The organism is Saccharopolyspora elongata (assembly GCF_004348985.1).
Taxonomy (GTDB): domain Bacteria; phylum Actinomycetota; class Actinomycetes; order Mycobacteriales; family Pseudonocardiaceae; genus Saccharopolyspora; species Saccharopolyspora elongata.
The window spans coordinates 1-46,480 of record NZ_SMKW01000076.1 but is presented as its reverse complement, the minus strand read 5'-3'; the positions used below and the strand labels follow the sequence as shown (position 1 = coordinate 46,480).

General features: G+C 70.2%; 37 protein-coding genes and 2 pseudogenes. 24 read left to right on the top strand and 15 right to left on the bottom strand.

All coding sequences use genetic code 11. The annotated features are described in order from the left end of the window. The 3 genes and pseudogenes from E1288_RS48325 to E1288_RS36995 form a co-directional block, all read left to right on the top strand. Positions 1-314, top strand: a pseudogene (locus E1288_RS48325) (DUF6923 family protein); the annotation flags it as partial. 169 nt (positions 315-483) lie between these two features. Continuing rightward, the gene (locus tag E1288_RS37000) at positions 484-1,500 is read left to right on the top strand and encodes a cation diffusion facilitator family transporter (protein WP_132493347.1); all 1,017 of its coding nucleotides are present in this window, start codon (positions 484-486) and stop codon (positions 1,498-1,500) included. Positions 1,501-1,581: 81 nt separating this feature from the next. Beyond that, the gene (locus E1288_RS36995) at positions 1,582-3,069 is read left to right on the top strand and encodes an amidase (protein WP_132493346.1); all 1,488 of its coding nucleotides are present in this window, start codon (positions 1,582-1,584) and stop codon (positions 3,067-3,069) included. 155 nt (positions 3,070-3,224) lie between these two features. On the opposite strand, the gene E1288_RS36990 is transcribed toward E1288_RS36995, so the two are convergent. Further along, positions 3,225-3,998, bottom strand: a complete 774-nt coding sequence (locus E1288_RS36990) for a nucleoside phosphorylase (protein WP_132493345.1) — start codon at positions 3,996-3,998, stop codon at positions 3,225-3,227. A gap of 186 nt (positions 3,999-4,184) precedes the next feature. Between E1288_RS36990 and E1288_RS36985 the strand changes: the two genes are divergently transcribed. Next, the gene (locus E1288_RS36985) at positions 4,185-5,420 is read left to right on the top strand and encodes an MFS transporter (RefSeq protein ID WP_132493344.1); all 1,236 of its coding nucleotides are present in this window, start codon (positions 4,185-4,187) and stop codon (positions 5,418-5,420) included. Between the two features lie 177 nt (positions 5,421-5,597). Then, positions 5,598-6,269 (top strand): DUF998 domain-containing protein, encoded by a 672-nt coding sequence (locus tag E1288_RS36980; RefSeq protein ID WP_132493343.1) that lies wholly within the window; start codon positions 5,598-5,600, stop codon positions 6,267-6,269. 203 nt (positions 6,270-6,472) lie between these two features. On the opposite strand, the gene E1288_RS36975 is transcribed toward E1288_RS36980, so the two are convergent. After that, complete coding sequence (locus E1288_RS36975) at positions 6,473-6,928, bottom strand: PPOX class F420-dependent oxidoreductase (RefSeq protein ID WP_132493342.1); 456 nt, start codon at positions 6,926-6,928, stop codon at positions 6,473-6,475. 297 nt (positions 6,929-7,225) lie between these two features. Here E1288_RS36975 and E1288_RS36970 point away from each other — a divergent pair, with 297 nt between their 5' ends. Further along, positions 7,226-8,314: a Zn-dependent alcohol dehydrogenase gene (locus E1288_RS36970; RefSeq protein ID WP_132493341.1), complete on the top strand. Its 1,089-nt coding sequence runs from the start codon at positions 7,226-7,228 to the stop codon at positions 8,312-8,314. Positions 8,315-8,408: 94 nt separating this feature from the next. Here the strand turns inward: E1288_RS36970 and E1288_RS36965 are convergent, their stop codons facing one another. Both E1288_RS36965 and E1288_RS36960 read right to left on the bottom strand, forming a co-directional pair. Continuing rightward, positions 8,409-9,137 (bottom strand): zf-HC2 domain-containing protein, encoded by a 729-nt coding sequence (locus E1288_RS36965; RefSeq protein WP_165968456.1) that lies wholly within the window; start codon positions 9,135-9,137, stop codon positions 8,409-8,411. Positions 9,138-9,187: 50 nt separating this feature from the next. Then, positions 9,188-9,751 carry a sigma-70 family RNA polymerase sigma factor gene (locus E1288_RS36960; protein WP_132493339.1) on the bottom strand — a complete coding sequence of 188 codons (564 nt, stop codon included), beginning with the start codon at positions 9,749-9,751 and terminating at the stop codon, positions 9,188-9,190. A 188-nt stretch (positions 9,752-9,939) separates the two neighbouring features. Here E1288_RS36960 and E1288_RS36955 point away from each other — a divergent pair, with 188 nt between their 5' ends. From E1288_RS36955 to E1288_RS36915, 9 genes are all read left to right on the top strand, one after another. After that, positions 9,940-10,572, top strand: a complete 633-nt coding sequence (locus E1288_RS36955; RefSeq protein ID WP_235884073.1) for a class I SAM-dependent methyltransferase — start codon at positions 9,940-9,942, stop codon at positions 10,570-10,572. A gap of 184 nt (positions 10,573-10,756) precedes the next feature. Beyond that, positions 10,757-11,848 carry a FecCD family ABC transporter permease gene (locus tag E1288_RS36950; RefSeq protein WP_132493338.1) on the top strand — a complete coding sequence of 364 codons (1,092 nt, stop codon included), beginning with the start codon at positions 10,757-10,759 and terminating at the stop codon, positions 11,846-11,848. Next, positions 11,849-12,637 carry an ABC transporter ATP-binding protein gene (locus tag E1288_RS36945; protein WP_132493337.1) on the top strand — a complete coding sequence of 263 codons (789 nt, stop codon included), beginning with the start codon at positions 11,849-11,851 and terminating at the stop codon, positions 12,635-12,637. Next, positions 12,634-13,632 (top strand): ABC transporter substrate-binding protein, encoded by a 999-nt coding sequence (locus E1288_RS36940; RefSeq protein WP_132493336.1) that lies wholly within the window; start codon positions 12,634-12,636, stop codon positions 13,630-13,632. Before E1288_RS36945 ends, E1288_RS36940 begins: the two co-directional genes overlap by 4 nt. A gap of 4 nt (positions 13,633-13,636) precedes the next feature. Next, on the top strand, positions 13,637-14,683 hold the full coding sequence (locus tag E1288_RS36935; RefSeq protein ID WP_132493335.1) for a pyridoxal-phosphate dependent enzyme: 1,047 nt from the start codon (positions 13,637-13,639) through the stop codon (positions 14,681-14,683). Beyond that, positions 14,680-15,897, top strand: coding sequence for an ATP-grasp domain-containing protein (locus tag E1288_RS36930; RefSeq protein ID WP_132493334.1), 1,218 nt, complete (start codon positions 14,680-14,682; stop codon positions 15,895-15,897). The genes E1288_RS36935 and E1288_RS36930 overlap by 4 nt, the downstream gene beginning before the upstream one ends. A gap of 1 nt (position 15,898) precedes the next feature. Beyond that, on the top strand, positions 15,899-17,068 hold the full coding sequence (locus E1288_RS36925) for an MFS transporter (protein ID WP_132493333.1): 1,170 nt from the start codon (positions 15,899-15,901) through the stop codon (positions 17,066-17,068). After that, positions 17,055-18,188 carry an acyl-CoA dehydrogenase family protein gene (locus E1288_RS36920; RefSeq protein ID WP_132493332.1) on the top strand — a complete coding sequence of 378 codons (1,134 nt, stop codon included), beginning with the start codon at positions 17,055-17,057 and terminating at the stop codon, positions 18,186-18,188. Before E1288_RS36925 ends, E1288_RS36920 begins: the two co-directional genes overlap by 14 nt. Before the next feature lie 135 nt (positions 18,189-18,323). Further along, entirely contained in the window at positions 18,324-19,511 is a 1,188-nt protein-coding gene (locus E1288_RS36915; protein ID WP_132493331.1) for an MFS transporter, read from the top strand. A 322-nt stretch (positions 19,512-19,833) separates the two neighbouring features. Here E1288_RS36915 and E1288_RS36910 read toward each other — a convergent pair whose 3' ends face one another. Continuing rightward, on the bottom strand, positions 19,834-20,229 hold the full coding sequence (locus E1288_RS36910) for a hypothetical protein (protein WP_132493330.1): 396 nt from the start codon (positions 20,227-20,229) through the stop codon (positions 19,834-19,836). A gap of 27 nt (positions 20,230-20,256) precedes the next feature. After that, the gene (locus E1288_RS36905) at positions 20,257-20,736 is read right to left on the bottom strand and encodes a GtrA family protein (RefSeq protein ID WP_235884072.1); all 480 of its coding nucleotides are present in this window, start codon (positions 20,734-20,736) and stop codon (positions 20,257-20,259) included. A 286-nt stretch (positions 20,737-21,022) separates the two neighbouring features. Between E1288_RS36905 and E1288_RS36900 the strand changes: the two genes are divergently transcribed. Beyond that, positions 21,023-21,703, top strand: coding sequence for a DUF899 family protein (locus tag E1288_RS36900; protein ID WP_132493328.1), 681 nt, complete (start codon positions 21,023-21,025; stop codon positions 21,701-21,703). A 231-nt stretch (positions 21,704-21,934) separates the two neighbouring features. Here the strand turns inward: E1288_RS36900 and E1288_RS36895 are convergent, their stop codons facing one another. Continuing rightward, positions 21,935-22,993: a 2,3-butanediol dehydrogenase gene (locus E1288_RS36895; RefSeq protein ID WP_132493327.1), complete on the bottom strand. Its 1,059-nt coding sequence runs from the start codon at positions 22,991-22,993 to the stop codon at positions 21,935-21,937. Between the two features lie 122 nt (positions 22,994-23,115). Beyond that, complete coding sequence (locus E1288_RS36890) at positions 23,116-23,778, bottom strand: GntR family transcriptional regulator (protein ID WP_207954760.1); 663 nt, start codon at positions 23,776-23,778, stop codon at positions 23,116-23,118. Between the two features lie 190 nt (positions 23,779-23,968). Between E1288_RS36890 and E1288_RS36885 the strand changes: the two genes are divergently transcribed. Then, on the top strand, positions 23,969-24,511 hold the full coding sequence (locus E1288_RS36885; RefSeq protein WP_132493325.1) for an SRPBCC family protein: 543 nt from the start codon (positions 23,969-23,971) through the stop codon (positions 24,509-24,511). Positions 24,512-24,660: 149 nt separating this feature from the next. Here E1288_RS36885 and E1288_RS36880 read toward each other — a convergent pair whose 3' ends face one another. After that, positions 24,661-25,056, bottom strand: coding sequence for a hypothetical protein (locus E1288_RS36880; RefSeq protein WP_132493324.1), 396 nt, complete (start codon positions 25,054-25,056; stop codon positions 24,661-24,663). A 129-nt stretch (positions 25,057-25,185) separates the two neighbouring features. On the opposite strand from E1288_RS36880, the gene E1288_RS36875 reads away from it, so the two are divergent. Continuing rightward, entirely contained in the window at positions 25,186-26,136 is a 951-nt protein-coding gene (locus E1288_RS36875) for an aldo/keto reductase (RefSeq protein WP_235884071.1), read from the top strand. Between the two features lie 111 nt (positions 26,137-26,247). On the opposite strand, the gene E1288_RS36870 is transcribed toward E1288_RS36875, so the two are convergent. Then, positions 26,248-28,017, bottom strand: a complete 1,770-nt coding sequence (locus E1288_RS36870) for a (2,3-dihydroxybenzoyl)adenylate synthase (RefSeq protein ID WP_132493323.1) — start codon at positions 28,015-28,017, stop codon at positions 26,248-26,250. Positions 28,018-28,453: 436 nt separating this feature from the next. Here E1288_RS36870 and pabB point away from each other — a divergent pair, with 436 nt between their 5' ends. From pabB to E1288_RS36855, 3 genes and pseudogenes are all read left to right on the top strand, one after another. Beyond that, positions 28,454-30,550: an aminodeoxychorismate synthase component I gene (pabB, locus tag E1288_RS36865; RefSeq protein ID WP_132493322.1), complete on the top strand. Its 2,097-nt coding sequence runs from the start codon at positions 28,454-28,456 to the stop codon at positions 30,548-30,550. Between the two features lie 160 nt (positions 30,551-30,710). After that, the gene (locus E1288_RS36860) at positions 30,711-31,736 is read left to right on the top strand and encodes a methyltransferase (protein WP_132493321.1); all 1,026 of its coding nucleotides are present in this window, start codon (positions 30,711-30,713) and stop codon (positions 31,734-31,736) included. Between the two features lie 105 nt (positions 31,737-31,841). Continuing rightward, positions 31,842-32,003 (top strand): annotated as a pseudogene (locus E1288_RS36855) (IS5/IS1182 family transposase); the annotation flags it as partial. A gap of 62 nt (positions 32,004-32,065) precedes the next feature. Here E1288_RS36855 and E1288_RS36850 read toward each other — a convergent pair. Beyond that, on the bottom strand, positions 32,066-32,494 hold the full coding sequence (locus tag E1288_RS36850; RefSeq protein ID WP_132493320.1) for a VOC family protein: 429 nt from the start codon (positions 32,492-32,494) through the stop codon (positions 32,066-32,068). A 256-nt stretch (positions 32,495-32,750) separates the two neighbouring features. Next, on the bottom strand, positions 32,751-33,473 hold the full coding sequence (locus E1288_RS36845; RefSeq protein WP_132493319.1) for an SDR family oxidoreductase: 723 nt from the start codon (positions 33,471-33,473) through the stop codon (positions 32,751-32,753). Positions 33,474-33,823: 350 nt separating this feature from the next. Here E1288_RS36845 and E1288_RS36840 point away from each other — a divergent pair, with 350 nt between their 5' ends. Then, entirely contained in the window at positions 33,824-35,065 is a 1,242-nt protein-coding gene (locus E1288_RS36840) for a cytochrome P450 (protein ID WP_132493318.1), read from the top strand. Continuing rightward, the gene (locus E1288_RS36835; protein ID WP_132493317.1) at positions 35,062-35,283 is read left to right on the top strand and encodes a ferredoxin; all 222 of its coding nucleotides are present in this window, start codon (positions 35,062-35,064) and stop codon (positions 35,281-35,283) included. Before E1288_RS36840 ends, E1288_RS36835 begins: the two co-directional genes overlap by 4 nt. A gap of 7 nt (positions 35,284-35,290) precedes the next feature. Here the strand turns inward: E1288_RS36835 and E1288_RS36830 are convergent, their stop codons facing one another. Then, positions 35,291-36,121 (bottom strand): SAM-dependent methyltransferase, encoded by an 831-nt coding sequence (locus tag E1288_RS36830; protein WP_132493316.1) that lies wholly within the window; start codon positions 36,119-36,121, stop codon positions 35,291-35,293. Between the two features lie 352 nt (positions 36,122-36,473). Here E1288_RS36830 and E1288_RS36825 point away from each other — a divergent pair, with 352 nt between their 5' ends. Next, complete coding sequence (locus E1288_RS36825; RefSeq protein ID WP_165968455.1) at positions 36,474-37,709, top strand: cytochrome P450 family protein; 1,236 nt, start codon at positions 36,474-36,476, stop codon at positions 37,707-37,709. Positions 37,710-37,997: 288 nt separating this feature from the next. On the opposite strand, the gene E1288_RS36820 is transcribed toward E1288_RS36825, so the two are convergent. Together E1288_RS36820 and E1288_RS36815 are read right to left on the bottom strand one after the other, a co-directional pair. Continuing rightward, a complete protein-coding gene (locus E1288_RS36820) occupies positions 37,998-39,335 on the bottom strand; it encodes an aminotransferase class III-fold pyridoxal phosphate-dependent enzyme (protein ID WP_132493314.1) in 1,338 nt (445 codons plus the stop codon). A 16-nt stretch (positions 39,336-39,351) separates the two neighbouring features. Further along, positions 39,352-46,480, bottom strand: a 7,129-nt coding sequence (locus E1288_RS36815) for a type I polyketide synthase (protein ID WP_132493313.1), incomplete at its 5' end; no start/stop codon positions are given.

The window sequence follows — 46,480 nt, the reverse complement described above, 5'->3', positions numbered from 1 at the left end:
CTCCTCCGCCACCCCAGCCGACCACGACCCCGACGCCGTCCACGACCGCATCCACGACGCCATCGACGCCGCTGCCCACCCCGTCCCCGACTTCGGCGCCGCCCAGCCGGCGCCCGGCGCCTCCGAGCAGAACGGTTCCGCCTCCGCCGCCGCTCTTGCCTCCGCCGCTGCCGGAACCGGGCGGTTACGCGCCGACGACGCCGGAACGGGGCGGCGGGACCGTTGGCCACGACACCGAGGAGAAGCGTCGCTGGGCCCTCGCCGCGCTGCTCCTGCTGATCGGCGGCAGTGCCGCAGTGCGCCGACTCCGCTAAGGGAGGCGCGCCGGGTCCGCACCCCCGACGGTGAGAGGTCCACTTTGGACGTGATGGGTTTCCGCAAAAGGCATTCTCCTGCAACTGATTCCCAGTAGCAGCGTTGTCGCATGCCTGGTCGGCGGCCTATCGTTCGGGGTGCCCCGCTCGCCGGACCGGAGGAGGTCACGTGGATTCCGGGAAGCCTCCACACCACGGCCACGGCCATGGACATGGACACCGCAGCGCTTGGGCGGGGTTGAAGCACGCGGTGACGCCGCACAGCCACGACGCCGCCGACGTCGTGGACGGGCCGCTGGCGGCCAGCCGCAAGGGCATGCGGGCGCTGTGGATATCCTTCGCGGCGCTGCTGGTCACCGCCATCGGGCAGGCCGTGCTGGTGGCCCTCACCGGCTCCGTCGCGCTGCTCGGCGACACCCTGCACAACTTCGCCGACGCGCTGACCGCGGTGCCGATCGCGGTCGCCTTCCTGCTCGCCCGGCGCGCGGCGACCCGCCGCTTCACCTACGGGCTCGGCCGCGCCGAAGACCTCGCCGGACTCGTCGTGCTCGCGGTGATCGCGGCGTCGGCGGCGCTGGCGGGCTGGGAGGCGATCCGGCGGATGGTCGACCCGCAGCAGGTCGAGCACTTGGGCTGGCTCGCGGCGGCCGGGCTGCTGGGCTTCGCCGGCAACGAGCTGGTCGCCCGCTACCGCATCCGGGTGGGCCGGGAGATCGGCTCGGCCGCCCTGGTCGCCGACGGGCTGCACGCGCGCACCGACGGTTTCACCAGCCTCGCCGTGCTCGGCTCGGCCGGCGGTGCCGCGCTGGGCTGGCGCTGGGCGGACCCGGCGATCGGGCTGCTGATCACGGCGGCGATCGCCATGGTGCTCTGGGGCTCGGCCAAGGAAGTCCTCGGCCGGGTGCTCGACGCGGTGGATCCGGAGCTGGTCGGCCGGGCGGAGCTCGCGCTGGCCGGGGCGCCCGGGGTGCGCGCGGTGGGCGGGCTGCGGATGCGCTGGATCGGCCACGAACTGCACGCGGAGGCCGAACTGGACGTCGCCCCGGAACTCAGCCTCGCCGACGCGCACCGCGTTGCGCACGACGCCGAGCACCGCCTGCGGCACGCCCTGCCGCGGCTCGGCGGCGCGACCATCCACGCCCACCCGGCGGGCGCCGAGCACGAGCTGGTCGCGCACCACCACTGATCCCGTTGTCACCCGGGAAGATCTACCGCCACCAGCGGTCTTCTGCGTAGCCTCGCCAGGTCCGCGACGTGGGAGGTAGCGATGGCCGTGCCGGATCCCGATCGGGCCGAACTGCAAGCCGCGGCAGCCGAACTGGGGCTCGAACTGGACGACGCGACAACGGATTCGTACCTGGCGCTCATCGCGGCGAACGTCGAGGCGTACCGCGTGGTGGACGCGTTCGAGGAGCCGGTCGCCGAAATCCCGCCGCGGCAGTGGAGCGAGCCCGGCGACAACCCGTTGGGCGCGTGGTACGCGCGCACCGAGCTGCGCACCCGCGACGACGGGCCGCTGGCGGGCCGCACCGTCGCGCTCAAGGACAACATCTGCCTGGCCGGGGTGCCGATGATGAACGGTTCGTCGACGCTGAAGGGCTACGTCCCGGACGTCGACGCGACGGTGGTGACGCGGCTGCTCGACGCGGGCGCCACCATCGCCGGGAAGGCGCACTGCGAGTTCCTCTGCTTCTCCGGCGGCTCGCACACCGGCGCCGACGGGCCGGTCCGCAACCCGCACAAACCGACGCACTCCGCCGGCGGCTCTTCCTCGGGCTCGGCGGCGCTGGTCGCCGCGGGCGAGGTGGACCTGGCCATCGGCGGCGACCAGGGCGGTTCCATCCGGATCCCGTCGTCGTGGTGCGGCGTGGTCGGGATGAAGCCGACGCACGGACTGGTGCCCTACACCGGGATCATGCCGATCGAGGCCACCATCGACCACGCCGGGCCGATCACCGCCAACGTCGCCGACAACGCACTTGTGCTGGAGGCGATCGCCGGCCCGGACGGGCTCGATCCGCGCCAGACCGCAACCCGCACCGACACCTACACGCGGGCGCTCACCGGTGATTGCGGTGGCCTGCGCATCGGCCTGGTGCGCGAGGGATTCGGCACGGCCGGCGCCGAATCCGACGTGGACGAGGCGGTCCGCGAGGCGGCGGGCGTGCTGGCCGGGCTGGGCGCGAAGGTCGCGGAGACATCGGTGCCGCTGCACAGCTCGGGAGTGGCGATCTGGAGCCCGATCGCCCTGGAAGGGGCGGTGTGGCAGATGCTGCTGGGCAACGGGTTCGGCATGAACTGGCGCGGCAAGTACGTGACGAGCCTGATGACCGCGATGCGCGGCTGGCAGGACCGGGCCGACGCCTTCAGCGAGTCGCTGAAGGCGTCGATGCTGGCCGGGAACCTGTTCCGGCGCCGCTACGGCGGCACCACCTACGCGAAGGCGCAGAACCTGGCCCGCGTCCTGACCGCGGCCTACGACGCGGCGCTGGCGGAGTTCGACGTGCTGGTCATGCCGACGCTGCCGATGAAGGCGACGCCGCTGCCGGCCGCGGACGGCCCGCGCGAGCTGATCGTGCGGCGCTCGTTCGAGATGATCGGCAACGTCGCGCCGTTCGACGCGACCGGCCACCCGGCGCTGAGCCTGCCCTGCGGGAGCGGTGACGGCCTGCCGATCGGCATGATGCTCATCGGCCGCCACTGGGACGAAGCGACGCTCTACCGCGTCGCCCACGCCTACGAAACCGCCGCCTGACCCGTGCCGTGAGCGCTTCGGGCCACTGCGAAGGCTGCTCGCGGTCTGCCGCGCCGTTTTCGCGCGAAACCGCCGCCTGCCGTGCGCCTTCGGGGAGCTTGCCCGGGGCCTTTCTGGAGCGCTCTTTCAGGAGTCCGGAAGCGGCCCGGACGGCTCTAGGAGGCCTGCCCGGCGAGGATCGTGGCCGCGGTCGCCGCGACCCGCACGACGTCCAGCTGCGGATCGCGGTAGTCCTCCAGCCACGCGTCGGTGGCGCGGTTGGCGTGCACCGCGAGGACCGCTCCGACCGACAGGCCGACCGCGCGCCCGACGGCGAGCACGGTTTCGGCCTCCATGTCCATTCCGTCGACGCCGGACCGCTCCACCTCGCGGATGCGTTCCGCGGCGCGGTCCTCCCAGCGCGGCAGCGGTCGGCCCTGGCCGAGGTAGTAGGAGTCGGTCGACAGCACGGTGATCGGGCGGGACGGCCGGGCGAGTTGCCGCGCGGCGGTGGCCAGCGCCTCGGCGACGGCCGGCGTGGGCACCGCGTCCCCGTCCGGTAAGTAGTGGCGCGCCGCGCCGCTCTCGCGCCGGGCGCGCCGCACGATGCCGAGCGTGCCGGGCTCGATCTCCGGGCGCATCGCGCCCATGCCTCCGATGCGGATCACCGTGCGCACGCCCAGCCCGGCCAGTTCCACGAGCGCGATCTCGGTGGACGGGCCGCCGATCCCGGAAGAGCAGACGCCGATCTCGACCCCGTCGAAAAGCCCGGTGCCGGCGCGGAATTCCCGGTTCTGCCCGAGGACGCGGAAGGAGCTCAGCACCTCGGCGGCGAGGTCCACCCGCGCCGGATCGCCCGGCAGCAGGCAGATCTCCGGCAGTTCCCCGCGGCGGCACGGGAGGTGCGGCGGCCGGTCACCGTCCCAGGGATCCGCGGCCCGGCGCGCCATGAGCGATCCTCCGAAATGCGTCGTATGTCCAATATGGACTGTCCAGGTGGGAGTGATGCGCGCCTCGTCGGGCGCCCTCGGCCTTTACCCGCCGGGAAGCCCGGTGGATGCTGATGCACGGCATCCGCACGGCGAAAATCTAGCACCGTAACGCGCCGTGCCCTTCCGCAGACCAGGAGTCGTCGAATGGGCCGACAGGTGACGCCTGCCCGCGAACAGGGCAGTTCCGATGAGCGACCGAGCCGCTACGCGAAGCAGGCGATGGTCGCGTCCGCGGTCGGCTACGGCATCGACGGGATGGACAACCTCATCCTCGGCGTCGCGCTGACCGCGATCAGCCTCGACGTCGGGCTGTCCCAGACCGAGGCGGGCTCGCTGGCCACGGTGACGCTCATCGGTGCGGTGCTCGGCGGCGTGCTGTTCGGCATCCTGGGCGACTACTTCGGCAGGGTCCGGACGCTGACCTGGTCGGTGATCCTGTTCGCGGTGTTCACCGGCCTCACCGCGCTGGCGCAGGGATACCTCGACCTGGCGATCTACCGGTTCATCGCGGGAGTCGGGCTCGGCGGCGAGTTCGGCGTGGGCATGGCGCTGGTCGCCGAGACCTGGCCGGCGAAGATGCGGGCGCGGGCCACGTCGCTGGTCGGCGTCGGAGGCCAGGCGGGCGTGCTGATCGGCACGCTGGCGGCCGGGCCGATCGTGACCGCGTGGGGCTGGCGAACGCTGTTCGTGATCGGCGCGATCCCCGCGTTGATCGCTTTCCTGCTCCGCAACCGGCTCGCCGAACCGGAGGCGTTCACCAAGATCGAGCGCGACCGGCGGCGCTTCCCGCTGCGGCTGCTGTTCGCCGACGCGCGGACGACGCGGTCGAGCATCGCGCTGCTGGTGCTGTGCTCGGTGCAGACCTTCGGCTACTACGGCATCATGACCTGGCTGCCGACCTACCTGTCCAAGCAGTTCGGGTTCAGCCTCACCAAATCCGGCACCTGGACCGCGGTGACGGTGCTGGGCATGGCCGCGGGCATGTGGATCTTCGGGCAGCTCGCGGACCGGATCGGCCGCCGCCGCACGTTCTGGATCTTCCAGGCCGGGGCGATCCTGTCGGTGCTGGGCTACAGCCAGCTCACCGATCAGTACGCGCTGCTCGTCGGCGGTGCGGTCATGGGCGTGTTCGTCAACGGCATGCTCGGCGGCTACGGGGCGCTGATGGCCGAGCTGTACCCGACGGCGGCGCGTGCGACCGCCGAGAACGTGCTGTTCAACCTCGGGCGCGCGGTCGGCGGATTCGCGCCGATCGTGTTCGCGCTGATCGCCCAGTCGTCCAGCTTCGCGGTCGCCATCGCCTTCCTCGCGGTGCTGTACGCGGCGGACATGCTGATGATGTTCCTGCTCCCGGACCGCAAGGGCGAAGCCCTCCAGTAGCGCCCGGAACCCCTGCGGGCGCGGCATTCACGCCTCAGGTCTTCAATTTCAATGGAAATCGGACCTCCGATTTCCATTGAAATTGCGGAAGTTGTCCACAGGAGCCGGCATGTCGGGCGAAGCACACCTGGTCAGGATGTTCATGGACATTGCAGCACCGGCGTAGGCTGTGCCGCCATGGCGGGGATTCGGCGCTTCGAGCGGGTGTTGCTCGGTTGCGGTGCGGTCGGCGTGGTGCTGTTCGTGGTGCTGTTCCTGGTGGAGGGCGCGTTCCGGGCGGACTACAGCCCGCTGCGGCATCCGGTGAGTTCCCTGTCGATCGGGGAGTCCGGCTGGATGCAGGCGGTGAACTTCATCGTCACCGGCCTGCTGGTCCTCGCCTTCGCCGCCGGACTGCGGCCCGCGCTGCGGAGGCTGGGCGGTGGACGCTGGGCGCCGGTGCTGATCGGGCTGGTGGGAGTCGGGCTGATCGGCGCCGGGTTTTTCGCGGCGGACCCGATCAGCGGCTACCCGCCGGGCACGCCGCCGGTGACCGCCGTGCGGACCACGCGCGGTGTGCTGCACGACCTCTTCTCGACACCGGTGTTCACGGCGCTGCCCGCGGCTTGCTGCGTGGTCGGCTACCGCCTCGCCCGCACCGGTCATCGGGCTTGGGCCGTCTATTCGATCGGCACCGCGGTCGTGTTCCTCATCGGGTTCGCGCTGGCCGGCGCCGGGTTCGCCCAGAATCCGGTGCTCATGCCGGTCGGTGGCCTCCTCCAACGCCTGACCCTCGTCGTCGGCTTCGGTTGGCTCGCGGCCCTCGCGGTCGCCCTCCCGCGATTCCAGGGGGTGCCCGGCCCCGCGTGACGCGGGTGCCGGTTCTGCGGGAAACCACGCTGATGCGCGCCGGGTCGTGCTGGTCGTTCCGCAATTTCAATGGAAATCGAACCTCTGATTTCCATTGAAATTGCGGGAGTTGCCCACAGTCGTCGGCGTGTCGGGGTGCGACACGCCGGTGGTCCGCAGTTTCAATTGAAACTGCGGCGAGGGGGTGAACCAGCGCGGCGGCGCTAGCCGAGGCGGGGTGGGAAGCCGCCGGTGGCGATCGGGCCCCAGCGCTCGATGTGGATGCGGATCAGCGACTTGCCCTGCCGGGCCATCGCCTCGCGGTACTCAGCCCAGTCCGGGTGCTCGCCGGAGATGCACCGGAAGTACTCGACCAGCCCGTCGAGCGCGTCGGGCATGTCCAGCACCTCGGCGCGGCCGTCGACCTGCACGTACGGCCCGTTCCACTCGTCGGAGAGCACGCAGATCGACACCTGCGGATCGCGGCGGGCGTTGTGGGTCTTGGCCCGCTCCGGGTAGGTCGACACCACGATCCGGCCCTCGGTGTCCACCCCGCAGGTCAGCGGGGACATCTGCGGGCGGCCGTCGGAGCGGGTGGTGACCAGGACGCCCCGGTGCCGGGGCCGCAGGAACTCCAGCAGCGCTTCGCGGTCGACTCGATCGGCGCGGGCGATCGCCATGGGTTCGCTCCCCACATCCGGCGGCAAGGTCTGGCACAAGCCTAGTGGCCGGGTACGACCCCCGCGTGCGGCGTTGTGGAAGCCGCGTTCGACGGGTGACAATGCGGCACCCGATCGGGAGGCACGGATGCCATTCGCGACCACCGACGACGGAATCCGCCTGCACTACGAGGAAACCGGCACCGGCGTGCCGCCGCGCTCGCCGGTCGTCGTACCCGAGTAGTCGTTGACACCCCGGGCGATCCGGGTTAGAAGGAGATTCCAGAAAAGCCCTCTGCGTTCACGGCAGGAGACGCCATGCAGTGCAAGGCCGCAGTGCTGGAGACCGCCCCCGGACCGCTCGTGATCAGCGACGTCGACCTCGATTCGCCCGGCCCGAACGAGATCCTGATCCGCACCGCCGCGGCCGGGGTGTGCCACTCCGACCTGCACTTCATGGAGGCCAAGTACCCGCATCCGCTGCCCGTGGTGCTCGGCCACGAGTCGGCCGGGGTGATCGAGGCGGTCGGCTCGGCGGTCACCGGCCTGGCGCCAGGCGACCACGTCATCACCTGCCTGTCGGTGTTCTGCGGGCACTGCGAGTACTGCACCACCGGCCGGCCGAACCTGTGCACCAAGGAGGACGTGGTGCGCCCGGCCGACGGTCCGCAGCGGCTCAGCCGCGGCGGCGAGCCGATGCACCAGTTCCTGAACACGTCGAGCTTCGCCGAGTACATGCTGGTGCACGAGCACGCGGCGGTGAAGGTCCGGCCGGACATGCCGCTGGACAAGGCGGCGCTGATCGGCTGCGGGGTGACCACGGGGCTCGGCGCGGTGTTCAACACCGCCGGGGTGCGGCCGGGGGAGACCGTGGCGGTGATCGGTTGCGGCGGGATCGGGCTGGCCGCGATCCAGGGCGCGGCGATCGCCGGCGCGGGCCGGGTGATCGCGGTCGACCGCCTGCCGGGAAAGCTGCGCCTGGCGGCGAAGTTCGGCGCCACCGACGTGGTCGATGCGTCCGATGTGGACGCTGTGCAGGCGGTGCTGGAGCTGACCTCCGGCGGCGTGGAGCACTCCTTCGAAGCGGTCGGGCTGGCCAGCGCCGCCGAGCAGAGCTTCCAGATGCTCCGGCCCGGCGGCACGGCGACGATCATCGGCATGATCCCGTTCGGGGAGAAGATCTCGCTGGACGGCTACTCGTTCCTCCGCGAGCGCAAGATCCAGGGCTCGACGATGGGCTCGAACCGCTTCCGCGTCGACATGCCCCGCTACGTCGACATGTACCTCTCGGGCAAGCTCGACCTCGACTCGATGATCAGCGGCACGTCCACGCTGGCCGGCATCAACGAGGCCTACGAGAACCTCAAGCGGGGCGAGGTCGCCCGCCAGCTCATCACCTTCGGCTAACGGCTGCTCCGTTCGTGGAGCGACGTTTCCGCAGCCACGTGGCCTGTGTGCGTTTTGTTGCTATAGCGACACAAAACGCACACGGGTGGTCGCCTCAGCCCGCTCGGCGGTAGCCCGTCGGGCCCAGGTGGCGGTGGTTCTCCGCTCTCGGGCCGGGCTCGTGGTCTTCAAGCGCCTCGGCGGTCGTGGTCGTGCGCGGGTTCTGCGCGTCTCCCGGGCGCGGGCGCCAGCGCGACAGGTCGCGGCGCACCACGAGCAGCAGCACCAGGCCCACGACGAGCAGGCCGTGGGAGAGCAGGCGGGTGGCGGGGACCGCGTTGTTGATGATGTCGAAGACGCTGAAACCGCCCAGCACCAACAGGAACGCGGCCATCACCGGCAGCAGGCCGGTGCTCGCGCGGACCCGCCAGGCCGTCCACAGCATGCCCAGGCCGAGCGCCAGGTTCCACGCCGTGCTCTCGTTGAGCAGATGCCCGGTCATGACGTCGCCCATGCCGTGGTCCGCGAAGTGCGTCACGCCCAGCACTTGCGCGATGCCCAGCGCCACCTGGCACAGCGCGACGGCCGCGAGCAGCACTCGCGGCCACCGGCGCGCGACGGGGGCGCGCATCGTGCGGGCGGCGTCGAGCACGGAGTGCGCGAGGTCTGGTGTCGGTTCGACCGGGCGGACCCGTAGCGCTCGGTTCAGCTCCGCCGCGCGCTGCTGCCAGGACCGGCAACCGGCGCATTCCGCGAGATGGCCCTCCAGCCGGTCATCGGGCACTGGCGCCGGCTCGCCGTCCAGCCTCGCCGACAGTGCCTCGCGGTACGTGTAGCAGTCCACGTCCATACTGTCGCTCGAAGAGCGGCCCGAGTTCCCGGCGGGTTGGTGCTTCAACCGGTTCCTTCCGACTGCTGCGCCGTTTTCTCGAGCAGCTGCTCCCGCGCGCGAGCGACCCGGGAGCGCACGGTGCCGATCGGGCAGCCGCAGACCTCGGCGGTTTCCTGGTAGGACAGACCCAGCACCTGGGTCAGCAGCAGCGCCTCGCGGCGTTCGCCGTCTAGCTCCTCCAGCAGCATGTTCAGCTCGACGATGCCCTCGAAACCCGCTCGCTCGCCCGCGCCCCGGTCGGCCGCGGCGGCCCAGTCGGCCCCGGCGTCGGTGCGGGGCCGGGAACGCTCGTAGCGCACCTGGTCGACGACCACGCGCCGCGCGATGGACAGCAGCCAGGTGCGCGCCGAGGAACGCCCGGAGAACCGGCGGATGCTCTTGAGCGTCCGCAGGTAGGTCTCCTGCGCGAGGTCGTCGGCGAGGTGAACGCCGGCGAGGTGGGCGATGAAGCGCCACACGTCGCGCTGGGTGCCCCGGATGAACCCCTCCAACGCGCCGCGATCACCTGATCGCGCCGCCAGCGCCAGCTTGGTCAGGCGGGCGTCCTCGGCCTCCGAGCGACTCATAGCCCGGCAGGCTAGTAGGCCGGTGACGCTGTGAGTACAGGCGCCTGCGCGGTGTGCCCAGGAGCACAGGCCCCTTGCAGGATGTTCCCAGTCGACGGGAAATTTCACGTCCGGCGGCGGGAACCGCGGGCGCCCCCGGTCCGACAGGTGTGTCGACGGCGCGCATCGATTCGAGGAGGACCGCCGGGATGGCCTGGTACGCGGACGACGAGTTGTGGTCGGTGTTCTCGCCGGTGATGTTCTCGCCCGAGCGGGCCGCATTGGCGGCCGAGGTGGTGGCGGACTCGCCGCTGTTCGACTTTCCCACCGGGGCGCGGGTTCTCGACCAGTGCTGCGGGGTCGGGTTGTTCACGGTGCCGATCGCACGCCGCGGATATCCGGTGACGGGCGTCGACCTGAGCCCGCTGCTGCTGGCGCAGGCGGAGAAGGCGTGCGCGGATGCGGGCGTGCGGGCCCGGCTGGAGCGTTCGGACGTGCTGGATTACGTGCGTCCGGGCGAGTTCGACGTGGTGCTGAACCTGTTCACGTCGTTCGGCTACTTCGACGATCCGGAGCGGAACCTGCAGGTGCTTCGCAACGCGCACGCGTCGCTGGCGCCGGGCGGGCAGCTGCTGGTCGACGTGCTCGGCAAGGAGATCTACGCCGGTTGGGTCGGGCCGCCGAAGGTGGTGGAGCTCGACGACGGCATGGTCGTCATGCGCGACACCGTCTTCGACGGCTGGACCCGGTTCCGGACCGACTGGACGCTCGTTCGCGGCGAAACGGCGAAACGGCGAAGCACGCGTCGATCACCTGCTTCGTCTACAGCGCGGCGGAGCTGATCGCGCTGTTCGAGGCAGCGGGTTTCGCGGACGTCGAGTGCTTCGGCGGCTTCGGCGCGGAACCCTACGACAACCACGCGAAGCGGTTGGTGGTCCGCGGGATCCGGCGCGATTGATCTCCCCGGGAACTTCGAGCGGTGACCGCCCGACTAACGGGACGACGGATTCGCCAGGAGGATGCCGAATGCAGCAGGGCCGGGACGTGTCGACGGTCGAAGCATCCCGCCCGCCCGCGCGAAGCGGCCGGGCGCGGCTGTTCGCGGTCGTGCTCGTGCTGTCGGCGGCGCTGGTCGCGTCGGTGCTGGCGGGCATCGCGCTGGGGCCGACGGTGGTGGCACCGGACGAGGTCGTGCGCTACCTCCACGCGGCGCTGACCGGCGGCACGATCCGCTCCGACGAGGTGACCGGCTACAGCATCGTCTGGCAGGTCCGCACGCCGCGGGTGCTGCTGGCGGTGGTGGTCGGCGCCGGGCTGAGCGTGGTCGGGGTGGCGATCCAGGCGATGGTGCGCAACGCCCTGGCCGATCCGTTCGTGCTGGGCATCTCGTCGGGAGCGTCGGTGGGCGCGACGGCGGTGGTGGTGTTCGGGGTGTTCGCCAGCCTCGGCGTGTACGCGCTGTCGGTGGCCGCGTTCCTCGGTGCGCTGGCCGCATCGGTGCTGGTCTACGCCGCCGCGAGCAGTCGCGGCGGGATGACCCCGCTGCGGCTGGTGCTCATCGGGATCGCGCTGGCGTACGGGTTCCAGGCCGTGATGAGCGTGCTGGTTTTCCTTGCGCCCAACGGCGACGCGGCGCGGACGGTGCTGTTCTGGCTGTTGGGCAGCCTCGGCGCGGCGAACTGGGGATCGCTGCCGCTGGCTGCGACCGCAGTGCTGGTGTGCGTGGTGGTGCTGAGCCGCCACAGCCGCTCGCTGGACGTGCTGTCGATGGGCGACGAGACGGCGGCGAGCCTCGGGGTTGATGCGGTGGCACTGCGACGCTGGCTGTTCCTGCTGACATCCGCGGTCACGGGCCTGCTCGTCGCGGTCAGCGGCGCGGTGGCGTTCGTCGGGCTGGTGATGCCGCACCTGGTCCGGATCGTCGTCGGCTCCAGCCATCGCCGGGTGCTGGCGTTGGCGCCGCTGGCCGGGGCGTGCTTCCTGGTGTGGGCCGACCTCGTCTCGCGCACCCTGTTCGCCCCGGAGGAACTCCCGCTGGGCGTGATCACCGCGCTGGTGGGCGTGCCGGTGTTCATCACCCTGCTGCGGCGCCGCGGATACCTGTTCGGAGGCCGGTAGATGAAATTGCGCTTGGACGGGGTGGCGGTGGAGATCGCCGGCCGGACGCTCGTCGGCGGCCTCGATCTCGACGTCCACAGTGGAGAGATCGTCGGGCTGCTCGGCCCCAACGGCAGCGGGAAGTCCACCGCGCTGCGCTGCGTCTACCGGGCGCTGCGCCCCACCGCCGGGGCGGTGCTGCTCGACGGCGCGGACGTGGCCGGGATGGCGCCGCGCGAGAGCGCCCGGTCGATCGCCGCGCTCACCCAGGAAAGCCGCAGCGAACTGGACTTCACGGTCGCGGAAGTCGTCGCCCTCGGCCGCACCCCGCACCTGCGCGGCAACCAGGCCCTCAGCGAGCGGGAGCACGAGCTGTGCCGGCAGGCGATGGAGCGGGCCGACATCGTGCACCTCGCCGACCGCGGCGTGCTCGGCCTCTCCGGCGGCGAGCGGCAGAGGGTGCTGATCGCGCGGGCGCTGGTGCAGGAGCCGCGCGTGCTGGTGCTCGACGAGCCGACCAACCACCTGGACGTGCGCCACCAGGTGGAACTGCTGTCGTTCCTGCGCTCCTCGGGGCTCACCGTGCTCGTCGCGCTGCACGACCTCAACCTCGCCGCGAGCTGCTGCGATCGCCTCGCGGTGCTCTCCGGCGGCTCGCTGGTCGCCACCGGAAGCCCGGCCGACGTCCTCACCGCCGAGCTGATCCGCCGGGTGTTCGGCGTGGAGGTCACCCTCGTGACCCATCCGCGCAGCGGCGCGCCGCAACTGCTCTACGACCTCAGCGCCGACTACGAAGGGACCCGATCATGATCCGATCCGCGAAGCGGCGGTCGCTGGCAGTGCCACTGGTCGCGGCATTGCTGGCCACCGGTTGCGGCGCGTCGGTCGAACCGGCTGCCCAGAACGGCCCGGCGCCGGTCACGGTCACCAACTGCGGCGTGCCGGTGCCCTATCCGCGCCCGCAGCGGCCGGTGTCCTACGACGTCAGCGGCACGGAGAAGATGTTCGCCCTGGGGCTGGCGGACCGGATGCGCGGGTACGTGATGAACGCGCAGGCCGAACCCTCGATCGCGGGTTCGCCGTGGCGGGACGACTACGCTCGCGTGCCCAGGCTCGGGACCTCGCGGATCACCCGGGAGATCGTGGTGGACGCCCAGGCCGACTGGGTGCTGGCCGGCTGGGGTTCGGGGTTCAGCGAGGAGCGCGGTATCACCCCGCAACTGCTCGACCAGCTGGGCATCCGCAGCTACGTGCACACCGAAACGTGCTGGGACTACGGCGACAAGCAGCCGGTGCCGCCGCTGGAAGCGCTCTACGCGGACCTGCACAACCTGGGCCGGATCTTCGGCGTCGAGCGGCGGGCCGCCGAACTCGTCTCCGAGCTGCGGGGACGCATCACGAAGGTGAAGGGGAGCGGCCCGGTCGTCGGCGAACCCGTCCCGGTCTTCGTCTACGACTCGGGCGCGGACCAGCCCTACACCGCGGGCCGGTACGCGGCGCCGACCGACATCATCGCCGCGGCGGGCGGGCGGAACGTGCTCGCCGACGTGGGGAAGGGCTGGACGACGGTCGGTTGGGAGTCCGTCGTCGCCGCGAAACCCGAGGTGATCGTCATCATCGACTACGCGGGGCAGTCCGCGGCGGAGAAGCAGGCGTTCCTCGAATCGCTGCCCGCGATGCGGTCGGTGCCCGCGGTGCAGCAGAAGCGCTACTTCGTGCTGTCCTACGGGGACGCCGTCAGCGGGCCGCGCAACGTCAAGGGAGCCGAAGACTTCGCCGCCTACCTGCGTTCGATCGGGCGGTGAGGCCGTGACCGCGACAGCCCCCGCCGCCGCGGCAACGGTGCACGAGCACATCACCGACGCGCTCAAGACGCCCTCCTTGATCCGGTTGGGCGGCAACGTCGTCCTCGCGCGGTTCGAGACCATGAAGGTCTACGCCGCGCTCGGCGCGGTGCGTACTCTCCTGGAGCGCGGCACGATCCGGCCTGGTCAGACCCTTGTGGACAGTTCGAGCGGCATCTACGCGCTGGCGCTGGCGATGGCCTGCCACCGCTACGGCCTGCGCTGCCACATCGTGGCATCGACCACAGTGGACTCCTCGATGCGCGCGCAGCTGGAGGTCCTCGGCGCGACCGTGGACCAGATGCCGCCCTCGCAGGACCTCCGGCTCGACCAGCGGCGGCGCGTGGAGCGCGTGCGGCAACTCCTCGCGGAGCTCCCCGGGATGCACTGGATGCGCCAGTACCACGACGGCGTGCACTACCTGGGCTACCGGGAGTTCGCCGACCTCGTCACCGACGGGCTGCCGGACGGGCCGCTGACGGTGGTCGCCGCGGTCGGCACCGGTGCCTCGTCCGGCGGACTCGTCGAGTCGCTGCGCGGACGGGGCCGGGAGGTGCGGCTGCTGGGCGTGCAGCCCTTCGGCAGCGTCACGTTCGGCAGCGACGGCCACAGCGATCCCGACGCGATCATCGCCGGGATCGGCAGCTCGATCTGGTTCGACAACGTGCGCCACCACCTCTACGACTCGGTGCACTGGGTCGACTTCCGGCACGCGATGGCCGGCGCCGTCGGACTGCTGCGCGAGCACGCCGTGTTCGCGGGCCTGTCGACCGGCGCGGCGCACCTGGTCGCCGGCTGGGAGTCGGCGCGGCGCCCGGAGGGCACGCACCTGGTCATCGGCGCGGACACCGGGCACCGCTACGTGGAGCGGGTTTTCGCCCGACATCGCGAGGCGCTGGACCCCGCCGGGTTGCGGCCGAAGGAGATCACCTCGCTGGACGACCTCGCGCCGCCCTGGTCGGCGATGGAGTGGGCGCGCCGGCGGTGGAGCGAACAGGAGCCGGTGGAATGACGATCGCAGCGCTGGAAGCCCTGACCTTCGGCCTGGGGCGCCTGGTGGACGCCGCCGACCGCGCCGGGCAGCGGCTGTGCCTGCTCACCGGCAACCGCGACATCTACCGGCACGAGCTGTCGCGGCTCGACCCGGGCGCGCTGGACGTCGTCGACGTCGACACCCACGACATGGCAGCCTGCGCCGCCGAGCTCGAACGGCTTCCCGGGCTCGACGGCCTGATCAACTCCACGGACACCTGGCTGCTGCCGGGCGCCGAGCTCGCGGCCCGGTTCGGCCTGGCGGGCCCGGATCCCGAGGCGGCGCGCACCATTCGCGACAAGCGCGCGGTCCGGGTACTGATGCACCGGCACGGCCTCAGCCGCGGCACGGCCATCGCGGTGCCGGACGGCTCGTCGGCGGCCGAACTCGTCCGGCGGGAGGTCGGCCTGCCCGCGGCCCTGAAGGATTCGGCGGGCACCTCCTCGCGCAACGTGTGGCTGGCGCACGACGAGGACCAGTTGCGCAGCGCCGTCGAGGAAGCAGCCGACCAGAAGCTGTTCGGTCGGCTGCTCGCCGAGCCGTTCTTCGCCGGACCGTTGTACAGCGCGGAAACGCTCACCTGGGCGGGCAGGACCCGGTTGCTGGGCGTCCACAGCAGGCAGTTGTCGCGGCAGCAGCACGTGCGGGAGGAAGCTGCCGGGTTCCCCGTCGCGTTCCCGGACGCGGACCGCGCCGAACTGGAGCAGTGGGTGTCGCGGGTGCTCGCGGTCGCCGGTCACCGCGGCGGGTTCGCGCACGTCGAGTTCGTGCTCACCGCCGAGGGGCCGGAACTGGTCGAGATCAACGGCCGGATCGGCGGCGCGATGGTGGGGGAGGCGCTATGCCGGTCGCTGGGCACCAACGTCTACGAAGCCATGGTCGACATGGCGCTCGGCAAGGAACCGGAACTCCTTGGCGCCACCACAGGATCCGGCCCTGCGGTGGCGTTCGTGCTGGTCTACCCCGACCGGGCCGGCACGTTCACCGGCATGGCCGGGATCGAGCGGCTGACCGGTTTTCCCGGCAGCCCGGAGTGGTATCCAACGATGACGATCGGGAACCGCATCGAGAGCCTCGGCGACCAGCGCGCCTGCACCGGAATCGTGCTGGCCGAGGCGGCGACGGCCGAACTCGCGCTGCACCGCGCGCTCAGCGCCGCCGGCGGTGTGCACCCGGTCGTCACCGGGCGCTGAGGTGGCGTCGTTCACCCACCGGCAATGGTTCCTGCTGGCCAGCTCGTTCTTCATCGCGCTGGGCGGGTTCGCGGTGCTGCCGTACATGTCGGTGGTGCTGCACCAGCGACTGGGCCTGAACCTGGGGATCGTCGGCGTCGTCCTCGCGGTCGCCTCGCTCGTGCAGTTCGCCGGGGCGATCGTGGGCGCGGCCGTCGCCGAGCGCATCGGCCTGCAGCGGACCATGGTGCTGGCGCTGGTGATCCGCACCGCCGGGTTCGCCGGGTTCGTCGTGGGGCTGCGCTGGCCGGCCGCGGCCGTCGCCGCGCTGGTGCTGACCTCCTGCGGCGCGGCGCTCTACCTCCCGGCGAACAAGGCGTACCTGCTGCTTGGCGTCGAGGAGGACCGCCGCCCGCTGCTGGTGTCGGCCGGGAACTCGGCGATCAACGGCGGAATCGCGCTCGGGCCGGTCGCCGCCGCGCCGTTCGTGCTCGACGACTCGACGGCGTTGTTCGCAACGGTCGCGGTACTGTTCGCCGTCGTGACGATCGGGCACGCGCTGCTGCCCGCGGAGCGGGGCGCCGACCGCCCGGTGGGGAAGCCGGACCGGGTGCTGGCCGGAATTCCCCTGCTGCCGTTCGCGATCACCGCCCTGACCTTGTACCTGCACATGTTCTTCTACAACTACCTGGCGCTCTACGCCGTTCCGCGAGTGTCCACGGTGTTCTACGGCATCGCGCTGATGCTCCACTCGCTGGGATTGGTGGTGATGCAGCCGCTGCTGGCCGGCTGGATCGGGCGGCTGCCGTACTCCCGGGCGATGCTGATCGGCTTCGCCGCGATGGCGACCGGCACGGCCGCGCTGGCGTTTGGCGGTGCCGTGGCGATCCTGGCCGGTGCAGTGGCCATCTGCCTCGGCGAGGTGGTGCTGTTCCTGAAGAACGACCTCGAATCCCTCGCCCGTTCCGGGCGGGCGCCGGCGGTCGTGTTCGGGCAACAGCGACTCGCGGCCGGGATCGGTGCCTTCGCCAGCGGCATCATCGGCGGCCTCGGCTACGGCGCGTTCGACGGGGCCGGCAACGCCCACCTGTTCTGGCTGGCAGTGGCGGCGCAGTGCGCGCTCCTGCCGCCGCTGCTGGTCATCGTGTTGCGGCACCGAGAGAATCTCGAGGAGAGACATGGACCTGGTTAGCGCGAAGGCGGTCGCCGATCGTCTGCGGGCCGACGCCGCCGACCGGGACCGCGCGAACCGGCGGCCGTTAGCGGAGATCGAGCTGCTCCGCGGGTCGGGGCTGCTCTCCGTTCCGCCGGACGACCACGTGACCACGCACGCGGTGACCAGGATCGTGGCGGCGGCCGACCCGTCCATCGGGCATCTTCTCGGGTACCACTACCTGCACCTGTGGCGGGCCGGGCTGTTCGGGGACCCCGAGGCGGCCGCGCGGATGCGGCGGGAAACCGCCGAGCGGCGGTTGTTCTGGGCGGGTGTGAGCAGCCCGCCCAACCCGGCGGAAGCCGGGCTGAGAATGACCACTGTGGACGGAGGTTTCCTGGTCAACGGCCGGCGGACGTTCGCCACCGGTGCCGCCGTCGCGGACCGCCTGGTCGCGAGCGCCCGGGACGACAGCGGCGAGATCCGCACCTTCCTGGTGGACGCCCGCGCGTCCGGCATCGACCATCCCGATGACTGGGACAACCTCGGGCAACGCCTGTCGGCCAGCGGCAGCGTCGTCTTCGCCGACGTGCGCATCGACGCGGACGATGTCCTGGGCTCGCCGCCGAGCGGTGACGTCCGGATCTCCCTGACATCGCTGGCGTTCCAGGCGATCCTCGCCCAGATCTGCGTGGCGATCGCCGAAGGCGCGCTCGAAGAGGCCGCCGACTACACCCGCTGCCGCGCCCGGCCCTGGCTGCTCAGCGGCGCGGCCGCCGCGGCAGAAGACCCGTACGTCCTGGCGGGCTACGGCGAGCTGGTCGCGAGCGTCCGGGCGGCCGGGCTGCTCGCCGACCACGGCACGGCCGCGCTGCAGGACGCGGCGGATAAAGGCGCCGAGCTGACCGCGGAGCAGCGCGGGGCGGCGGCCGCGACCATCTCCGCGGCGAAGATCGTCGCCACCAGGACCGTCAACGAGACGACGGCCAGGATCTTCGAGTTCCTCGGCGCGAGGGCTACCGCCGGTTCCTTCGGATTCGACCGCTTCTGGCGAAATGCCCGGACCCTGACGCTGCACGACCCGGTGGCCTACAAGGCCCGGGAACTCGGCGCCCACTACCTCACCGGCGAGCCGCCCGAACCCACCGCGTACAGCTGAGCGGCCGCACGTCCGCGTGACCGCGGCATCCGCATGTGGAAGTATGCGACCGCCCGCGAACGAGGTGCGGGCCGAACTCGTGTGGCGGTCGTGCCTCGAGTGACGCGGGGAGCCTTCTCGGAGAGCGGCAGTCGAATGGCAAGTGGTAACCGGTACGTCCAGCTCGGGCTGATCGCCGCTGTGCAGGTGCTCGCCATGGCGATGTGGTTCTCCGCCTCCGCCGTAGTGCCCGCGCTGCGCGAGGCGTGGCACATCAGCGACGTGCAGGCCGTCTGGCTGACCGCATCGGTGCAGGTCGGGTTCGTCGCCGGGGCCGTCGTGTCGGCCGCAGCCAACCTGCCCGACCGCTTCCCGCCGCAGCGGGTGGCCGCCTGCTCCGCGCTCGGCGCGGCGGCCGCGACCGCCGCCGTCCCGCTGTTCGCCGACGGCTTCGGTCCGGCGGTGCTGTGCCGGCTGTGCGCGGGCTTCTTCCTCGCCGGGGTCTACCCGGTCGGCATGAAGCTGATGGCCTCGTGGTTCGGCGCCGCCGGGCGCGGGCTCGCGCTCGGCGTGCTCATCGGCGCGCTCACCGTCGGCTCCGCGCTGCCGCACCTGATCAAGGGCCTCGGCGGCCTGCCGTGGCAGGGCGTGCTCATCACTGCGGCCGCCATCGGGGTCGGGGCGGCGGTGCTGGCGGCGATGTTCGTGCGGCCGGGACCGCACCTGTCCGGCGGCGGCGCGAGCCACCGGCCGCGGTACGCGCTCGAGATGTTCCGGGAACGCGGGCCGAGGCTGGCCAACCTCGGCTACTTCGGCCACATGTGGGAGCTGTACGCGCTGTGGACGTGGCTGCCGTCGTTCGTGGCCGCGAGCACCGGGAGCGGGGAGGCGACCGTCGGCCTGGTCTCGTTCGCGGCCATCGGCGTCGCCGGAGTCCTCGGCTGCCTGCTCGGCGGCTGGGCCGCCGACCGCTTCGGGCGGGCTCCCGCGGCCGGGGCGGCCCTCGTCGTCAGCGGCGCGTGCTGCCTGCTGTCCCCACTGGTGTTCGACGCGTCGTGGCCGCTGCTCCTGGTGCTGCTCACGATCTGGGGCGCGGCGGTGATCGCCGATTCCGGTGTGTTCTCCACGGCCCTCAGCGAGGTCGCCGACTCCCGCTACATCGGCACGGCGCTGACCGCGCAGACCGCGATCGGCTTCCTGCTGACGGTGGTCACGATCAACCTCGTGCCGGTGCTCTCGGCGCTCGTCGGCTGGCGCTTCGCCTTCCTCGTCCTCGCGCCGGGCCCGATCCTCGGGGCGCTCGCCATGCGGGCGCTGGGGCGCCGGTCCGAGACGGCCAGCTAGCGGCTGTTCCGGATGTGGCGGTGTGCGTGGGTGCGGCAGGGCGGGTTTGCGCCTTGAGGGAGATGAAGTGAACGGCCTGTTCACCTCGCCTATCGGGACGATCGGTCCGTTCACTCCGCGTCGGCTGGTGTTGGGTGGGTGGAGTGAGCGGCCTGTTTGCCTCGCCTATTGGGACGGTTGGTCCGTTCACTCCGCGTTGGCTGGTGTTGGGTGGGTGGAGTGAGCGGCCTGTTTGCCTCGCCTATTGGGACGGTTGGTCCGTTCACTCCGCGCCAGGCAGCGCGGACGCACCACTGCGCGGACGAGTTCTCAAGCGGGCTCCCTAGCGCACGCTGCGGAAGTTGTCCGCGGGCACGTGGACGGAGTCGCCCGAGTCCAAGGTCACCGCGACCTCGTCGGGCCGCCACTCGACGGACCGGATCCGCGGCTCACCGGAGCCGAACCGCAGCCGCACCGGGTAGTAGTGGTCGGCCGCGCCCGGGCCGATCCGCAGCTCGTACCAGGTGCCGGTCAGCCGGGTGACCCGGACCAGGTAGAGCTCGCTCGCCCACTGGGAACCCGAATACTCGTAGGTCACCCCGGAATCCTGGGACGATTCCTCGTGCAACACCGCCTCGCGTAAGGTGATCGAGGGGCCGAGGAAGACCAGCGCGCCGAACAGCACAGCGCCGACGAGGAGTCCTGCCGCGACCGGCAAGATCAGCAGTTTGCGGGACACCGCGCCCAGTATGCCAAGGGGCGCGGTTCAGCCGGACTTCTCCCGGAACACCCACCATCGCGATGCGGTGTAGGTGAACGCCGCAACGCACGCCCCGGCGGCCATCCGCGACAGCCGGAAGTCGACGCCCAGCGCCGAAACCCCCGTGGTCACGCCCATCGTGAGCAGGTAGTCGCAGGCGATCACCACCGCGTAGCGGAGGACCTGGCCGCCGACCGGGGCGTGCGACCGGAAGTTGACCGTGCGGTTGAGCACGAAGTTCAGCCCGAAGGCGGCCACGTACGCCACGGTCACGGCGACCGGCAGCGGCAGCGCGGTCCAGGCGCGCAGCGCCGCCAGGATCCCGAGGTCGATCAGGAACGTGAACCCGCCCAGCATCAGGAACCCGACGAGTTCGCGGGGCAGCACCCTGCGCAGCCGGGCGGGAAGCCGGTCGACCCACGAGGTGAGCAGGTCGCCGATCCGCTCGGCGGTGCTCGTCCTGGTCGTCGTGGTCTGCTCGTCCATCCTCATCCCGCTGCGGCGATGGCGTCGTGGGTCCGCACCCGTGCCTATGAGATCTCGTCGGAGGAAAGTTGTCCGCCGGATCCATGCCGTCGGCGGTATTCCTTCGCCAGGTGTTCAGGGGTTGTTCGGCATCCGTTCCGCCACCGTCCCCGAACCGCCGCGATCCCGTGAATGTCCACATCGGATCACCGTCGTGGTTACCGGCTGTCAGCGCCGAACTTGGCCACCGCCCGCGGGCGGCGGACAATGGCAGGGGCAACTGCCGCCGGTGGTCCAGGAGTCAGCGATGCGCCACACCAACCTCACCGCGGAACCGGCCGAGTACGCCAGCGCCCGCGAGGAACTGCGCCAGGCCGAGATCGAGCTGATGCGCCAGCGCGAGCAGGTCGCCGACCTGCGCCGCAGGCTGCCGCCGGGACCGGTCGTCGACGACTACGCGTTCGAAGAAGGCCCCGCGGACCTCGATGCGGGCGACGAGCCCGTGCGGACCGTGCGGCTGAGCGAACTGTTCACCGGGCCCGGCCGCGATCTGGTGGTCTACCACCTGATGTACGGCAAGCAGCAGACCGAGCCGTGCCCCATGTGCACGATGTGGCTCGACGGCTTCAACGGCGTCGCCCGCCACGTCGCGCAGAACGTCGACCTCGCCGTCGTGGCCGCCGCCGGCCTGCCGGAGCTGCGCGCGCACGCCCGGCACCGGGGGTGGACGAACCTCCGCCTGCTCAGCGCCGGGACCAGCACGTTCAAGTACGACCTCGGCAGCGAGGACGCGGACGGCGTCCAGGACTCGACGGTGTCGGTGTTCACCCGCGACGGCAGCGGAGCAGTCCGCCACTTCTACTCGGCGCACCCGCGCATGGCCGACGACATCGACGAGCGCGGCATCGACCTGCTCAGCCCGGTCTGGCACCTCCTCGACCTCACGCCCCGGGGCCGGGGCGACTGGTTCGCGGCCCTGGACTACTAGGTCGGTTTTATAAGCGGCGGTAGCCGCTTGCGGTGCGGGACTCAACTCGCACCGCCGCGGGTTCACGGTGCCCACTCCTCTGGAGTTCTCCCAGCGAGGACAGCCCCGACGTGGTGAATTGGCATTCACGATGTCGGGGATCCCACAGCGAGGGGGCAGCGGTAATTCCCGCAGGGGGGCCGCCACCCGCACCGCTACGCAAACCAGCTTCGAAACACTCTCTAGCCCGGGTCACTCCGGGTGGACGAGGATCTTGACGTTGGCCTCCTTGTTGCCGACGAGCTCGTCGAATCCCTTCGCCATGATGTCGTCGAGGCCGATGCGGCCGGTGATGAACTGGAACGGGTCGACCAGGCCGCCGGCGATCATCTCGATGGTCGCGGGATGGTCGCCGGCGTAGGCGAGGCTGCCGACCAGGTTGATCTCGCCGAACACCAGATCGTTCATCGCGACCGCGGCCTCGTGGCCCCAGATCGCGACGTTCACGCAGGTGCCGCCGGCACGCGTGGCGCGGATCGCCGACTTCAGCACGGCGTCGATCCCGGCGCACTCGAACGTCACGTCGGCGCCGCGGCCCTCGGTCAGCTCCAGCACGGCAGCAGTGACATCCACTGTGGACGGATCGAGCACGTGTTCGGCGCCGGCCGCGTGCGCTTTGGCCTTGCGCACCTCCGCCGGTTCCACGGCGATCACCCGCTCGACGCCCGCCGCCCGGAGCGCGGCGGTGGTCACCAGGCCGATGGGGCCGGTCCCGAAGACCGCGGCGGTGTGCCCCGGGCGGGCACCGGAGAGCCGCACCGCGTGGTAGGCGACCGCCAGCGGCTCGACGAGCGCCCCGACGTCGGTGCCGAGCTCGCCGAGCGGGTGGATCCAGCGGCGCTCGGCCACGACGAACTGCGAGAATCCGCCGCCCCCGCCGGAAAGCCCGACGAAACCCAGGCTGCGGCAGACGTTGTACCGGCCCTGCAGGCAGGGGTCGCACCGCCCGCACACCAGGTACGGCTCGACGGCGACGCGGTCGCCGACCCGCAGGTCGCGCACTCCGTCGCCGAGCTCGCTGACGACTCCGGCGAACTCGTGGCCGAGCGTGAGGGGCACGGTTTCGCCGGTGAGGGGGTGTGGGGCGCCCGCGCGCGGCGCGAAGATCGGGCCTTCGAGGTATTCGTGCAGGTCGGTGCCGCAGATCCCGCACCACTCGACGGCCACCTTGACGGTGCCGGGGCGGGTCGCGGGTTCCGGCACGTCGTCGATGCGGATGTCGCCACGGCCGTGGAAGCGTGCTGCTCTCATCGCGGATCCCTCGCTCGGCAGGAGATTGCGGACGCCATTCCGAGGATGCGCCGAGCCGGGCCGAGGCGGAAGGGCACCGGGCCGGGACGCGGAACCTGCTGGTCCAGGTCGATGAGGCGGGATCAGGATTCTTCCGCGGGTTCTTGGTGCGTGCGGCCGGTCAGGCCGGCTGCGGTCAGGGTGAGGTGCTGGGCCAGTGCCTCGGCCGCGGCGTCCGCGTCGCGGGCCAGCGCCGCCTCCTCCAGCCGGCGGTGCTCGCCGACGTGATCCCGGCCCGGGGTTCGGTGCGCCGACCAGCGGCGAGCCAGCTCGCTCGCGGACCACATCCGGTCGAAGGTCTCCAGCAGGACGGCGTTGCCGCACCCCTCCAGCAAGGTGCGGTGGAAGACCCGGTGCGCTTCGGACCATGCGCCGCTGATGTACTCGCCCTCTTCCGGCGCGAACGCCGAGGTGCGGGAGAGGCGGTGGTGGGCGGCGCGTACGCGGGCCTCCCAGTCGACGTCACCGCGCTCGATGGACATGCGCAGCACGAGCGGTTCGATGGTCCGGCGGGCCTCCGCGATCTCCTGCCAGCGGCGGTCGGAGAAGGCGGGGACGGCGAAGCCGCGGTTGGGCAGCCGGTCGGCGAGGCCCTCGCCGACCACCCGCACGAGCGCCTCGCGCACGACAGCCAGGCTCACACCCTGGTCCTTGGCGAGGTCCTGCGGTTTGAGGGCCTCACCAGGGGCGTAGTCCCCGCGCATGATCGCGTCCCGCAGGCGTGCGTAGACCTGCTCGGAGAGCATCTGCTTTCCCGACGTGGTCGAGGTGTGGGCCGTCCGGGGCATCTCGCCAGCGTAGACGATCCGGTAGAAAATCGATTATTTGTGTTATGGTCGATTTGTTGGTGGGCGACGGTGGTTCCGCTACGTGAAGGGCTTCCGCCGGCCGGACCAGCGCCACCCCGCAGCACGCCTTGAAAGGTAGGACGACGCCATGAGCGCCAGCGACCCTGCCGCCCTGATCGGTACGGCGGAAACGCCGCGCGTGGGCGAAGACGCCGAACGGATCGAGGTTTCCCGGCTCATCCCCGCCCCCGCCGGCGACATCTTCGCGGTCCTGACCGACCCGAAGGGCCACGTGGACATCGACGCGTCGGGAATGCTCATGGACGCCGAAGGGGAACGGGTCGAGCGGCCGGGCGACCGGTTCCTGGTCCACATGGACCGGGACGCCCTCGGGGACCTCCCGCTGGGCAAGTACGACGTCGAGGTCGTCATCACCAGGCTCACCCCGGACGAGGAGATCGCCTGGACCGTCGAAGGCCGGCTCCGGCCCCATGCCCGCCACATCTACGGCTACCGGCTGGAGCCGGCCGAGGGCGGCACCCTCGTCACCTCCTACTACGACTGGTCGGAGATCGACGAGGAGTGGAAGGAGCGCATCGTCTTCCCGGTGGTCCCCGAGTCCGCTCTCAAGGCCACCCTCGGGATCCTCGCGCGCACCGTCCGCCGGCGAGCCGCCGCCGAGACCTGCTGAGGCAGAAAGATCAACGGGCTGACCGCAAGCTTCCGCTGGTCGGGCCATGTGGTGAACGACGTGGAGTCCCCGCGAGGCGGCCGAGTGCTCGCCGTCACCGACGATGCCGTGGGCACAGGACACTTGCGTGCCCGGCTAACCAGGCCTGGTCAGAGCGCGAGCGATGCCCAGCCGCCGCCGCGTGCGAGCAAGGTCTGCACGGCCAGGGCGTGGTCGGCGAACCCGGCGAGGTCGCGGTGCAGCAGGGCGGCGCGCTCGTCGTCGAGCGGCGCGGTGTCGTCCGCCCACAGCTCGCACGTCCAGCTCGCGGCCGGGTACATCGAGGTCAGCAGCCTCGCAACCTCGGCGGACTCGGTGCCGCCCGCGGCGAGGTAGTCGGCGAGGATCTCGTCGCACGCCGCCATCAGCTCCCGCAGGTCGCGCACCGCTTGCCCGGGCGTGCCGTCCCAGTCGGCGCCGGGCCAGGCCGACGAGCCGAGCGCGAGCCACAGCCGCCACCCCGCGATCAGCTCCTCCTGGTCCTGCGGCGTCCACTGCCCGTCCATGACCCGAGTGTGCGCCCGATCCGGCCCCGCGAGCGGATGGCATTCCTCACTCCCGGGGCGTCCATTGTGGACGAATATCGTCGTGGCAGCCCCGGTCGGGCGCGGTGACCTCCGTGAAAGGATGGCCCGGTGACGACGGAGACGAGCGCGGATCGCGTGCTGTACGGGTGCATGGGGCTCGGCGGGAGCTGGGATGCCGAACCCCTAGCCGCGGCCGACATCGACGCGGCCGAGGCGGCGATCCAGGCGGCGCTGGAGATCGGGATCACGACGTTCGACCACGCCGACATCTACCGGCGCGGCAAGGCCGAGGCGGCCTTCGGCGAGGTGCTCGCCCGCACATCCGGGCTGCGCGAACGCATCGTGCTGCAGACCAAGTGCGGCATCCGGCAGGCCGAGGGCGACCGGCCCGGGATCTACGACCTGCGCGGGGACAGCATCGTCCGGCGGGTGGAGGAGAGCCTCGCCCGGCTGCGCACGGACGTGATCGACGTGCTCCTCCTGCACCGGCCCGACCCGCTGGCAGACCCGGAAGACGTCGCCAAGGCGCTCATGTCGCTGCACGAGCAGGGCCTCGTGCGGCGCTTCGGGGTGTCGAACATGAGCGCGGCCCAGATCGCGTACCTGCAGGCGCACCTCGGCGTTCCGCTGGTCGCCAACCAGCTGGAGATGAGCCTGCACCGGCGCGACTGGTGCGAGGCCGGGGTGCTGGTGAACACCGCCGAAGCCGCGTCGATCGGCTTCCCGCTGGGCACGATCGAGCACTGCCGCGCGAACGGGATCTCCCTGCAGGCCTGGGGCCCGCTCGCGCGCGGTCGGTTCACCGGCGGCCAGGAAACGCCGACCGAGCGGGCGACCGCGGAGCTCGTCGCGGCCCTGGCGGAGGAGAAGGGCACGACGCCGGAAACGATCGTGCTGTGGTGGCTGCAGCGCCACCCGGCGAGCATCGCGCCGGTCATCGGCAGCGCGAAGCCGGAACGGATCCGCGCTTGCCGCGACGCGGCGCAGCGGGAACCCGACCTCACGCACGAGGAGTGGTACCGGCTCTGGATCACGGCCCGCGGCGCCGCACTGCCCTGACCGGTTCAGGCGGGCGCGGTGGTCGATGCAGCAATCCTCGCCGAACCAGGACGTGCGGTCGGCTGTTGAGCAGCCGGCGGATTCTCGAACACCGGGACAGGACTTGCCGACTCACGTGTCGAGCGGCTGCGGGCGACGCGCCGGGGCGACGCCCTCGACCGCCACCTCCTGGAGATCACCGCCGCCCGGCTTCGAGTGCGCCGACCGCCGCTCGGCTCTCGTTCGCTCCGCAGCCGCGGCGGCTTCGCGAAGTGCGGCGCGGTCCAGCTTGCCCACTCCGATCAACGGCATCGCATCGAGGAGTTGCAGGCGCTCGGGCAGCTTGTACCTGGCCAACCCGCGGGATTCAAGGTGCTGGCGCAGTTCTCGCAGCTCGGGGAGTTTCTCGCCGGCAGGTACCACGTACAGGCATACGATCTCGCCGTGCATGGGGTGCGGCCCGGCGACGGCAGCCACCTCGGCGATGTCGTCCAGCTCCCGGAGGAGCTGCTCCAACTCCTCGGCGCACACCTTCTCGCCACTGCGGTTGATCACGTTCTTGATTCGCCCGACGACCGCCAGGTTCCCGCTCGGCAGCAGCCGGACCAGGTCGCCGGTCCGGTAGAAACCGTCGGCGGTGAAGGCGTTTTCGGTGGCCGCTTCGTCCCGGTAGTACCCGGCGATCGTGGCCGGGCCACGGGTCAGGAGCTGCCCGGTTCGCCCTGGCGGGACCGGTTCGCCTGCGTCGTCGACGATCAGCAGTTCCTCGGCAGCCGAGACGGGCCTACCCTGCGAGGACGAAACCACCTCTGCGGGGTCGTCGAGCCGGGTGGAGTTGACCAGCCCTTCGGTCATGCCGTAGACCTGCTGCACCACGGAGCCCAGTACCGACCGGGCCTGTTCGACCCCGGCAGGGTCCAGCCTGGCGCCCCCGACCTGGACCGCGGCGAGGCTGGAGATGTCGAAGTGATCCGAGCGGAGCACGGTCGACCACTGGCCGAGCAGCGCCGGAACCACGGCGCAGTGCGTCACCCGCTCCTGCTCGATCAGCCGCAATGTGCGCCGCGGGTCCTCCGCGCTGCCGAGCACGACCCGCCCGCCGAAGGCGAGGGTGCCCAGGATGCCCGGACAGGCCAAGGTGAAGGTGTGGGCGGCGGGCATGACCGCGAAGTAGACCGAATCGGCATCGAGCCCGGCGGTCTTGGACGCGGTTCGAATGACGTGACCGTAGTCCTCGTGAGTGCGGGCGATCATCTTGGGGGGCCCGGAAGTGCCGCTGGAAAGCAGCAGCAAGGCCGCGTCGTGCGGCTCGGCACGGGCCGATGGCTGGTGCGCCGGCACCGCCGCACGGGCGGAAGCGCTCGCGGGATCGCACAGTTCGGACAGATCCACGATGTCAGGGCCGACGGGTGGTTCGCCGGTGAGCAGCAGGGTTTCGAGGTACGGGTGCCGGGGGCGCAGTTCCTGCACCATCGCGAGGTGATCGAACCGAGGCATGCGGTGCGGCAGGGCCATCGCGCGGGGCCGGACCAGCCGCAGGACGCGCTCGATCTCGTATCCCCGCAGCGCCGGCAGGATCAGCATCGGGAGCGCGCCGATGCGCATCAGAGCTAGGACGAGAACGACGAATTCGAGGCTGTTCGGGAGCTGCACCACGACTGCGTCGCCGCGACGCAGGCCCCGCGTCGCCAGCAGCGCGGCCGCGCGATCGACAGAGCTGGCCAGCTCACCGTAGGTCATTCGCCGGTCGCCGGCCACCAGCGCGCACTTCGACGGGACGCGATCGCCGTGACGCAGGACGAGTTGGTCCAACGTCACGGGCTGCCACCACCCGTCCGCGCGGTACCGCTGCGCGCGTTCCTCGGGGATGCGGGGAATCGTCGGCTGATCCCGAATCGTCATCGGCGCCCCTCGATGGGTTCCCCGCGGAAAAGTGCCGCCACACCTGCGGGTTCGACGCTACTCGCCAGGAGTTCTTCGGTAACTGAAAGGAATTCGCCCATTCTGCTCTTTCCTCGGTTCCGGCCCCCACTTTTATAGGCGGCTGCCGAGTTGGCGGGCAACTCGATTCGCTGGACGAACCTCCATCGGGTAGCGGTTCGATTGTCGCGAACTTTGCTCGGTTTCAACGAAATCAACCGGGGGACGGTCGATCGGGCGAACTGATCGGCAGGCCTGACAGTGCCGAGACCCAAGCGCATCGGGAAATGCCGCGATCCACGCCGAGATCTTGCCCAGGCGACACGCGTCACCCACCACTCGGCTCGCCGCTGTGGCGCGAGGATTCCAGAATGAACGCGCGTGTCCCAGTCTCGGAATTCTGCAGGAAGGTCGACGCATGCGGACCTTGATCGTCGATAACTACGATTCGTTCACCTACAACCTCGCCCACTACCTTGCGGAAGCCAACGGAGAGCAGTGCGAGGTCATTCGCAATGACGATCCGAGTTTTCGCCTGCAGGGTCTGCAATACTTCGACAACGTGGTCCTGTCGCCAGGGCCAGGCCATCCCGAGCGGGCGTCGGACTTCGGCATCGGCGCGGACATCGTCCAGTACGCCGATTTGCCCTTGCTGGGTGTGTGCTTGGGCCATCAGGGGTTGTGCTCCGCATACGGCGGGAAGGTCGGTCCTGCACCTGAAGTGCGTCACGGCCGGCTCTCGCCGGTCGTCCACGGCGGCGAGTCGCTCTTCGCCGGCGTGCCTTCACCTTTCTCCGTGGTTCGCTACCATTCCCTGGTCGTGGTTGAACTTCCTGACGATCTCGTCGCGGATGCTTGGACTCCGGACGGGGTTTTGATGGCCGTTCACCACCGGAACCGCCCCCAGTGGGGAGTCCAGTTCCACCCGGAGTCGATCTGCACCGCGTACGGCGATCGCATGCTGCGGAACTTCACCGACCTGACCAGGCAATGGCAGCGCACGACGGGAAGACGGGCGCGACTACCTCGCCAACGGCGGCGCAGCACTGTCCCCGATCGCACTCCGCCCAGCGCGCGATTCCGGGTAGTCGTCGAGGAACTGGAGGGCTGGTGTGATCCAGAGCGCGTGTTCGACCAGTTCTTCCGATGCAGCGAGTACTCGTTCTGGCTGGACAGCAGTCTCTCCGACGGTGCCAACGGGCGATTCTCGTTCATGGGTGATGCGGCGGGCCGGCTCGCCCGAGTAGCGGAGGCCGATACGTGGCGCGGCACGACGGTCGTCCACTCCGCGGCTGGAAAGGAGGAAATCCGGGGAGCCTTCCTGGATTGGCTCGAGGCCGATCTCGATTCCCTGGTGGTGGATGTCCCGCCCCTGCCGTTCGACTTCGCCCTGGGGTGGGTCGGTTACCTCGGGTACGAGCTGAAGTCCGAGTGCGGCGGACGTCGTGCACATCGGGCCGAGACCCCGGATGCCACGATGATCTTCGCGCCGCACGCCGTCGCTTTCGATCACCATGAGCGCCGGGCGTACTTGCTGGCCTTGGCCGAAGTGGGGGACGAAACCGCTGCCAGGCAATGGATACGGGAGACGGAAGCGCAGTGGAACGCGATGTGCGCGCTCGGCGCGGCCCTGCGGGAACCCGCAGTGTCGACAGAGGCCGAGGGCCTCGAACTGCGCCACGACAGGCAGCACTACCTCGGCCTCATCGAGGAGTGCCAGCGCCAGATCCGGGCGGGCGAGACCTACGAGGTATGCCTGACGAACATGGCCCATGGGCGTGCGGCCGTCGATCCGTGGGACGGCTATCGCTTCCTGCGCGCGCACAGTCCAGCGCCGTTCGCCGCGCTGCTCAGGTTCGGTGCGTTGTCGGTCTTGAGCACCTCGCCGGAAAGGTTCCTCCGGATCTCCGCCGATCGCGTGGTGGAATCCAAGCCCATCAAAGGAACTCGGCCCCGCTCGGACGATTTGCGCGAGGACCGGCGACTTCGAGAGGAACTGCGGGCCAGTGAAAAGGATCGCGCTGAGAACCTGATGATCGTCGATCTGGTTCGAAACGACCTCAGTACCTGTGCGGAGCCGGGTTCGGTGCACGTCCACGAGCTGTTCGACGTGGAGTCCTTCGCCACCGTGCACCAGCTCGTGAGCACCGTCCGAGCGCGACTGCGTGCGGATGCCTCAGCGGTGTCCTGTGTGCGGGCGGCTTTTCCCGGGGGCTCGATGACCGGTGCCCCCAAGATCCGCACGATGCAGATCATCGACGAACTGGAGGAAGGTGCGCGGGGAATCTACTCCGGCGCACTCGGCTACTTCTCCCTCAACGGAGCCACGGATCACAGCATCGTCATCCGCACGCTGGTAGTTGACGCGGGTCGGGTGAGCTTCGGAGTGGGCGGGGCGATCACCGCGTTGTCCGACCCGGACGAGGAATGGGAGGAGACCGCGGTGAAGGCGGTAGGGCTGCTGCGGCTGTTCGGCGAGCGTTTCCCCGATCACGACGTCGTGCACAGCGAGTGAGCTGACGTGCTTGCCATGGCATGAGGTGAGCCGACCGCCAACCGCGTTGCTAGGTGAGTGCCTGTAGGGATTGCACCCATTCCGGTATTTGTCGATTCTGGCGCTCGCGGTGGTTCTGAATTTGTGGTTAGCCTCTCGTCGTCGACATTGGAGGTTGAACATGGGAAAACCCGAGGACGATTTGGACGCCATTCTCGGCGCGCAGTGGAATTTTCATCTCCTCGGTGCTGCGGCCAGATTGGGAGTTGCTGATGAGTTCGCCGGAGGGCCCCGTACGGCGGCCGACTTGGCTGCGGCGATTGGGGCCGGTGACGTCAAAGCGGTATCCGCATTCCTCAACAACGCCGAGTCGATCGGTCTCGTGCAGCGGGTCGATGCGGATCGATTCGCGGAAACTCCGATGCTTGCCCTGCTTCGGCGTGATGGGGGCGCGTATCGCAATATCGTGCTGATGCTCACATCGCCTGGGCTCTGCCGTCCCGCGGAAATGCTGCACAGCGTTGTGCTGCACGGCCGATCGCACACCGAGGACGCGCTTGGGAAGGGGTTGTGGTCGTACTACCAGGAAAACCCGGACGAGGCGGCCGCATTCGCCGACTTCATGAGCGAGCTGTCCGACATGGTGGCCGACTCGGTGCTGTCCCGGTACTCGTTCCACGAGCACCGCAAGGTCGTGGACGTCGGAGGCAGCAATGGCACCTTCTTGTCCCGCATTTTGTCGCAGTACCCGGATGTCGCCGGCGTTCTGTTCGATTTGCCGCACGCAGTCGAAAGGGCGCGAAGGATCATTGCGGAGCGCGAATTGAGTTCTCGCGTCGAGTTCGTCGGTGGCAGTTTCTTTGAAAAGGTTCCTGAAGGGGGCGACGTCTATTTGTTGAAGTGCGTGCTGTCCGACTGGGATGACGAGAGCTGCGCGCGAATCCTGTCGCGGTGCCGGGAGGCGGCGTCGCCCGGAACTCCAGTGGTCGTCATCGATTGGCTGTACCGCGAGGATTCGGCGCAGCTGTTCGACGCGATCCACTTGCGGCAGTTGGCCAGGGTCGATGGGAAGGTGCGGACGTTGCCGGAGTATGAATCCCTTTTCGCGGCAGCCGGTCTCGCGCTCAAGAGGGTCGACAGTCCGGCGGAGGTCGATGCGGTGGAGGAGTCGGCTCCGGCCACCGTGTTCGAGACGATTCGCCGTTAGCTCGGGGCTGCGAGCACGCGAGCGACTTCGGGGTCCTTCGCCCCGATCGTCGGCGTGCTAGGGGCTGTCCCGTAACGGCTGATCTTGGTGTCATGATCTTGCCGTCTCGGACCGTCGCTCGCGCTTCAGCCCCGTCAGCGGTTCCGTAAGGACGCCGTGCTGATCGTCGACGGCACTCTGGTCCCGACGCGGGATCATACGGTTGCCGGGCAGTCGAAGAACTACCGGTATTCGACCAACCACCAGGTCGTCATCGACGCCGACACCCCCCATATGAGACCAGCGGGGGCCGAAGGGGGTGGCCCCCACCTCTCCGCCTCGGAGAATGCTCAGTCGATACAGAACTCGTTGCCCTCGATGTCCTGCATCGGGATGCACGAATCATTGCCGTCATACAGTGTTTGCACATGTACCGCGCCGAGCGGGATCAGTCGTGCGCATTCGGCCTCAAGTGCAGCGAGGCGCTCCTTACCCACGAGACCGGTGCCGACCCGCACATCAAGATGCAGCCGGTTCTTGGCGGCCTTCCCTTCGGGGACGCGCTGGAAGTACAGTCGCGGGCCCACTCCTGAGGGATCTATGCAGGCGAACCATGAATCCCGCTGCTCGGGTGGCTGCGAGCGCTTGAAATCGTCCCAAGTGGCGAACCCCTCCGGTGGCGGCGGTACGACGTACCCCAACACCTCGCACCAGAAACGAGCGAGACGCTCAGGTTCTGCGCAGTCGAAGGTGACTTGAAACTTCTTGATCGCTGACATCGGCGCACCATAGCAGGGGGACTCTGCCGCTCTATTTCCCCAGGTGGATCCGCCCGCAACCCGTCGCGCCCCGGGCCACCTCGGACGCCAAGTGATCAAACCGGACAGTCCACGAGAACGACGCGACCCTGACGACGGAGCCCACCGGTGGCCCCCAGGATCCAGTCCTGACCAACCACCCTCATACCAAAGATCAGTTACGGGACAACCCTTGGGGGCAACCGGATTCGGGTTGGCTAAGCGTGGTTGTTGTGGCTCATGCCGACCGCGGGGCAGGTGGCGTGGGCCGGTGTCCGGACGCGATCTGCTCGACCTGCGCGACGACGGCCGCCTGCCACTCGGAGGGAACGACGGCGAAAACACCGTCGTCAACTGCCCGCAGCGCCTCGTGCGCGACGAGGTCCGGCTCGATCCCCTCCGGCGACATGCCGGTGGCGACCAGCGCCGGGCAGATCATGGTGACCCGCACCGGTGTGCCGGCCAGGGCCATCGCCGCGTGCTGGGCGACGGCGACGACGGCGTGCTTCGACGGCCCGTACGCCCCGCCGCCCGGGAAGACGGTGAGGCCGGCCAGCGATGCGGTGATCAGCACATGGGCCTGCTCACCGGAGGCGAGCAGGCCCGGCACGAACGCCCGCAGCCCGTTGACGATGCCGCCGACGTTGATGCCGAACACGCGATCCCACTCGTCGGCCGGCACCTCCCACGGCGCGCCCAGCGACGCTCCCACGACACCGGCGTTGAGGCAGATCAGGCGCGCCTGCGGGGCCTGCGCAGCCAGGGCGCTCATCGCGGCCGGGTCGGACACATCGGCCGTCACACCCGTCGCGCCGAGCCGGTCCGCGGTCGCGGAGAGCGCGTCGGCGTCGACGTCGGCCAAGACGAGGTCGGCGCCCTTGGCGTGGAGCGCCTCGGCCAGTGCCCGCCCGATCCCGCTCGCGGCACCGGTGACGACCGCGGTCAGTGCGTCGGTTGCCAAGGACTTCCTCCAGGGTTCGCCGGAATGATCGAGAAGGAGCTTAGGCCGGGCGACAGCGCCGGCGCACGCCATTAACGACCGATCGTCGAATTGTTGTGGCGATGCGCGCGGTGTTGGGAGCGGAAGGCCGGAAATACCTGGCCGTGCGACATGTTCACCCCGTCGTACCGGGTGGTGGCATGACGAGTGTTGTGGGGAAGTGGTTGCAGCACAACGAAATTAGACAGGTGGCGAACACCGGGAAGTGGCCGCCGGGATGTCCTTCTTCGATCGAGTGGTGAAGCAGGCAGGACGGTTGTGAGGGCCGTAACTTACGCGTCGGCAACGGTCGATGGCACTTGGAGCGTCGCATGTCGGAACCGAGGAAGTTCCCGTTCAGCGAGCAGAAGCGGTTGGAGGTCGACCCGCTCTACGCGGTGCTCCGCGCGCAGGAGCCGGTGTGCCGGGTCCAGTTCCCCTACGGGGAACCCGCTTGGCTGGCGACCCGGTACGAGGACGTCAAGGTGGTGCTGACCGATTCCCGGTTCGGCTGCGCGGCCGTGCTCGACCACGACGAGCCACGGACCCAGCCGACGAAGAACCAGGGCGGCATCCTGACCATGGACCCGCCTGAGCACACCCGGCTGCGCAAACTCGTCGCGAAGGCGTTCACGCAGCGCCGGGTCGAGCAGTTGGGCCCGCGGGTCCAGGAGATCGCCGACAGGTTCGTAGACCGCATGATCGAGCAAGGGCCGCCGGTGGACTTCGTCGCGGGGTTCGCCCGGGTGTTCCCGATCACGGTGGTCTGCGAGCTGCTCGGTGTCCCGGATGAGCGGCAGGCCGAACTCCGGGCGTGGTCCGACGGGTTCATGGCGACCGACAGATTCACGCCGGAGCAGACCGAGGAGTGCATGAGCCTCATGGCCGGCTACATGGCCGAACTGATCGAGCGGCGGCGAGCGGAACCCGAGGACGACCTCATCAGCGTGCTGATCCAGGCCCGCGACCAGCACGACAAGCTCACCGAAGAGGAGATGGTGCGGCTCGCGGTCACACTCCTGGTCGCCGGGCAGGAGACCACCTCGACGCAACTCGCGAACTCCGCGTACGCACTGCTGACCCATCCCCGGGAGCTCCAATGGTTGCTCGCCGACCTCGATCGGGTCCCGAGGGCGGCCGAGGAGCTGATGCGATACCTGCCGCTGGGCTTCGTCGGCGGGCTTCCGCGCTATGCCAAGGAAGATGTGGAACTGGGCGGGGTGACGATCCGCGCCGGTGAGCCGGTGGTCGTCGACATCCGGTCGGCGAACCGCGACGAGGCGGTCTTCGCCGACGGCGATCGCCTCGATCTGTCCCGGGTGGACAACGCGCACTTCGGTTTCGGGCACGGCCCGCACTTCTGCATCGGTGCGCAGCTCGCCCGGCTGATGCTGCAGGTCGGGCTCCGCACGCTGCTGGCGAGGCTGCCCGGCCTGCGCTTCGCAGGCGATGAGGACGACGTCGTGTGGGGGGAGGGGATGATTCTCTACAGCCCGTCGCGCCTGGACATCGTCTGGAACCCGGCTGAACTGGGCGCGACCCGCGCCGAATCCGCCCGCACGGGTGTCCGGTGAGCTGGTCGATCGAGGTGGACGCCGATACCTGCATCGGCTCGGCGCTGTGCGTCGGGATCGCGCCCGAGCACTTCGAGCTGGTGGAGGGGTTCTCCTGCCCACGCCGGTCGGAGGTCGGTCCGGCCGAGGAGGTGACCGACGCGGCGGAGTCCTGCCCGGTCGAGGCGATCACCGTGCGGGACGCCGGCACCGGCGAGGTGCTGGCGCCCGAGCGGTGAGCCCCGGTCAGCCGCGCGGCTTGGCCGCGACGAACACCGCGTAGCCCAGCGCCGATCCGTCGGCGATCCTGGGCAGCATTTCGCGCGCTTCGGCCCAGTAGTCCTCCTGGCCGGACGGGGTCGTGAAGGTGTGCTGCAGGCGGGCGATGTTCTCCTGGACCACCGCCAGGGTCTGCCGCCAGCTGCGGTCGGAGACGTCGATCGCCTCCACCATGACGAGGCCGGCGTCCGCGACCGTCTCGGCGTAGTCCTCCAGCGTCGGCATGGCGGAGATGTGGAACCCGGCGAGCCGTTCCTCGACGGCGGTCTGCTCGTCCAGGTCGGGGCCGCGCCGGATGAAGTCCGCGACGGCGAGCCTGCCGCCGGGGCGCAGCACGCGCGCGGCCTGCGACAGCGCGCGGCGGCGGTCGGGCATGTGCAGCAGGGACTCGAAGAACCATGCCGCGTCGAAGGATTCCGGTGGGAAGGGCAGGTCCAGGGCGTCGGCGAACGCGAAGCGCACCCGGTCCTGCAGGCCTTCCACCGTCGCGCGTTCGGTCGCCGCGGCGAGCTGCTGGCGGCTGACGTTGATGCCCACCACGTCGACGTTCCTGGCGCGGGCCAGGCGGACAGCGGGTTCCCCGATGCCGCAGCCGATGTCGAGCACGGACCGCGCCGGCTCGACCGCCAGCTTCTCGATCATCAAGTCGGTCATGTTGTCGGCGGCCTCCCGCATGCTGCGGGTGGCGTCGTCCCAGAGTCCGAAGTGGAGGCTGCCGTCCAGCAGCGCGGTGAACACGTCGCCGTGCTCGTCGTGGGTTTCACCGGCGCCCGGTGATGGTCGCTGTGCTCGGTTCATCTCGTGGATCTCGCCTTCGAGGCTGCGGTGATTGCGGAATTCGTTTCGGCGCGATCCGGCCGTGCCGGACCGGAAGAATTCGGGGACCGCACTGCACGCTATTGCAGCGGAATGGGGTGCTGCAACCGAGGAAACGACTTCGACCTGATCGTGGAGCCGCCTCGGAAAAGTGGATCAGCGGCGCCGTTTCGTCGCGTCGCGTGCGGGTGTCGATAATCCGCTGGGGTGAACCGGTGGAATACCGGGTGTCGGCGATTCTCGGCCGTTGCTGGGCCATTTCGGGACACCTAGCATCGGGTTCGTCGTCCGCAATTCTCACCGAATGTTCCAGCATCGGATTACAGGAGGAAAGATGGGCACGAGCGACGTGGCCGGCCCGGTGGAACTGTCCATGAGCGACGAGTTCTTGGCCAATCCCCACCCGTGCCTAGCGGCTTGGCGGGAGAACGGTCCGGCGCAGCCGGTCGTCCTGCCGGACGGGCGCGAGTGCTGGGTGGTGACGCACTATCCCGACGTCGTGAACGTGCTGTCCAGTCCTCACGTGAGCTGCGACCTCTCGCCGGAGCGCAGCGGCGCCGACGAGGTGGCGCCGGAGGTGGCCGAGGCGTTCCGGTCCATCCGGCAGGGACTGTTCATCAACATGGATCCGCCCGACCACACCCGGCTGCGCAAACTGGTGGTGCGCGAGTTCAGCGCGCGCCGCGTGGAAGCGCTGCGGCCGCAGGTGCGGGCCATCGCCGACAGGCTGCTGGATGCGTTGCACGGCGAGGACGAAGTCGACCTCGTCCGCTCGTACAGCTATGCGTTCCCGGTGTCCGTGCTGTGCGCGCTGCTCGGCATTCCGGAAGCGGACGCCGTGCAGTTCCGGGAGTGGACCAACCAGGCGCTCGGATTCGTCGGTGACCCGGAAAAGGCGCCCCAGGTGGTCTCCGCCGTCAACTCCTTCTACGCCTACTTCGAGGAATTGCTCGACGCCAAGCGCAGGAATCCGGAAGACGACCTGCTGAGCGCGCTCGTGACGGGTGCCGGCGGCGAAGTGGCCGATCGGGAGCTCGCCGGCGTGGCGCTGCTGCTGTTCGTCGCCGGGCACGAGACGACGTCGCACTCGCTGGCGCTCGGCGTGCTGTCCCTGCTGGACCACCCGGCGGAACTCGCCGCCGTGCGGGAAGATCCCACCGCGTTGGCGGCGCACGTCGACGAACTGCTGCGCTACGACGGGCCGTCCACGCCAGGGGTTTTCCGCTTCACGACGGCGGACATCCAGCTCGACGACACCACGATCCCCGCCGGTTCCTGGGTGCTCGCGTCGCTGGCCGCCGCGAACCGCGATCCCGAGCGGTTCGCCTCGCCGGACGCGTTGGACTTCGACCGCGCGGAGAACGGGCACGTCGCGTTCGGGCGGGGAATGCACTACTGCCTCGGCGCTTCGCTGGCCAAGGTCGAGATGGAGATCGGCCTCGGCTCGCTCTTCGAGCGCTACCCGAACCTCGAACTGGCCGTGCCGGTCGAGAAGTTGCGGTGGCGGCCCGGCTACATGCGAGCGGTGGAGGAACTCCCGGTGCGCCTAGGCCCACTCCGGACCCCCTGATCCTAAGAGATGGTTCCAGGCTCGTTTTGCGTGGCGGTGCGGGTAGCGGCCCCCCTGCGGGAGTTACAGACGCCGCCTGGACTGTGGGAGCCCCGACTTACGTATGACCAATACGCGGCATCGGGGACTGGCCTCGCCCAGTAGCCCGATAAGGGCGGGCACAGTCTGAGAACCCGCGGCGGTGCGAGCTGAGTCCCTCACCGCATGCGGCTGACGCCGCATCCTGAAAGGATCGCTGATCCCGGCCGGTGCGCGGTGGCGGGCGGTCCGCCACCGCGCACGCGGCCCTCAGACCCAGGCCGACAGCCGGGGCAGCACGGCCCGCAGGACCTCCGCGATCTCGTCGAACTCCGGCTGGTCGCAGATCAGCGGCGGGGCAAGGTGGATGTAGGGCTTGTCGTGGTCCCCGCACCGGATGTGCAGGCCCGCTTCGAACAGCTCGCGGCGCAGCCGCCGGTCGATGAGCTGCTCGCACTCCTCCGGCGAGAACGGCTCCTGCGTCGCCTTGTCCTTGATCAGCTCCAGGGAGAACAGGAACCCGGCGCCCTGCACGTCGTTGACCACCGGCAGTTTCCGCAGACCCTCCAACGTGTTGCGCAGCGCCGCCTCCTTGCGCAGCACGTGCTCGTAGATGCGCTCCTGCTCCAGGATGTCCATGTTCGCCATGGCCACGGAGGTCGACACCGGGTGGCCGCTGAAGGTGTAGCCGTGGGCGAACATGACGTGCTCCGGCAGGAATGGTTCCAGCAGCCGCTCGGACGCGATGGTCGCGCCGAGCGGCGCGTAGCCACTGGTGATCCCCTTGGCGCAGCAGATGATGTCGGGCTGGAAGCCGAAGCGGTCACAGCCGAAGAGGTGGCCGAGCCTGCCGAAGGAGTCCACGATGTCGTCGGAGATCAGCAGCACGTCGTACTGGTCGCAGATCTCGCGGACGCGGGCGAAGTAGCCCTCCGGCGGCACCACGCAGGCGCTCGGGTGGGGCAGCGGCTCCAGGATCACCGCGGCGACCGACTCCGGGCCCTCCTGCTCGATGGCCGCCCTGATCTCCTCGGCGTCGTACGGGTCGGCCACGTTGCGGCTGACCGGCCCGCGCGGCTCGAAGATCTGGTGCAGCAGCGCGAAACCGCCCATCGCCACGGCCGCGTAGGTGCTGCCGTGGAAGGACCACTCGCGGCTGATCACCTTGTGCTTGCCGGTCCTCCCGGTCAGCGCGAAGTACTGGCGGGCCAGCTTCCACGCGCTGTCGACGGCTTCGCTGCCGCCGCAGGTGAAGAACACGCGGTTGAGATCGCCGGGCGCCGCGGCGGCGAGCCGCTCGGCGAGCTCCACGGCGGGGCGGGGCGCGTGCTCCATCGCCGGGAAGTAGGCGAGCTCGGCTGCCTGCCGCGCCGCGGTGGCGGCGAGGTCCGGCCGCCCGTACCCCACCTGCACGACGAACGCGCCGGCGACCGCGTCGAGGTAGCGGCGCCCCTGTTCGTCCCAGACGTAGGGCCCCTCACCGCGGGTGATGATGGACACCGGCCCGTCCGTCGGCTCGCCGTAGCCCCGCATGAGGTGATCGCGGGCGGCGAGCCCGAGGCGGCCGTCGGCGGGCTGCGCGGTGGTGGATTCGGAGGTCAGAGTCATCGGCGATCCTTTTCTCTCAGCGGACTTTCGAGCACTCGTCGCGGTGCTCGAAATTCGTGGTGATCCAACCGTCCACGAGCGACGCGGTCTGCTCGGCGTAGCGGTCGATCATGGTGAAGTGGTCTCCCGGCACGAAGAGCACGTGCCGGTCATCGGGTGCGGCGTCGGCGGACAGGTTCCGCGGGAAGTCGGGCGTTTCCCGCTCCGGGTGGACGAACAGCAGCGGCGTGGACACCGGGCCGGGCGTCCAGTCCTCGAACAGCCGCAGGTACGCGCCCATCGCGGTCAGCTGCGCCTGGTCGGTGCGCAGGTTCGGCAGCGTGCCGTCGAGCCGGTGGGCGACCCGGGCCATCTGCGCGAAGCAGCCGCCTCCCGGCGCGGGGCTGTCGAGCAGCACCAGTGCCACCGGGGCGGCGCCTCGCTGCTCCAGCAGCGCGGTGACGGCGTAGGCGAACCAGCCACCTGACGAATAGCCGACGAGCACGATGGGTTCGCCGCCGGCGCATTCGAGGACCTTGTCGGCCTGGGTCTCGATGGCGGCGGTGAGCGTCGCGGGAAGCGGCTCGTCGTTCTGGTAGCCGGGGGTCGGCAGCACCTGGGCCGGCCGCTGGTCGCGGAACACCGACGCGAACCTGGCGAACTGGTAGGGGCTGGTCGGCGCGACGAGGGACGGGAAGCAGATCAGCCCCGGCCCGGTTCCGCCGCGCGTGAGCGGCACGGGCTCCACGGCCGCGCTCGGGTCTCCCGCGTCGAAGGCCGGGCGCAGCCGCGACATGATCTTCAGCAGCTCGATGCCCTCGTCGAACCGGTCCAGGTCGCCGAGCTGCCGGTAGGAGCGGACGAGTTCGTCGTCGACCGGGCTGGACTCCTCGCCGGAGCGTTGCTGCAGGACCGGATTTTCCGGGGTTTCGATGGATTTCCGGAGGAAATCGGCCAGTTCGGCTGGGGTGGCGTGGTCGAAGACCAGCGTCGTCGGCAGGTGGCGGCCGGTGGCGGTGGCGAGCCGGTTGCGCAGCTCCACCGCGGTGAGGGAGTCGAAACCGAGCTCCAGGAACGGCCGGTCTGCGGTGATCGCCCCGGCGTCCGCGTGGCCCAGGACGACGGCGGCGCGGGAGCAGATCAGTTCCAGCAGGGTGCGGCGCTGCTCGGCCTCGGGCAGGCTTGCGAGCCGTTGGAGGAGCGCTTCGCGCTCCGGTCCGTTGCTGCGGCGGCCGTCCTGGGCACGGCGCCGGATGACCTCGCCGAACAGCGGCGGGAGCGCATCGCCGTGGGACCGGAGGGCCTTGCCGTCGAGGCGGAGCGGCACGACGTGCGGATCGGGCAGGTCGCGGGCCGCGTCGAAGGCAGCCATGCCGTCATCGGGGCCGAAGGGCAGCACGCCGCCGGCGGCCATGCGGTCCCGGTCGGTGTGGCTGAGGTGCTCCGTCATGCCGCTGGTGGTGTCCCAGGGGCCCCAGGCGAGGGACTGGGCGGGAAGTCCGCGGGCGTGGCGGTGTTGGGCGAAGGCGTCGAGGAAGGTGTTGGCGGCGGCGTAGTTTGCCTGGCCGGGGTTGCCGAGGATTCCCGCGGCGGACGAGTAGACGGTGAAGAACGCCAGGTCGTGGTGCCGGGTGGCGTGGTGCAGGTGCCATGTCGAGTCCACTTTGGATTCCAGTACTGCGGCGAGTTGTTCGGCGGTCAGCGCGTGGAGGGCGCTGTCGCGGAGTGCGCCGACGGTGTGGACGACGCCGGTCAGCGGGTGCTCGGCGGGGATGCCGTCGATCAGGTCGGCGAGCTGGCGGGGGTCGGTGGTGTCGCAGGCGGTGATGGTGACCTTCGTGCCCAGGGCGGTCAGTTCGTCGCGGAGGCTCTTGGCGTTGGGCGCTGCTGGGCCTTGGCGGCTGGCCAGGAGGAGGTGTCCGGGGTGTTGTGCGGCGAGGTGGCGGGCGAGGGTGGTGCCGAGGGCGCCGGTGCCGCCGGTGATGAGGATGGTGCCGCGCGGGTCGGGCGCGGTGGGAATGGTGAGTGCGAGTTTGCCGGTGTGGCGGGCATTGCTGAGGTGCCGGAAGGCTTCCGGGGCCTGCCGGATGTCCCAGGCGGTCACCGGCAGCGGGTGGATGTGTTCTTGATCGAACAGCGCGGTGAGGTCGCCGAGCATGGCCTGGAGGTGGGTCGGGTCGACTTCGGTGAGGTCGAAGGCGTGGTAGTGCAGGTTGGGGTGTTCGGCGGGGTCTCGGGGGTCGGTCTTGCCGAGTTCGATGAAGTGCCCGCCGGGTGTGAGCAGCTCCAGCGAAGCGTCTAGGAGCTCACCGGTGAGGGAGTTGAGGACGACGTTCACGGCGGGGAACCGGGTTGCGAACTCCGTGGTGCGGGACGACGCGATGTGGTCCTCGGGAATGCCGAGTTCGCGCAAGGTTGACCATTTGCTGGGGTGTGCGGTGGCGTAGATGTCGGCGCCGTAGTGCTGGAGCAGCTGGATTGCGGCCATGCCGACACCGCCCGCGGCGGCGTGTACCAAGACCTTCTGCCCGGGTTGGACCTCGGCCAGGCCGTGCAGCGCGTGATAGGCGGTCAGGAACACCGCGGGAGTTGCGGCGGCCTGGGCGAACGTCCAGTCCTGCGGTACGCGGGCGAGCAGCCGGTGGTCGGTGATCGCGAGCGGGCCCATCGCGCCGGGCAGGATGCCCCACACCCGGTCACCGACCCGCAGATCGGTGACCTCGTCGGCGATCTCAGCGATGACGCCGGCGCCTTCCGCACCGAGCGGTGGGGTGCCGGGGTACATGCCGAGGGTGTTGAGGACGTCGCGGAAGTTCACGCCGACCGCCCGCACCGCGACCCGGACCTGACCGGCTTCCAGCGGTCCTGCGACCTGCGGGAACGAGGCGAGGTGCAGGTTGTCGATGCTGCCACGCTCGGTCACGTCCAGCCGCCACGCACGCCCCTCGGGCGGGGTGAGAGCGTCCTTGGCGCGGATCAGACGCGGCACGAGTATCGCGTCACCCCGCACCGCGAGCTGCCACTCGCCGTGACGCATCGCCATGCCGACGGCCCGCCCCAGCACATCGTCGAGATCGGCGCCGAGGTCGACGTCGACGAGCAGGATGCGATCCGGGTGCTCGTTCTGCGCCACGCGCAGCAGGCCCCACAGCGGGCCGGTGACCAGGTCCGGAACCTCTCCCGGCTGCGCGGCAACCGCGTTCCGGGTCAGCAGGACCAGCCGGGTCGAGGCGAGTTCCTCGCGGGCCAGCCACGACTGCACCAGATCCACCGCCTGCTGCGCCGTGCGTGCCACCGCGCCCGGAACACCGGAGTCGCGCCGCTCGTCGGTGCGGAAGTCGGCGACCACCACATCCGGCACCGGCTGACGGCAGAGCTCGTCCAGGTTCGCGTCCGGTTCGATGCGCACCCACTGCGCCGCGGCGGCTTCCTCCGCGAGGCCGTGCGGTAGCCAGGAGAGGCGGAACAGCGGGTCGTGCGCCGGGCCGGTCACCGGGCGCAGGGTCAGCGAGTCGATACCGGCGACGAACCGGCCGCGGTCGTCGGCGGTGACGACCTGCAGTGCATCGCCGGTCCGGCGCAGCCGAACCCGGAGCCGCGTGGCGCCGCGGTGCGCGCGAACTCCCTTCCACGAGAAGGGCAACCGGAGACCGGTGTCCCAACCGATCAGGAACGCGGTGTGCAGAGCGGCGTCGAGCAGCGCCGGGTGAACGACCCAGTCGCCCCGGTGGTCCTCGTCGAGACCGACCTCGGCGTAGATGTCGTCGCCGTGTTGCCACGCGCTGTGCAGCCCTTGGAACGTGGGCCCGTACTCGAAGCCGTGGTCGGCCAGATCGTCGTAGAGCCCGACGACATCGACCGGGGTTGCTCCACGCGGCGGCCAGGTCTCGAAAACCGGTTCCTCGTCGGAGGAAGCGCCTTGTGCGACGAGCGTTCCCGTGGCGTGGCAGACCCAGTCGTCGTCGCCGGACCGGGAGTGGATCGTGATGGCGTGGCGGCCCGACTCGTCGCACGCGACGACGAGGTTCAGGGTGATCTGATCGTCGCCGGACAGCGTCAACGGGCTCTGCAGGACCAGCTCCTCGACCTCGTGGCCGCCGAGGTCCCCGGCCGCGAGCAGCGCCATCTCGGCGAACACCGTGCCGGGTAGGACCATTCGGCCCTGGACCACGTGCTCGGCCAGCCACGGGTTCGTCCGAGCGGAAACCCTGCCGGTGAACAGGATTTCGCCGGTGCCGGGCACATCGGTGCGGGCGGTGAGCAGCGGATGTCCGGTGGCCGTCAGGCCGAGGCCGTCGGGATCGCCGCCGGACGAGCGCGGCGACAGCCAGAAGTCCTGGTGCTGGAAGGCGTAGGTGGGCAGGTCGAGGTGCCGGGGGTTCGGGAAGTGCGGCGCCCAGTCGACGGCGACGTGGTGAGTATGGGCGAGAGAGACGTTGGCGAGCAGCTGGTGCCCGCTGTCGTGGTCCCGGCGAAGGGTCGTGATGGTGATCGCGTCGGGGTGGTTGATGTGGTGCGTCAGCGTGGGGTGCGGGCTGGGTTCGAGGTAGACGTGGTGTCCGGTGGTGTGGAGCCGGGTGATGGTGCGGTGGAAGTTCACGGTGGTGGCGAGGTTGGTGTACCAGTAGTCGGCGTCGAGTCCGGTGGTGTCGAGTGTTTCGCCGGTGACGGTGGAGTGGAACGGGATTTCGCTGGTCTGCGGGGTGAGTCCGGCGAGTTGGTCCAGCAGTGGCTGTCGGAGGGTTTCGACGTGGTGGCTGTGGGAGGCGTAGTCGACGGGCAAGATCCGCGACCGGATGTCCTGTTCGCTCAGGAAACGGTGGAGATCGTGGATGGCGTCGGTGTCGCCGGAGAGCACGGTGGCGGTGGGGCTGTTGATCGCGGCGATCGAGGCCCGTTCGTCGAGATGGGGTTTGAGGTCGTCGACGGAGAGTGCGGTGGAGAGCATGCTGCCGTGTCCGGCGAGGTGGGTGCGGATCAGCTGGGATCGCAGCGCGACGACGCGTGCGGCTTGGTCGAGGTCGAGTGCGCCCGCGATGTGCGCGGCGGCGATCTCGCCCTGCGAGTGGCCGACGACGGCGGCTGGCCGGACCCCGTAGGACTGCCAGACCCGGGCAAGGGAGACCATGACGGCGAACAGCGCGGGTTGGATGACATCGACCCGTTCCAAGGCGTCGCCGTTGCGGAGCAGGTCGGTGACCGACCAGTCCTGATACCGCGATAGCGCCTGATCGCATTCGGCCAGGGCTGTGGTGAAGACGGGGTTGGTGTCGAGCAGTTCGCGGCCCATGCCGGGCCATTGGCCGCCTTGCCCGGGGAAGACCATGACGATGCGATCGGCGCTGCGAGTGGGAATCTGCGTCGGCCGGATGATGCCCGGTGCCTCGGTGCCGCTGGCGAGATCGGCCAGGTGCTGCAGCAGGTTCTGGCGGTCCTCGCCGAGCAGAACGGCACGGTGCGAGAAGGCGCTGCGCTTGCTCAGAGCCGCCCCGACATCCACCGGTTCCCAGCCGTCCTGGCCACTGAGGTGGGTGTGCAGGCGCCTCGCGTGCGCTTCGAGCGCCTCCGGCGTCTTGGCGGAGACCGCCCACGGAACCAACGCGCTGCCGACATCCTGGGTCTCCACCAAATCGTCCCTTGTGGATCCACCAAGCGATGGCTGTTCCAGGATGACGTGGGCGTTCGTGCCGGAGACGCCGAAGGACGACACGGCGGCCCGGCGAGGCCGGTCGGCATCCGGCCAGGGCTGCGGTCGCGATAGGAGAGCGACGGTGCCATCGCTCCAGTCGACGTGCGTCGAAGGCGTCTCGGCGTGCAGCGTGGCGGGCAGTTCGTCGTGGTGGAGCGCCTGGACCATCTTGATGATCCCGGCTACGCCTGCGGCGGCCTGGGTGTGGCCGATGTTGGACTTCAGCGACCCCAGCCACAGGGGGCGGTCCTTGGTGTGGTGCCGGCCGTAGGTGGCGAGAAGTGCCTGGGCCTCGATCGGATCGCCGAGAGCCGTCCCGGTTCCGTGCGCTTCGACGGCGTCGATGTCGCTGGGGGCGAGCCCGGCGTTGGCGAGCGCCTGCTCGATGACGCGTTCCTGGGAAGGCCCGCTGGGTGCGGTCAGGCCGTTGCTGGCGCCGTCCTGGTTGACCGCGCTGCCGCGGATCACGGCCAGGATGCGGTGCCCGTTGCGTTCGGCGTCGGAGAGCCGTTCCAGCACCACCACGCCGACGCCCTCGGAGAACACCGTGCCGTCCGCGCCGGATCCGAACGCCTTGCACTTGCCGTCCCGCGCCACGCCCCGCTGGCGGCTGAACTCCAGGAAGATGCCGGGCGTGGCCATCACGGTCGCGCCCCCGGCCAGGGCCAGGCCCGACTCGCCCGACCGCAGCGATTGGCACGCGAGATGCATCGCCACCAGCGACGACGAGCACGCGGTGTCGACCGTGACCGCCGGGCCTTCCAGGCCGAGCGTGTAGGAGATGCGGCCCGACATGACGCTCGCGGTGTTTCCGGTCGCGACGAATCCCTCGAACTGCTCGTGGTCCTGGCGCAGCACGGCCGCGTAGTCCTGCCCGTTGGTGCCGGTGAACACGCCGGCGTTCGCGCCGCGGAGGGAGTCGGGGTCGATCCCGGCGTTCTCGACGGCTTCCCAGGTGGTTTCGAGCAGCAGGCGCTGCTGCGGGTCCATGGCGAGCGCTTCGCGCGGGCTGATGTTGAAGAAGGCCGCGTCGAATCCCGCCGGGTTGTCGAGGAACCCGCCGTGCCGCGAGTACGACTTCCCGACGGCGTCGGGGTCCGGGTCGAAGAGGTCGTCGAGGTTCCAGCCGCGGTTGGTGGGGAACCCGGTGATCGCGTCGGTGCCGGAACTCACCAGTTCCCACAGGTTCTCGGGCGTGTTCACGCCGCCGGGGAAGTGGCATGCCATGCCGACGATCGCGATCGGCTCGTCCGCTGCGGACGTCCGCGACGCCACCTGGATAGTCGACTGTGGACTGTCGGGAACCAGCTGGGACAGGACGAACGTCGCCAGCTGAGCGGGCGTCGGGTGGTCGTAGATGAGCGTGGTGGGGAGGGACACCTGGGTGGTGGCGGTGAGCTGGTTGCGGAGCTGGATCGCGGTGACGGAGTCGTAGCCGAGTTGGTGGAAGGTGTGGTGGGTGGGGATGGCGTTGGGG

What these genes read in the sequence shown, in the direction of transcription:
- E1288_RS36995 (WP_132493346.1), top strand. Translation starts at nt 1,582, where the DNA reads ATGGCCGTGCCGGATCCCGATCGGGCCGAACTGCAAGCCGCGGCAGCC.
- E1288_RS36990 (WP_132493345.1), bottom strand. Translation starts at nt 3,998, where the DNA reads ATGGCGCGCCGGGCCGCGGATCCCTGGGACGGTGACCGGCCGCCGCAC.
- E1288_RS36985 (WP_132493344.1), top strand. Translation starts at nt 4,185, where the DNA reads ATGGGCCGACAGGTGACGCCTGCCCGCGAACAGGGCAGTTCCGATGAG.
- E1288_RS36980 (WP_132493343.1), top strand. Translation starts at nt 5,598, where the DNA reads ATGGCGGGGATTCGGCGCTTCGAGCGGGTGTTGCTCGGTTGCGGTGCG.
- E1288_RS36975 (WP_132493342.1), bottom strand. Translation starts at nt 6,928, where the DNA reads ATGGCGATCGCCCGCGCCGATCGAGTCGACCGCGAAGCGCTGCTGGAG.
- E1288_RS36970 (WP_132493341.1), top strand. Translation starts at nt 7,226, where the DNA reads ATGCAGTGCAAGGCCGCAGTGCTGGAGACCGCCCCCGGACCGCTCGTG.
- E1288_RS36960 (WP_132493339.1), bottom strand. Translation starts at nt 9,751, where the DNA reads ATGAGTCGCTCGGAGGCCGAGGACGCCCGCCTGACCAAGCTGGCGCTG.
- E1288_RS36955 (WP_235884073.1), top strand. Translation starts at nt 9,940, where the DNA reads ATGGCCTGGTACGCGGACGACGAGTTGTGGTCGGTGTTCTCGCCGGTG.
- E1288_RS36950 (WP_132493338.1), top strand. Translation starts at nt 10,757, where the DNA reads ATGCAGCAGGGCCGGGACGTGTCGACGGTCGAAGCATCCCGCCCGCCC.
- E1288_RS36945 (WP_132493337.1), top strand. Translation starts at nt 11,849, where the DNA reads ATGAAATTGCGCTTGGACGGGGTGGCGGTGGAGATCGCCGGCCGGACG.
- E1288_RS36940 (WP_132493336.1), top strand. Translation starts at nt 12,634, where the DNA reads ATGATCCGATCCGCGAAGCGGCGGTCGCTGGCAGTGCCACTGGTCGCG.
- E1288_RS36930 (WP_132493334.1), top strand. Translation starts at nt 14,680, where the DNA reads ATGACGATCGCAGCGCTGGAAGCCCTGACCTTCGGCCTGGGGCGCCTG.
- E1288_RS36920 (WP_132493332.1), top strand. Translation starts at nt 17,055, where the DNA reads ATGGACCTGGTTAGCGCGAAGGCGGTCGCCGATCGTCTGCGGGCCGAC.
- E1288_RS36915 (WP_132493331.1), top strand. Translation starts at nt 18,324, where the DNA reads ATGGCAAGTGGTAACCGGTACGTCCAGCTCGGGCTGATCGCCGCTGTG.
- E1288_RS36905 (WP_235884072.1), bottom strand. Translation starts at nt 20,736, where the DNA reads ATGGACGAGCAGACCACGACGACCAGGACGAGCACCGCCGAGCGGATC.
- E1288_RS36900 (WP_132493328.1), top strand. Translation starts at nt 21,023, where the DNA reads ATGCGCCACACCAACCTCACCGCGGAACCGGCCGAGTACGCCAGCGCC.
- E1288_RS36895 (WP_132493327.1), bottom strand. Translation starts at nt 22,993, where the DNA reads ATGAGAGCAGCACGCTTCCACGGCCGTGGCGACATCCGCATCGACGAC.
- E1288_RS36890 (WP_207954760.1), bottom strand. Translation starts at nt 23,778, where the DNA reads ATGCTCTCCGAGCAGGTCTACGCACGCCTGCGGGACGCGATCATGCGC.
- E1288_RS36885 (WP_132493325.1), top strand. Translation starts at nt 23,969, where the DNA reads ATGAGCGCCAGCGACCCTGCCGCCCTGATCGGTACGGCGGAAACGCCG.
- E1288_RS36880 (WP_132493324.1), bottom strand. Translation starts at nt 25,056, where the DNA reads ATGGACGGGCAGTGGACGCCGCAGGACCAGGAGGAGCTGATCGCGGGG.
- E1288_RS36870 (WP_132493323.1), bottom strand. Translation starts at nt 28,017, where the DNA reads ATGACGATTCGGGATCAGCCGACGATTCCCCGCATCCCCGAGGAACGC.
- pabB (WP_132493322.1), top strand. Translation starts at nt 28,454, where the DNA reads ATGCGGACCTTGATCGTCGATAACTACGATTCGTTCACCTACAACCTC.
- E1288_RS36860 (WP_132493321.1), top strand. Translation starts at nt 30,711, where the DNA reads ATGGGAAAACCCGAGGACGATTTGGACGCCATTCTCGGCGCGCAGTGG.
- E1288_RS36850 (WP_132493320.1), bottom strand. Translation starts at nt 32,494, where the DNA reads ATGTCAGCGATCAAGAAGTTTCAAGTCACCTTCGACTGCGCAGAACCT.
- E1288_RS36840 (WP_132493318.1), top strand. Translation starts at nt 33,824, where the DNA reads ATGTCGGAACCGAGGAAGTTCCCGTTCAGCGAGCAGAAGCGGTTGGAG.
- E1288_RS36830 (WP_132493316.1), bottom strand. Translation starts at nt 36,121, where the DNA reads ATGAACCGAGCACAGCGACCATCACCGGGCGCCGGTGAAACCCACGAC.
- E1288_RS36825 (WP_165968455.1), top strand. Translation starts at nt 36,474, where the DNA reads ATGGGCACGAGCGACGTGGCCGGCCCGGTGGAACTGTCCATGAGCGAC.
- E1288_RS36820 (WP_132493314.1), bottom strand. Translation starts at nt 39,335, where the DNA reads ATGACTCTGACCTCCGAATCCACCACCGCGCAGCCCGCCGACGGCCGC.